Genomic DNA, 55,176 nt, shown 5'->3' with positions numbered 1-55,176 from the left:
CACGGCTTGGAATAGCCATCGTCTTCCAGCACCCGGCACTGCTCCCGGACATGACCATTCTCGAAAATCTACAAGTCTCACTCCCCGCATCTGTCTTTGCCGAAGACGCGACCGAAGCGATCGCAGAAAGGATGCTAAATGAGGTCGGTCTCCGCGTGCATCTTCGTGATCGCGTCGAGACGCTCACCGTCGCCCAGAAACACCTGCTGGAAATAGCCAAAGCATTTGCGACTCGGCCTCGGGTGCTCATTCTCGACGAACCGACCGCGCCTCTCGGCCAAGCATCCGTAGACCTATTATTTGCGCGAGTGCGGAGGGCTGTCGCGGAAGGGGTGGCCGTGGTGTACATCACCCACCGCCTGGCCGAGGTACGAGAGCTGGCTGAGCGGGTCACGGTTCTGCGCGATGGGCGCCTACGCGGGGAATCGGCCGTCTCGAACGTCACCGATAACGAGCTTCTGGCACTCATCGTTGGCCGTGAGCTCAACTCGACGTTTCCGCCAAAGCACGTTGTCGACCCGTCCAATGCGAATGTACTCGAGGTAGTTGATCTGACTGGAGATGGCTGCCACGGTGTCTCGCTCACGGCTAGCGCGGGTCAGATCATCGGCATTTCGGGCGTCGCTGGGAATGGCCAAAGCGAACTCTTGCGCGCCCTGGCTGGGCTTGCTCCCTTCTCTGGAGGCGTGAAGCTAAACGGCGTCGACCGACGGCCCCACCAACTGCTACGCGAAGCTGCCTTCATGCCAGCCGATCGTCACAGCGAAGGCCTCATGATGAACCTCACGGTGCGAGAGAACGCAGCGATTGCGGCTCTGAAAAAATTCCGCGGATGGTGGCTGCTGAGCCGTAAGAAAGAGTTCGGACGCGTAACTGAGTCGCTCAAAAACCTCGATGTGCGGGCGCCCTCCCTTGAGGCCGAGGTATCGTCGCTTTCTGGTGGCAACCAGCAGAAAGTTGTCATGGCACGTGCGTTGCTCTCCGAGCCCGCTATCCTCATCGCCGATGAACCGACCCAAGGTGTTGACGTGGGCGCTCGTGCAGAGATCTACCGCATCCTGCGAGAGGTTTCGGCTGCCGGGATCCCCGTCATTGTTAACTCGTCCGATGCGAAAGAGCTCGAGGGTCTCTGCGACGAGGTAGTCGTTATGTCGCGCGGCACGATCATTGAGAAATTGACCGGTGATGATGTCACCGAAGAAAGAATGATTGCGGCAGCTGTGCGCGCCACAGCGACGGCAAAAGGTGGCGACGACATCGCCACCACAAACATGAGGCAGAGCGGGGGGAGTGTTTGCCGCTTCGTTCAGGGCGATTATGCCCCGTCGGTGCTTCTGATCGCCGTGGTGATCCTGCTGGGCGCATACATTTTCGGACAGAACGACCGCTATTTGTCGGTTTTCAACATCAGCACTGTCCTGTTGGCGGTGACCGCGCTTGGCTTCATCGCGCTTGGCCAGACGGTGAGTCTGCTGCTCGGTGGCATCGACCTCTCCGTCGGGCCGCTCTCCGGTTTTCTTGTGGTGGTTGCCTCTTTCTTCGTCAACGACGAGAAACCCATAGTCGTCATCCTTGTTGGGTTACTGCTGATGGTCGTGGTGGGGGTAGCCGTTGGCCTTGTGAATGGGTCGCTCATCCGGTTCGCGAAATTCACGCCCATTGCGGCAACCCTTGCCATGTATATAGCGCTCCAGGGCCTGAGTTTCGTTTTGCGCGACGGTCCGGATGGCTATATTAACGCCGATTTCGTGGCCATCACTCAAACAACGCTGGGCCCCATCCCGGTCGCATTTATTGCGCTGGTTGTGATCGCGGTTCTCTCGGAGCTTTTACTCAAGCGCAGGCGGTGGGGTTGGCGACTTCGCGCGGCGGGTTCGGACGAAGAGTCTGCCCGGAGGATCGGTGTGAGGATCAATCGCACTGTGGTCCTCGGCTACGCATTAACCTCGTTCTTCACCGTGCTTGGCGCGTTCGTTTTGATGGGGCAAATCGGTGTTGGCGACCCCTCACAAGGCGTCGGCTATACATTGTCGAGCATCACGGCTGTGGTACTAGGGGGGACGAGCCTGCTTGGTGGGCGCGGAACTTTCATTGGCACCGTCCTCGGTGCCCTTTTGATCACTCAGTTGCTCAACGCAACGACATTCCTCGGACTTTCTACACTCTGGCAGTACATATTCCAGGGCTTGTTGATTTTGGTTGCCGCGGTCGCTTATTCGTTCATTCGCGCACGGCGCTCTCGCACAACTGCGTGATGGTAAGACAAGCACCTCGATGAGCCGTGAACGAATGCGCGCAGTAGCGCAACTATAAGGAAAGAAGCGGGAGTATGAACGATCGGATGAGGGGGCGCACTGTCGTTGTCACTGGCGCAGGCTCGGGAATCGGAGCTGGAATAGCGAAAGGGATGGCGCGTGAGGGCGCAAACATTGCGGTGGCTGACCTGGACTTCGCGGCTGCAGAGCGAGTAGCTGACGAAATTGTCGCCGATGGAGGAGCCTCGATTGCAACTCACGTCGATGTCGCCGAGCGTTCGACAGTCGTGGCGGGTATCACGGCCACGGTGAAACGCTTTGGACGCATTGACGCGTACTTCAATAACGCCGGTATGAATAAACCGATGCCATTTCTTGAGATCACCGAAGACAATTTCATGTTCATCGTCAAGATCAACGCACTTGGCGTATTGATAGGAATTCAGGAAGCTGCGAAGCAGTTTCTCGCGCAGGGTTCGACCGGAAAGATTGTCAATACGGCGTCGATTGCTGGCCGTACGGGGTTTCCTAAATTCGCGCCATATAGCGCTGCCAAGGCGGCAGTCATCTCGCTCACACAAGCGGGCGCGAGGGATTTGGCGCCCCACGGGATCACTGTGAATGCGTTTGCACCTGGTGTCGTGGCGACGCCATTGTGGACAAGGCTCGACGCCGACCTCGCGGCCATGGGCGCCGCTGATGCCGGGTTCGATTCGATGGCCGCGGACATCTTGCTCGGGCGAGCGGCGCAGCCCGCGGACATCGTGCCGACTGCGATCTATCTAGCATCGAGCGATTCCGATTACATCACGGGGCAGGTCATTCCCATTGAGGGCGGCATGATCCTGGTCTGACAATCGGTCGTCGGGAACCGCTACGCATCACCATCGAAAGGACGAGATCAACATGAGTACAGCAACCTGGGGTACTAATGCAGTGGATTGGGAAGAGCGGATCCCTATGGATCGGCTCCGCACAGAGCGCTTGGAGCGACTCCAGGCTGAGCTGAAGGCGTCCGACTGCGGAGCAATTCTGGCATTTGATTTTTCGAATATTCGCTACATGACATCGACGCATATCGGAACCTGGGCAATGGACAAGCTGATCCGGTTTGCCTTGTTGACGCGGAATGCAGACCCGATCCTGTGGGACTTTGGGTCAGCCGCGAAGCACCATTCGCTGTATGCGCCGTGGCTGTCTACGACGACCGCGGAGATGGACGCAGACCCACACGCACCGCATCACGGTGCCATCCGGCCTCGCCTCGAATCAGGTTCGCGGGCGGGTATTTCGACGCTGCGTGGAGCTTTCACTCCGGATGCAGGTATCGCCGATGAGGTTGCTCGAAAGATCAAGCGGGAGCTTGAGAAGTTTGGTGTCGCGAACGAGCCTCTCGGAGTCGACGTCATCGAACTTCCGATCCTGTTCGCTCTTCAGGCAGCCGGAGTCAATGTTGTCGACGGGCAGCAGGTGTTCCTCGAAGCTCGAAAGATCAAGACCCCGGATGAGATCTCCTTGCTAACGCAGGCGGCCTCGATGGTCGACGCCGCGTACGACAAGCTTTACGAGTTCCTGCGGCCCGGCGTGCGCGAAAACGAGACCGTTGGACTAGTCGCGAAAACTCTCTACGATCTTGGGTCAGAATATGTCGAAGGTGTCAATGCGATTTCGGGGGAGCGCTGTTCGCCTCATCCTCATGTCTATTCCGACCGCATCATCAGACCGGGTGATCCCGCGTTCTTCGACATCCTGCACAGCTTCAACGGTTACCGCACCTGCTATTACCGCACGTTTGCGGTAGGGTCGGCCAGCCCCGCGCAGAATGACGCTTATAAGCGTGCGCGGGAGTACATGGATCGAGCGATTGCCCTGGTCAAACCCGGAGTCACGACGGGCGACATCGCGAGTGTCTGGCCAAAGGCCGAGGAATTTGGGTTCCCGGACGAAGAAGCGGCTTTCGCACTGCAATACGGTCATGGAGTGGGACTCTCTATTTGGGAGAAGCCAATCTTTTCCCGCCTCGTGTCGATCGACCACCCAGAAGTGATCGAGGAGGGGATGTTCTTCGCACTCGAGACCTACTGGCCGTCTGCGGACGGCATCGGTGCAGCGCGCATTGAAGAAGAACTTGTCGTAACCGCTGATGGATGTGAAGTTGTCACGAAGTTCCCTGCCGAGGACCTGATGGTCGCCGGACGCCGCATGTACACAGTGAACGGACCTTTGCCGGACATCCGAAGCTCGCAGTCTCATCTGAATACGGCTGCGGGTCGTGGCGAGAATTGACTACTTCGGAGAGGCACAACTCATGAGGGCAGCGGTGTATTACGGTGACCACGATGTGCGCATCGAGTCACGCCCGGTCCCTGAGCGCGGAGAGGGGGAAGTTCTTCTGCGTGTGCTACGCACGGGAATCTGTGGAACGGATGCCACAGAGTGGCGATCCGGGCCTCACCTCTTCGCGTCGCGTGATGCACCGCACCCGGTGACAGGTCACTCGGGTCCCCTCATCTTCGGCCACGAGTTTATCGGCACAGTGGTTGAGGCCGGAGACGACAGCGCTTTTGCGGTAGGTGACAATGTCGCTTCGGGGGCAGGGGTTTCATGCGGCGAGTGCCCTCGCTGTCGTGAGGGTCGCACGAACCTCTGTTGGAACTATAAGACTCTCGGTCTTAATGTCGATGGCGGAATGGCGGAATTCGTTTCAGTACCCGAGAAGATACTCGCGGTCGTTCCGGAGGGGCTCGATCTTAGTGTCGCTGGGCTTGCCCAACCTCTTGCGGTCGCATTTCACGCCGCCCGTCGCGCCCGCGCCTCGGATGGGGATCGCGTCGTTCTCATAGGCGCGGGGTCGATTGGCACCTTCGTGCTGGCGGCTGTGCTTTCGTTGGCTCGCGTTGAAGTGACCGTTGTGGATTTTGCCGGGTCGCGGCTCGACCGTGCCCTGCGAGTCGGTGCTAATCGAGTTGTTCCCACGGGAGAGAACGTCGTCGAGGATGTCCTTGGGGCCGTGGGAGCGCGCGGCGCCGACATCGTCATTGAAGCCAGCGGCGCGCCGGGGCAACTGGCAAATGCAATCAGAATGGTGCGGGCGGGAGGGGCAATCCTGCAGGTAGGACTTGCCGCGCATCCGCCCGAGGTAGACATGCAGTCTCTCGTCATCCGCGAGGTCTCGATCCGAACGACTAACGCGCACGTCTTTGCCGAGGACCTCGCTCCGGCCCTCGAGCTCTTGGCAAATACTGGGCTCGGCACGGAGATGCTTGACTCCGTCCATCCGCTCGAGGATGTCGCGGAGCAACTAGAACGCTTGGCTGAGGGCAAAGTTGAGGGCAAAGTTTTGTTCGACCCGTCGCTATCGGCGACCGCTTTATAACTAGCAGCACTGACTGAGATTGGACATACAGATATGAAGGCGGCGGTTTTTCACGCAGCACACGATGTCAGGGTAGAAGATGTGCCCGCGCCCACGAGGCTTGGGCCACGAGAGGTGCTGGTGAGGCCGTATTGGTGCGGCATTTGCGGCACCGACCTGCACGAATATGCGATGGGACCCATCGTGACGCCTGCGACGCCCCACCCTCTTAACGGCGCCATGAACCCACAAATCCTTGGCCATGAATTCTCGGCCGAAGTGGTCGAGATCGGTGCCGAGGTGACGCGGGTAAAAGCCGGTGACCGAATCACCGCAATGCCGCTTCTCTTTGACAACGAGTGTTACTACTGTCGGAGGGGCCTCAACCACCTGTGTGTCAAGATGGCCTGCGTCGGACTCAGTTATGCGTGGGGTGGCATCGCGGAACTCGCCGTCCTGCCAGACAGCATGCTCACCGTACTGCCTGACGAAGTAAGCGACTTGCAAGGAGCCTTGGTCGAACCGGCTGCAGTTGCGGCGTACGGCGTGGACACCGGACATGTCCGGCCAGGGGACAATGTCCTCATCACCGGTGCTGGCCCGATCGGGGCCCTTGCAACGCTCTACGCCGCGTCACTGGGCGCACGTGTCTTTGTCTCCGAGGTAAACCCGGCCCGCCTGGCCTTGATCCGAAGTCTTGGCGTGGCCGAGGTGCTCGACCCGTCGAACACCGACGTGGCCGCATTTCTGAAGGATCTGAACGAGGGTATCGGGGTGGATGCGGCGATTGAATGCTCGGGCAACGAGCGCGCACTCCAGACTGCACTCGCTTCTGTGCGGTCCGCTGGTCGTGTGGTGCAGACCGGACTTCACACCAGGCCAGCTTCGATCGAGCCGATGGCACTGTCCGAGCACGACATCACTCTGGCTGGAACGTGGTGCTACCCCGTGACGGACTTCTCTCGTATCGTCGGCCTCATCGCCACCGGGCGGTACCCGGTTGAGAAAGTTGTAAGTGCGCAGATTGCCATGGACGACATTGTCGAGAAGGGTTTTGAAACGCTCCTTTCCTCGACCGGTGACCAGGTCAAAGTACTTGTGAACGCACGCGGCTGATCCCAAATGCCACTGCTTGAAAGACGACTGAAGAAAGAGGAACGATGAAAGCGCTGCAGTTCACCCGCCAGGGGCAACCTGAGATTGTCGAGTTGGACGTACCCGAGATTGCCGAGGACGAGGTACTTATTGCCGCACGCTCGGTCGGAGTGTGCCACTCAGATATCGATCTCCTCGAGGGGCGCTACATAATTCCGTTCAGCTACCCGATCATTCCTGGGCACGAGTGGGCGGGCGAGGTGGTTCGGGTGGGATCACGCGTCGTAAACCTGGTCCCAGGTGACCGCGTCGTGGGCGAGTGTGTAATCGGTGATGACCACTTCGGTTTTTCGATCAGTGGAGCAGCAGCGGACTTCTTCGTCGCTAAGCCGACATGGTTGCACAAGCTCCCCGACAACTTGTCGTACACCATGGGCGCGCTGGTCGAGCCATTTAGCGTTGCATATTACGCACTCGCGCGCGTCGGAAACGTCAACGCAAGCGATACTCTCGTTGTGCTTGGTGCCGGACCTGTGGGTCTGGCGGTGACGGCTGCCGCAGCTGCGATGGGCGCGGCTACCGTGGTCGTCGAACCAAGTGAATCTCGCCGCGAAATTTCTCGGCAACTTGGCGCCAAGTACGCGGTGCATCCGGATGAAATTGACGAGTTGCTCCAACGCATCACTCACGGGCGCGGAGCGGACGTCGTGGTGGAGGTTTCGGGGAGACCATCGGTGATGGCACGCGCACTGGAGCTCGTGGCTTTCAAGGGCAGAGTCGCCTACGTAGGAATCAACGTAGGTGACGATGCGTCGGCAAAGCTTGGCCTTATCCAGTCCAAGGAGCTTAAAATCACCGGCTCTATTGGCTCTCCGGGCGTGTGGCCCGACACTCTACGATTTCTTGCAAACAGCGGCATCGATATGACCCCGCTTGTGACCCAGCACTTCGATGTCGACCATGCGCTTGAGGCACTGGATGCTGCGCACAATGGTCGGTCGACCATTAAAGCCCACATCGAGTTGACAGCGACGCTTCGCCAGTAGTCGTCCACGGACGACGAAGCCTCCGCCCTCAGAAAGTGACGGAGGCTTCGTCTTCGCAACACCTTTGCGAGCGTAAAGGCGCTACGGGAGAATCCTGGCTGCCCGATAGCGTTCGAATTTTTCAAAAAAGCTGGCAGGGGTTGATCGGAAGCCCAGGAAGCCAGCTTCGCGACTCTTCGTCATGTCCGTGAGTACCTCTATCGTGCGACCGAGATCCGCGTCGCTGTGCCACCAAGAGGCGAGGCGCGCGACGTCCTTTTCGACCAGGGAGTACTTCTCGGCAATACTGGTCCAGACCGACTCCATGCCTTCCATCTGAACCTCCAGCGTCCGCGGTTGGTCGACGAAGCCTTCCCATTCCACGCCGAAGAATTCGGCTAGTTGAGGCCAAAGCCAGCGCCAGCGAAATACATCACCGTTTGCAGTGTTGAACGATTCGTTTCGCGCGTTCGCGTCCGTGGCAGCCCAGATCATCTGCTCAGACATCAGATCCGCATCCGTGACGTCAGTCAGGCCGTTCCATTGCATCTCTGATCCCGGGAAAATGAACGGCTTCCCGAGTTCCTTGCAGATGGTGGCATACACCGCCAGAGTAAGCGCCATGTTCATCGCATTTCCCACAGCAAACCCGACTATTGTGTGCGAGCGGTGTGAGCTCCAGCTGAAGCCGTTTCTTGCCGCGGAGGCGAACATTTCGTCCTCCTGGGCGTAGTAAAAGTTTGGGTAGTCAAGTCGTGGCTCAGATTCATGGAACGGGGTTTCCGCCATCACCGCCTTGCCATAGGCCTCGAACGGGCCGAGGTAATGCTTCAGACCCGTCATGAGCGCGACGTGCGAGATCGAGTGCGCTGGCTCCAGCGCCGCGAGGAGGTTGCGCACGGTGGCGCTGTTAACCCGAATGTTTTCCGCCTCGGTTTCCATTCGCATCCACGCGGTTATAGCAACGAAGTCCGGCCTCACGTCGGTGAGGGCTTTGGCGAGCTCGGGCGGATCGAGAAGGTCAGCCTGGATTGAGGTAACCCCTTCCGGTCGCACTGATCCACTGCGAGACAGTCCGAACGTTGTCCAGCCCTCCCTCGCCAGCATGCCGGATAGTGACTGCCCAACGATTCCTGTGGAACCGACAACGAGCGCGCGACGTCCGCGAGCTGGCATAGTGTTACTCCTTCGAGATGATAGATGGTGGAACGGATGCGCCACTAGGCGAGCGGAACCTGTGGCGGTCGCGAGGCGAGATAGACAGCAATGGCGGCAGGGCGTTTATCGGCCTCACTGTACGCTTCCTCCACGAATTCCAGTGTGATTCCATCAGGGTCCTTCAAGTACACCCAACGCCAGCCTGCCAGCACGCCTTCGTCGACGATGTTGATGTCGGAAAGGAATTTGACGCCTTTCCCCTCGAGTTCGCTTTTGGTGGCGGCGACGTCGTCGACACGGAACCCGACATGCATGGCGCCTAGCTGATTTTGCACCGGTGGGGTGTCGTTGAGCTCAGGCGGATTGCCATATTCGAGCAGCTCGAGGATGTCCTCACCCACTCGCAGGCAAACCTGACGAAGTGAGGCACCTGGCACCCCAACGCCGGCGGCGAGATCGGGGCCGGCGAACCAAGGACTGGGTTCTCGATCGAATGGAAACCCGAGGATGTCGTGGTAAAAATAGATCGATTGATCGAGATCTTTCACAGTGATACCCGTGTGATGGACGCCTTGGATCGCCACGGTTCATACTCCTTCGTATGTTCTTCTTCACGCAACAGAGAAGCGATTGTGTTCTCCGTTAAACTATAATGTGTTCTCTGCTGATTAACATAGTATGTAGCCGTGTACGGGAAAACTAGAGTGATTCGAGCCGCAAAGCGGCGCGGGGCGATGGGTGTGATTGGTGAAATCCCTTTTATATTGCTAAGAGTGTGCAGTGGGGCTACAACGAGATAGCTCATGTTATTTGGAGAAATCCCTCTTCGAACAGGCTGTGATACGAGTGACTGAAGTGCAGATGGATAACTTGGGATCCCATTTGAAGGGTGCCCGGTTAAGGGCGGGCTTGAGCCTGCGCGAGTTGGCCAGGCAGGCCGAACTTTCGCCATCCTTCATCTCGCAGATTGAGAACGGCAAGTCGCAGCCGTCGGTTGCGACGCTCTACATGTTCGCTCAGACACTCAACGTGTCGATTGACGAATTTTTTGACCAAGGAAGTCGCGAAATTGACCAGACTCCGATTGTCGAGGGATGGGGCCCCGATGGCGACAAGAACCCGACAAACGCCTGGCACCCTTCCGAATATGCGAACCGCGTGTCCGTCGTTCACCCGTCCCACCGACCTCACCTCGTCATGGCCGACGGTGTCGACTGGGAGCGACTTGCGGCGACTCCCGAACGAGCTGTCAACTTCATGAAGATTACCTACGAACCGGGAGCAACCTCGACGGCAGGCGGAGGTCTGGTGAGTCACAACGGTTTCGAGTATGGGTACGTGTTGCAAGGCACTCTGGAACTCACAATAGGGGCCGAGGTATTTATCCTGAACCAGGGAGAGTCTCTGGGTTTCGACTCGAGCATCTCCCATGTATTGAGGAACGTCGGCTCTGCTGAGTTCCAGGGACTGTGGTTCGTGCATGGCTGTAATACGACAACACCCGGGTTTCCCCACTAGGTATTTCTCGTCGCCAAGGTGGTGAGTGCGGCGCGTCGTTGTGCACGTGGGCGTCCGTCGGACTGCGGCTTCGGTCAGCCCTTCCAGACCGTCTTGAGGTTGCAGAACTCTCGGATGCCGTCCGCGGCCAGTTCGCGACCGTAGCCGGAGTGCTTGATGCCCCCGAACGGCAGTTCGGGGTAGGAGATCGTCATGCCGTTGAGGAAGACGGCCCCCGCGTCGAGGGCGCCTACGAAGTAGTCCTCGTCGCCGGCATCCGTCGTCCATACAGCAGAGCTGAGGCCGAAGGTGGTCTGGTTGGCGATCTCGACGGCCTCCTCCCGGCTCTCGACGCGGTAGAGCGACGCCACCGGCCCGAATGCCTCCTCGAGCACGAGTCGCATGTCGCCGTGCAGGTCGGCGATGACGGTCGGCTCGTAGAACCAGCCCGCGCGATCGGGCGCGTGTCCGCCGGTGAGCACGGTCGCGCCGCGGGCGACGGCGTCGTCCACGAGCTCTGCCAGCTCATCGCGTCCCGCCTCCGTGGCCAGCGGACCGACCTGGGTGGCGGCATCCATCGGGTCACCGACGACGAGCCCGGAGAGCTTTTCAGCGAACATCGCCGCGAAACGGTCGTAGACATCGGAGTGCACGATGAAGCGCTTGCCCGCGATGCAGGACTGGCCGTTGTTCTGCACGCGAGCGGTCACCGCGGTCTCGACGGCCTTGTCGAGGTCAGCGCTCGGCATCACGATGAACGGGTCCGATCCGCCGAGTTCGAGCACGGCCTTCTTGATCTGGCCCGCGGCGGTCGACGCGACCGCCCGTCCGGCGGGCTCCGAGCCGGTGAGGGTCACGGCCTTGACGCGCGGGTCGTGCAGCACAGCCTCGACCTCCTTCGAGCCGATCAGGAGGGTCGCGAATGAGCCGGCGGGAAAACCACCGCGCTCGAACAGCGTGTCGAGGTAGAGGGCGGACTGGGGCACGTTGGAGGCGTGCTTGAGAACACCGGAGTTGCCTGCCATGAGGGCCGGGGCTGCGAAGCGGATGACCTGCCAGAGCGGATAGTTCCACGGCATCACCGCGAGCACGACGCCGAGCGGCTCGTAGCGGGTCCAGGCGCGTGACGCGCCAACGCTCGCGGGATCGACGAGCGCGTGCTCGGCGAGGAACTCCTCGGCGTGCTTCGCGTAGAAGCGCATGCCCTTGACGCACTTGAGCGCCTCGGCCTTCGCCTGCGCGAGCGGCTTGCCCATCTCGATCGTCATGATGCGGGCGATCTCGTCCGCCTCGGACTCGAGCAGGTCGGCTGCGGCGTTCATCCAGACCGCGCGCTCGGCGAACGTCGTCGTCCGCATGGCTTTCGTGGCGGCGTCCGCGAGCGCAATGCGCCGCTCGATCTCCTGCGCGTCGTGCGGCTCGAAGGTCCGCTCGGTTTCGCCCGTTGTGGGGTTGATGGTCGCGATGGCCATGGTGTTACCTTTCGTCTTTCACGGCGTGGTGTCGAAAACTTCGGGATGCCGGGCGAGGCCCAACCTGGTTCGTCTGATGTGTCCAGCGAGGATGTGCTCCGCGCCCTCGGTGTCGCGCTCCCGGATCGCGACGGCGAGCATGTGGTGCTCGTCGTGTACCATGCGGGCGGCGTGCTCGTCGAGTAGCAGCGTGAATGCTCGCCGGTAGTGCTGTGTCGTGTTCCACAGGCGCCGCACCAGGTCGCCGAGCACCGTCGTCTGTGCGGATTCGTACGATCCGAGGTGGAACTCGCGGTCGAGCCGCAGGAACTCCTCGACCTCGTCGGTGTGCTCCATGCGGTGCGCGAGCTCGTCGAGATGGTCCATGTGCGCCTCGTCGATCCCGGGGAGGGCGTAGCGCAGCAGCAGGGGTTCCACCCGCTCCCTGGTCTGGTAGACCTCGTCGCACTCTGCGAGGCTGAGGCTCGACACCCAGGCGCCGGTGTTGGCGACCAGAGTGACCAGGCCATCCGCCTCTAGGGTGCGGAACGCCTCGCGCACGGGGACGCGACTCGCGCCATAGCGCTGCGCGACGTCGTCCTGCCGGATGCGCGTGCCGGGCGGATACTCTCCGCCCAGGATCGCGGTGCGCAGCAGCGTTGCGATGCGCGCGCTCGAGTTTCCGTGGGTGGCCACGACCGATACCGCGGGGTGCGTCATACGTACTCCTTCTCGCGGCACAACTCTCTCACTCCGCGGGCCGTGCCGGATGCCACAGCTTGACCGCGGCATCCTTCTCGTAGGCCTTGCCTTGCGGGTAGCTCACGAGCTCGAACTGCATTCCCCAGGGGCTGCGGAAGTACAGCCAGCGCTGCCCCTTCGCCGCCTGCGCGCTCGCGGTGGGCTCGCCCATGATCTCTACGTTGTGGCCGCGCAGGTGCTCGATCGCGGCATCCATGTCATCGACATAGAGCGCGACGTGGTGACCGCCGATGTCGCTGTTCTTCGGCTCGTCCGCCTGCCCGTCGGCAGCGTCGTACTTGAACAACTCGAAGTTCATGCCGTTGCCGAGGCGATAGAAGCGGATCTCGCTGATCACCGTTCGCGGGTGCACGCCCAGGTGGCTGAGCATCCAGTCGTCGTCTGACTGCTTGGCGCCGAGCGTGTAGACGGGGATTGCGCCGAGAACGTCGACGAAGAACCGCTCGGCCTCGTCTAGGTCGGGGACCGTCACGCCCAGATGATCGACGCCTCTGAGGCCGGGGATTCCCTGCATGGTGCCACCTCCTTGTGTAACCGTAATTGTATTCATTATTAGCCATCTGGCGCGAGGATTGCCAGTGAATACGCATCAAAGGGTTGAAATTGTATTCAATCCGTGGTTACTCTGGCCGTAGCTTAAGGAGAGCAACGATGCCCAAAGTGACAAAACTGACCACAGGAGTGGACTGGGTCGAGTTGTCGACCACCGCCGCAGACTGGAAGGCGGCGGATCCTCTCCTGCTCGCCTCGATGCTCGGTGAGCTGCATCTGATTCGAGCGTTCGAAGAGACGGTGCTCGAGCTGGCGGGCGAGAGCCTCGTGCACGGACCGGCACACTCCAGCATCGGCCAGGAGGGCGGAGCGGTCGGGTCGATCATCGGCCTCAGCTCCCAGGATGCCGTCAACGGCTCCCACCGCGGCCACCACCAGTTCCTCGCCAAGGCCATCACTCACGTGTCCGGCGGCGCCGTCGATCCCGCGAAGCTCGTCACCCCGGAGATCCAGGCGGTGCTTCAGCGCACGCTCGCCGAGATCCTCGGTCTCGCACAGGGCTACTGCCGCGGCCGCGGCGGCTCGATGCACCTGCAGTGGTTCGAGGCCGGCGCCCTCGGAACGAACGCGATCGTCGGCGGCGGCGCTCCGATGGCCACGGGCAATGCCTGGGCACAGAAGCACTCCGGCACGACAAACGTCACGATCAACTACTTCGGGGACGGGGCGAGCCAGATCGGCTCCGTCCTCGAATCCATGAACCTCGCCGCGACGTGGAAGCTGCCGGTCATGTTCTTCATCGAGAACAACATGTACGCCGTCTCCACCCGGTCTGACGAGATCACGGCGGACACTCGGTTCTCCGTGCGCGGCCAGGGCTTCGGCATCCCGTCCTGGCGTGTCGATGGCATGGACCCGCTCGCCGTCTACCTCGCGACCCAGAAGGCGGAGGAGCGGATGCGCGCAGGCGACGGCCCCGCCGTCGTCGAGGCCCAGGTCTACCGCTACTTCCACCAGAACGGGCCATACCCGGGCAGTGCCTTCGGCTACCGCGACAAGGCAGAGGAGACCGCGTGGCGCGCCCGCGATCCACTGGACCGCGTGGCCAGGGAGATGATCAAGCTCGGTCTCATCGACGAGGCGGGCGTCGCCTCCGCGCGCGAGCAGGCGCAGGCCGCCATGACCGCGGCCGTGGGTGAACTGCTCGAGGCCGACCCGGACGCCGCGGGCAAGCGTCGCATCCGCCCGAGCCTGTGGCCGGACCCCGGATTCGCCAACGTCGGCGTGCGCGGAGACGCGAGCGAGCTCGAGGCACTCACCGTCGCAGATCCGCTGGAGCACACGGGCGCCTGGCGCGACATCAAGTTCGTGGATGCCGTGGCCGGCGTCATGGATCGCCGCATGGACGAAGATGGGCGCATCGTCGTGCTCGGCGAGGACGTGCACCGCCTCAGCGGTGGCACCAACGGCGCCACCAAGGGACTCGCCAAGAAGTACGGCCCGGACCGGGTGCTCGGCACTCCGATCAGCGAGAACGCCTTCACGGGTCTCGCCGGCGGCCTCGCCCTCGACGGCCGCTTCCGCCCCGTGGTCGAGTTCATGTACCCGGACTTCATGTGGGTGGCCGCGGACCAGGTGTTCAACCAGGTCGGCAAGGCTCGCCACATGTTCGGAGGCGACAACGCCGTGCCGCTCGTGCTGCGCACCAAGGTCGCGATGGGCTCTGGCTACGGCTCGCAGCACCTCATGGATCCCGCCGGGATCTTCGCGACCTCGCCCGGCTGGCGCATCGTCGCCCCCTCATGCGCCGCGGACTACGTCGGCCTCATGAACGCCGCACTCGCGCTGCAGGATCCCGTGCTCGTCATCGAGCACGTCGACCTCTACGGCACCGCCGATCGCGTGCCTGAGGGGGACCTGGACTACATCCTCCCGCCGGGCCGTGCGGCCGTCCGGCGCGCGGGCTCCGAGGTCACCGTGATCAGCTACCTGTCGATGGTCGGTCACAGCCTCGAGGCGATCGAGCAGACCGGCATCGACGCGGAGCTCATCGACCTGCGCTGGCTCGACCGCGCATCCATCGACTGGGACACCATCGGCGAGTCGATCAAGAAGACGAACAACGTCATCATCGTCGAGCAGGGTGCCCGCGGCACCTCATACGGCACCTGGCTGTCGGATGAGATCCAGCGTCGTTACTTCGACTGGCTCGACCAGCCGGTCGAGCGGGTGACCGGTGGCGAGGCTTCGCCGTCCATCTCGAAGGTACTCGAGCGTGCTGCCATCGCGAAGACGGATGAGGTCGTCGAAGGCCTCGAGCGTGTTCGTCGCGGCTGGGGAGGCAACTGATGGCACTCGTCGTTCGGATGCCGGAAGTCCTCACCGGGGCAACCGAGGGTGCGCTGTCGGCCTGGCTCGTCTCCGTCGGGGACGCGGTCACGGTCGGACAGCCGATCGCCGAGGTCGAGACCGAGAAGGCCACCGTCGAGTATGAGGCCGAGGCCGCGGGTACGATTGCCGGCCTGCTCGTCGAGACGGACATCCAGGTCTCGGTGGGAACCCCGATCGCCGTTCTCGCTGCAGAGGGAGAGTCCGCAGAGCAGGCGCTCGCCGCGGCCGGTCCGGAGATCGGTGCGGCCGCTCCGGCGGCAGCGCCCGAGCCCGCCCCTGCCGCTGCGCCTACGCCAGTCGCCCAGGTTCCGGCTCCAGAAGCAGCTGCCGCCGCTCCGGCCACACCCGCTGCGCCGGTCGCACCCGCGGCCGCCCAGCACGGCGGACGCCTGTTCATGAGTCCGCTCGTGCGCAGGCTTGCGGCGGAGCGCGGACTGGACCTCTCCACCGTCACGGGCAGCGGCCCCGGCGGGCGCATCGTCAGGCGAGATATCGAGTCGCTGTCTGCACCGGCACCCGCTGCTCCTACGGCACCCGCTGCCGCGCCCGCAGCTGCTGCGGACGGCTCCTACACCGACGTGCCCCACACCGGGATGCGCCGTGCCATTGCCAGGCGGCTGGTCGAGAGCAAGTCGACGGTTCCGCACTTCTACCTCGTGGCGGACTGCCGCGTCGATGCCCTGCTGGAGTTCCGCCAGCGGATCAACGAGACCGCGCCGTCCAAGATCTCGGTCAACGACTTCGTGGTCAAGGCCGCTGCCGCCGCGTTCCGCGCGGTGCCGGAGGCCAACGCGATCTGGACCGAGGATGCGACCCGTCGCTTCGAGCGCGTCGACATCGCGGTTGCCGTGGCGATCGACGGCGGACTCATCACTCCCGTGGTACGGGGAGTGGAGCGGATGTCGCTGAGCAGCGTGAGCGCGAGCATCAAGGAGCTCGCAGAGCGCGGTCGCGCCGGCAAGCTCAAGCAGGACGAGATCGAGGGAGGCTCCTTCTCGGTCTCGAACCTCGGAATGTATGGAACGCAGGAGTTCTCCGCGATCATCAACCCGCCGCACGCGGGCATCCTCGCGGTCGGTGCGGCGCGAAAGGCGCCCGTCGTCGTCGACGATGAGATCGTCGTGGGCACCGTGATGACCGTGACACTCTCGGCCGATCACCGCGTGCTCGACGGTGCCCTTGCGGCCCAGTGGCTTGCGGCCTTCGTCGGTCTCATCGAGAATCCGGTGGCGATCCTGGTCTGACAGGCTCGCGAGGTATCAGTATTGGCCGCTTGGGCACACCGATAGCGACCGAAACTGGTGCCTCGTGATGGTGGTGAGCTTCAGTGCCGAGAGCCCGGCGAAACGACGGCCAGGGTGATGCCACCGGCGATCACCACGAGCAGCACCACTCCGATCACGATCCCGGCGGGGTGGCCGAGGTTGATCGTCCAGCCGATACCGAACCGCTTGGGGACCATGAGCGCGGGGTCGTGACGGTTGACGTAGAAGACGCCGCCCTTCCAGAAGTGGTCGTCGTCCGGGGCATCCGGTCGGGCGGCCGGCTTGGAATGCGCGACCGAATCGGGGGAGCCCGGCCTTGCTGTCGGGATGGGGGCCGCAACCGACACGGACATCGCGCGCTGGTACCGCACGACGTACACGACGATGACGAGTGCCATGAACGCGATGAGCGTGACGATGTTGGCGATCATGAGCCAGGACACCATCGGGAACGACCACGAGATGACGGCGAGCACGCTCATCTCGAACGCGAGGACCAGGGCGAGCTGACCGAGCAGGCCACCGGCAAGCCGCTGCTGCACCCGCGTTCGGTGGGCAGCGACCTCCGGGCTGTCGGAGGCGACGCGGCGGGCCGGCGACACGCGAGTGAGGAATGAGATGGCGAACAGGAACACCACGATTCCGACACCCATCATCACGGGGCCGAAGGCTGACCACACGGACTTGTCCGCAAAGCCGTTGGCAACGCCGTCTCCGCCCCAGTGGATCGGGAGCGGATCGGGCAGGCCGGGATAGACGGCAACGCCGATGCTCGCGGCGATGGCGAGCAGGATGAGCGCGGCAACATACCAGCCGAACGGCGTCGCGGCATTCGGGGAGCCGGCCGTGACATCCGCAGCCAGCCGCACGGACACGCCCTCATACCACTTCTCTTCGCGTTTGGCCCGCGCGATTCCCGACCGCGCCACGGCGTAGGACGCGAAGCCCAGAACGACGAAGAGCAGCACGGGCACGATCACGCCCGCCGCGGGAGACAGCAGGCTGGACGCGACGGCGGCGGCAATGCACACGACGAAGGCCACGAGAACCGCGGCGCGAAAGCGCCGCACCGCAAGACGGATGACCGGCTCGTCTACGCGGCTCGCGGGCACGCTGACTCCGAGCGGGAGCGTTGCGGGCGTGATTCGCGGCATCGCGTACAATACTGCCGCGACGAGTGTGGTGGTCAGCGCGGAGAAGAGCAGGGAGAACCAGGTCATGGGGCGGTGTCCGTTTCGTCGTGTGGAGTGGTCGTCGCGCCGCTGGATGGATGCGTGAGATATTCCTCGGCGAGGGCGTCGAGAACGGCGTTGACGCTCGAGGAGATGTCGGCACGAGAGAGCCCCTGTGCAACGGCCTCCGCGAGAAGCGTGGTGAGCCGAGGCGTCCAGGACTCGGTGAAGGATGCCGTGCCCGGCCCGGTGAGAGGCCCGCGCGCGACGATCGACCCCGACTTGTGGTTGGTGAGGATCAGCCCCTCCTGGCGCAGGAGTTCGTAGCCCTTGCCCACGGTGGCGACGTTGATGCCGTAGGCCCCCGCGAGTCGTCGTACGGACTCGAGCTGGTCGCCCGGCTGCAGGCGCCCCGCGGCGATCGCCTCGACCATCCGATCCCGCAGCTGCTGGTAGAGCGGGGTGTCGGAAAGCGGATCCAACAAGATCTCCATGCCGCCCCCATCCGCGAATCTGTATTACTAGTCATAGCACAGATGCAGACTTCCGCCGCCGCCGGCACGCGAGATGCCAGTTGTGGGGGTCATTCGCGCGAAATAGCAACCACAACTGGCATCTCGCGGAACGATGCGGGTCAGGTGCTGGCAGTGTCGAGGGCGCCGAGGATGTCCGCGGCCAGGTCGTCGACGTGTTCCAGGCCGATCGAGAGCCGCACTATGCCGCCACCGGGACGAGCCGCGGGCGCGACCGGCTTGTGGGTGAGGGACGCCGGATGCTGCGCGAGCGAGTCCACTCCGCCGAGCGAGACCGCGTTGGTCACGAGCTCGAGCGCCTCGATGAATCGCACCGCGGCGTCGTAGCCTCCGGCGAGCTCGAACGCGAGCATGGACCCGGGTCCCTCGAGCTGGGTGCCGAGCAGGTCATCCGGATCGCAGCCCGGCAGCGCGGGATACATGACCCGCTTCAGCGCTGGGTGACCGAGCACGCGAGTGACGAGCTCGCCCGCCGTGGCCTGCTGGGCGCGCACGCGCAGCGGCAGCGTGCGTAGCCCGCGGTGCAGCAGATAGGCGGCCATCGGATGCAGCAGGCCGCCGGTGAGCGCGCGAATGTGCCGGACGCGCGTCGCCCACTCCTCGGTCGTGGCGATCACTCCGCCCATCACGTCGCCGTGCCCGCCGATGTACTTCGTGGCGCTGTGCAGCACGATCGTCGCGCCGTGCTCGATCGGGCGCTGCAGGATCGGGGTCGCGAAGGTGTTGTCGACGAGCACCGGGATGTCCCCGGCCGCCGCGACGACAGCGGCGATGTCCACGAGTTCCAGGGTGGGGTTCGCGGGGGACTCCATGACGACGAGCCCCGTATCCGCACGGATCGCGGTGGCGATGCCAGCGACATCCGCCCAGGTCACGCTCGTGCCGACCAGGCCGCTCTCGAGCACGTGATCCGTGCCGCCGTAGAGCGGTCGCAGCGCGACGACGTGCGGTCGCCCCGCGGTCACACTCGCGAGCAGCACGGCAGACAGCGCGGCCATCCCGGTGGCGAAGGCGACGGCGGATGCCGCACCCTCCAGGCCGGCGAGACTCTCCTCGAAGCGCGCGACGCCCGGCTGCCAGAGGCGCTGGTACACGGCGGACTGGCCGGGCAGCAGTGGGCCACCGGTCGCGAGCTGCTCGTAGGAATCGCCGCCGAGCTCGACCCGGGGCAGCGGGTTCGTGGTGGAGAGGTCGATCGTCGGAACGTGGGAGCCGCTCTCGGTGAGCCCGCCCATTCCACCGTGAACGGCGCGGGTCTCGATGCGGGAATTCTGCAAGATCATGCATCGAGGCAAACAGAATCTTCACATGGCCGCAATATAGGCTGAAGGTGCTGCGATAGCGGGTCCAGCGGCACTAGATGCTGCGAATGCACTTCCCCGGAGAGCGCTCCGATCGCAGGGAGCGCGAGAGGAGAGACAGCCATGGATAACGTCGATCGCGCACTGCTGAGGGCGCTCTCGGCAAACGCGCGGATGTCCGGCACGGCGCTCGCGGCGGCATCGGGCGTCGCAGAGTCCACGGTCTCGCTGCGCCTCAAGCGACTCCATGCCGCGGGCTACCTCCGCGGTTACCATGCCGAGGTGGACATCGCGGCGCTCGGGATGACCGTGCAGGCGCTCATCTCCATCCGTCTCGTCTCGATCAACCGCGAGGAGGTCGACCGCTTTCGCCAGGAGGCGCCGACCTGGTCGGGCGTGCTCGCGCTGTTCCACATGGCGGGCGTCGACGACTTCCTGCTGCACGTGGCGGCGCGCGATTCGTCTGAACTACGCAACTTCGTTCTCGAGAACCTGGCCGGACATCCGGCGGTCGCTCACACCGAGACGAACCTCATCTTCGACCACGTCGCGGGCCGCGGGCTGGAGAAACTGCTCGCCTGAACTCCCCATCCCGAATGAAGGCATTTCGCGGTGGCGGGCACGACGCTGCAGCGAAGGCGGAGGGCATTGGCTCGAAATGCCTTCATTTGGGATGGGGCCGAATCAGACCCTGTCGCGCCAGTCCGCTTCGTCGACGACCGCGATCGGCAGGGTGATCGCCTCGGTGGGCGGACCCATCACCGCGGCCTCGTCGCGCCGATTGCGCAGCACGGTGTCGATGTAGGAGGTAACGGCCTCGGCGAGCGGAACATCCCTGTCTTCGTTCTGCGAGAGATACCAGCGGTGCTCGAGAAGCTGGTGGAACACCTCGGCCGGCTCGAGCTTGCCGCGAAGGTCCCGCGGGATCGCCCGGATGACCGGCTCGAACACTCGGGCCAGCCATTCGTGCGCCGCGACTTCCTCGTCGACATCGTCCTGATCGAAGGTTGCCGTGTACGAGTCGAGATCGTTCAGCAGGCGCCTCGCCTGGTTCTCCTGCGCGTCGAGTCCGGTCAGGCGAAGCAGCCTGCGCTGGTGGTGGCCGGCATCCACGACCTTGGGCTGGATGCGCACGGTCGTGCCGGCATCGTCCGTCTTGATCGCCAGCTCGTCGATATCGAAGCCGAGCTCGTTGAGCCGATTCACGCGCGCGTTGATCCGCCAGCGCTCCGAGGAGTCGAAGGACTCCGATCCGGTGAGCTCCGTCCACAGCGTGCGGTAGGCCGCCACGATCCCCTCGCTCACGGCGATCGGATCGGTCTCCTCGTCGAGGCGACCACCGGCCGCGAGATCGAGCAGCTCTCCCGCGATGTTGACCCGCGCGATCTCGAGGTCGTTCTCGCGCTGTCCGTTTGAGAGGCCGTTGTAGAGCTTGCCGGTCTCCGCGTCCACGAGGTACGCGGCAAAGGCGCCCGCGTCCCGGCGGAACAGCGTGTTCGAGAGAGAGACGTCACCCCAGAAGAAGCCGATGATGTGCAGCCGCACGAGCAGGGCGGCGAGGGCGTCGACGAGCCGAGTTGCAGTATCGGGCCGCAACGTCTGCGAGTACAGCGCGCGGTAGGGGAGCGAGAACTTGAGGTGCCGCGTGACGAGCACGGAGTTGAGCGGTTTCCCCTCGTCGTCGCTGCGGTTGCTGATCACGGCGACGGGCTCGACGCAGGGAACGTCGAGCCTCTGCAGGGAGCGCAGCATGTCGTACTCGCCGTGCGCCATCTGGTCAGAGGTCTCTTTGATGGCGATGATGTAGCCGCTCAGGTGCACGAAGCGCACGAGGTGGCGCGAGATGCCCTTGGGCAGGGCGGCGATGACGCTGTCGGGCCAGGCGTCGAGCGGAAGATTCCAGGGAAGGTCGAGCAGCGCGGGGTCGACCGTCGCCGAGGTGATGCTCAGTGAACCTGACATGTGAACCTGCCTAGTGTCTCAGCCGGTCGAGCCGGATGCTGCTGGTGCCGATCGTGCCGCCGTTAACGGCAGCGGGCCTGTCGGAATCGCGGCGTGGCAATTCCGGCAGGCCCGGCGGGAACGATGTCAGTCGAGGATCGGCTTGCTGAGGCGCAGACCCGTCTCGGCGTTGAACACGTGCACGTGGTCACCGTTCGGGAGGATGTGCACCTGGTCGCCGGCGTTCGGGTGAACGCGACCATCGACGCGCGCGACGATGTCGACGCGGTTGCCGTTGATCTCGGTGTGGCCGTAGAGGTAGCCGTCTGCACCGAGCTCTTCGACGATGTCCACGGTAACCGGGAGACCCTCGCCCGAGGTGGAGACCTGGACATCCTCGGGGCGGACACCGATGGTCACGGTCTTGTCTGCACCGGCGAGCGTTTCGCGGTCGACCTTCGCGACGGCGGTGCCGAACTTCAGGCCGCCGTCGGTGACCTCGACATCGAAGAGGTTCATGGCAGGAGAACCGATGAAGCCAGCGACGAACACGTTCACCGGCTGTGCGTAGAGCTCGCGAGGCGTACCGACCTGCTGCAGCACGCCATCCTTCAGCACGGCGATGCGGTCACCCATGGTGAGCGCTTCGGTCTGGTCGTGGGTGACATAGACGGTGGTGACACCGAGGCGGCGGGTGAGCGACGCGATCTGCGTACGCGTCTGCACACGGAGCTTGGCGTCGAGGTTCGACAGCGGCTCGTCCATGAGGAAGACCTGGGGGCTACGCACGATCGCACGACCCATGGCGACGCGCTGACGCTGGCCGCCGGAGAGCGCCTTCGGCTTGCGGGCCAGGTACGGCTCGAGGTCGAGCAGCTTTGCAGCCTCGAGAACGCGGCTTGCGCGCTCGTCCTTGTTGACGCCGGCGATCTTCAGGGCGAAGCCCATGTTCTCTGCAACGGTCATGTGCGGGTAGAGAGCGTAGTTCTGGAAGACCATCGCGATGTCGCGATCCTTCGGCGGAACGTCGGTGACGTTGCGGTCGCCGATGAGGATGTTGCCCTCGTTCACCTCTTCGAGGCCGGCGAGCATACGCAGCGACGTCGACTTGCCACAGCCCGATGGGCCGACCAGCACGAGGAACTCGCCGTCAGCGACCTGCAGGTCGAGCTTGTCGACAGCCGCCCGGGTCGAGCCCGGGTAGATCCGTGAAGCCTTGTCAAAGGTTACAGATGCCATAGTTCTAGAACTCCTTCACCGGCAGGTACGTGCCGGACGATCCGTAGTGAATGGATGAGGTGGTGCAGGCCCCATTATGGCATCCAGCACGGTGGGCCCGAAATCGAGGCCGTCCGCGGCCGCAATCGGTCTCGCCACGCACGCGACGGGGACAGTATGGTGGTTCAGCTACCGCTTGGGCATTTCCCAGACTGGCTGCTTATCATCCATAGGTGCTCGCGCGGTAGCCGTATGCGAGCAGAAAACTCAAGTGAGGGTGAATGACCGAGGGCGATACGGGCGACGATCGTCTGAGCAAGAGTGACAGGCGCGAGATCGCCCGCCGCAAGGCGCAGGCACTGCGGGCCGAGCAGAAGAAGAAGGAGCGTCGTCGGCGTTTTCTTCTTCAGGGCGGTATCGCCGTCGGCATCATTGCCGTGATCGCGGTGGTGGCGCTCATCATCACCAACACCTATCTGAAGCCTCCGACGCCGGGACCGCTCAACATGGCGAGTGACGGCATCACCATCGGTCAGGGGCTCAAGGCCATGTCGACGGGCGCACTGCAGCCGGGCGACGTACCGGTTTCGACGGCATCCGGCAATCCCGATGTCATCAAGATCCGCGTCTATCTCGACTACCAGTGCCCTCTCTGCAAGCGGTTCGAGACGGCCAACGAGAAGCAGCTCACCACCTGGCTGGAGACGGGGTCGGCTACCCTCGAGATCCACCCGCTCGCGATGTTCGACCGCAACTCCGTGGGAACGAAGTACTCCACGCGGTCGGCCAACGCTGCGGCCTGCGTGGCCAACTACTCGCCGAATCGCTTCTTCGCGTTCAACTCTCTCCTGTTCCAGAACCAGCCACCGGAGCAGAGCCCCGGGTTGACGGACGAGAAGATCATCGCGCTGACCAAGAAGGCGAAGGTCAGCAATTCCTCGTCGATCTCGGATTGCATCACGGATCAGTCGTTCAAGACCTGGGTGAACGCGGCGACGGCTCGGGCGGTGAGCGGGCCGATCCCCGGCTCCAAGGTCGACAAGGTCACCGACACCCCCACCGTTCTGGTGGATGGCGTGAAGTACCCGGGCGAGCTGGACAACGCCAACGACTTCGCCCTGTTCGTCAACACAGCGGCGGGCAACGCGTTCACGGAAGAGGCGACGGCGTCGCCCACTCCCGTGCCGTTGCCGACCGCGACGCCGGTGCCGTGACTTCTCAGCGCACCGACTTGCGCTCGTAGATCACCATGGACCAGGCGTAGCCGACGATCGCGATCGCGACGCACCATCCGACCGCCAGCAGCGGACTCCAGCCGAGCGGAGTGCCGAGGAGCAGCCCGCGCAGGGTCTCGATGATCGGGGTGAACGGCTGGTACTGGGCGAAGCCCTGCAGCCAGTCCGGCATTGAGCCTGTGGGCACGAAGCCGCTTCCGAGCATGGGCAGGATGACCAGCAGCAGCGGCAGGTTGCTCGCCGTCTCGACAGACTTCGACTGCATCCCCATGGCCACGCACAGCCAGCTGATCGCGTAGCCGACGAGCACGATCAGGCCCGCGGCCGCGAGCCACGCGATCGCGCCGGTGATCGGGCGAAAGCCGATGGCGAGGCCCACCCCGAACACGAGTGCCACGGCGATGATGGCCTGGATGGTGTTGCCGAGCACGTGCCCGGCGAGCACCGCCGCGCGCGAGATCGCCATGGTGCGGAACCGCGCGGTGATTCCCTCGGTCATGTCCATCGCGACGGTTGTGGCGATGCCGCCGCCGCTTCCCGCGATCGTGAGCACCAGGATGCCGGGCACGACATACGCGAGGTATGCCGCGCGCCCGCCGGCCGGGTCCACGCCCGGCAGCCCCGCGCCGAGGGTTCCGCCGAACACGAACACCGAGAGGAGCAGGAACACCACGGGCCCGAGGATCGTGAACATCGACAGGCCGGGGTACCGGATCATGTGCAGCAGGTTGCGGCGCAGCATCGTGATCGAGTCGGTGACGACGTGCGAGCGGAGCGCTCGTGGCTGGGAGTGAAGAGTAGCGCTGGTCATGATGCTGATTCCTTCGTTTCGGTGCGGCTCGACTGGCCAGTGCTGCCGGTGAGGGCGAAGAACACGTCGTCGAGATCCGGAGTGTGGATGCTGAGGTCGTCGACCGTGAGGTGCGCGTTGTCGAGGCGGTCCAGCACGCCGCGTAGCGTGCCGACCCCGCCGTTGCTCGGCACGGTGAGCGTGAGTGCCGCGTCGTCCCGGGCGGCGTTGTCGAGGAGTCTGGTTGCGGACTCGAGGGCCGCGGCATCCGCGAATCGGAGCCGGATGTGCTCACCGGGTACGAGCCGCTTGAGCTCGTCCGGTGTGCCCTCGGCGACGATGCGGCCGCCGTCGAGCACGGCGATGCGGTGGGCGAGTTCGTCTGCTTCCTCGAGCTGCTGGGTGGTGAGGAGCACGGTCGTGCCGTCGGCCACCAGGCCGCGCACGATGTCCCACATGGCGCGCCGGCTGCGCGGGTCGAGGCCGGTCGTGGGCTCGTCGAGAAAGATCACGCTCGGCGAGGTGACGAGGGTCATAGCGAGGTCGAGGCGGCGCTTCATGCCGCCGGAGTAGGTAGCGAGCGGCTTGCGCGCGGCCTCGACGAGGTCGAACTGTTCAATCAGTTCTGTGGCGCGCTGCCGGGAGCGCTTGGCACCCAGGTGGCGCAGCCTCGCCATCAGCAGCAGGTTCTCCTCGCCGGTGAGCAGCCCGTCCACGGCGGAGAACTGGCCGGTGAGTCCGATGGCGGCGCGCACGCCGTCCTGATCGCGCACGACGTCGCATCCGTTCACCAGTGCAGTGCCGCTGTCGGGGCGAAGGAGCGTGCTGAGGATGTGCACGGTCGTCGTCTTGCCCGCGCCGTTCGGTCCGAGCAGCGCGGTCACGGTGCCGGCGGCGACGCTGAGGTCGATGCCATCGAGCACGACCTTGGTGCCGTAGGACTTGCGCAGTGCGCGTACGTCAATTGCTGGGGTGGTCATGTCTATTCCGTTCGTTGGATGGTGATGTCGCCGTACTGGGTGCGCGCCCGCACCTCGACGGTCTGTTCGGTGGGGTCCGGGGCGCGGTCGCTGTCGAGTTGATTGCGCACGCGCCCCTCTTTGGATGAGAGATCGAGCCAGGCGGGCACGCCTGGGCGCACGCCGATGGTGATCTGCCCGTATCCGCTCTCGACCTGAACGGAGCCACTCGATACCTCGCCCACGCTGATGCTGCCGTACGCCGTCTTCGCGGTAACCGAATCGAGTGCCGTTGTGATTTCGAGGTCTCCATACGAGAGCTTCGCGTCGACCTCGCCGCCGCATTCGCCAATGGTGATCGTGCCGTGCGATGACTTGAGTACGGCGTCGCCCGCGATCGCACCCAACCGGATCTGACCGTGGTCGGCGGTGATCTCGACCCAGCCACCGATGTTTGCGACTGTCACGTTGCCGTTCATGGCCCGCACCCAGAGATCGCCGGTGCTGTCGAGATCGACCATCGAGCTTTTGACACGGGTGGCACCGAGGCGCCCGGCCGTGCGCACGAGACCGTAGGAGGTCTCGGCGGTGAGTCGCGATCCGGTCGGCAACTCGACCTTCACATCCACGGACTCGAACGGGCCGACAAAGCTGAGGCGGGGTCGCGGGCCAGTGATGGTCAGTCGTTGCCCGTCGAATTCGACGGTGGTCTCCTCCGCGCCTCTGACATCGACCGCCTTGGCCGGATGTGTCGGCGATACTGTCACGACCGTGTCGTCGCGGTCGCTGGCGATGACCTCGATTGCGCCGGCCGGCAGCTTGATGGCGAGGTCGATCGGGGCGGGTGTTGCGTAAGTGGGCATGGCGAAGCATCCCTTTCTGTGGACGTGTGAGTTCATCCCCGCGGGTGCGCGGGGATACGGATGTGGTGGGCTGGGTGCCCTGGTCGGTGCCGGGCTATCGCGCCCAGCCGGCGAAGTTGTCGCCCGTGCGCAGCGTGCGCTGGGCGGATCGGCGTTGTTTCGGTTGAAGCGCGGCCGCGATTGCGCGCACGAGCCAGGTGTTGACCGAGAGGCCGTCGGCGGCTGCCGCATCGTCGACCCGAGCCTTGAGCGCGTCGGGGAGGCGCAGCGTCGTGCGCGAGGAGCTGACGTCGTCGAGGTCGACGGATGCGGAGGGCTGCTCGTCGAGGTCGGCGGCCGTCTCCGTCACCACGAATTCGACCTCGCGGCCGCGCAGCCGCAGGTCAACCGATCCTGGAGCGAGCTCCCTAGTGATCTCGCCGACCGCGGCCGACAGCGCGTCGAGCAGCACCAACCGGGTCGCGGCGTCCAGCCCTGCGGCCAGTCGCTCGGCGACCGCGCGGGTGTCTTCCGCACCGTTTGCCGCGGCATCCACCAGCTGTCGCTGCAGGTCACTGACGTACTGTCCAAGTTCCATGCCACCATAGTGACACCATCATGGTGTCGTGTCAAGCGAATGTGGTGTCATGATGCATGCGACTCGGTGTCAGCTATCGGGCGCTGCTTCGAGATACGCAGCTGTCGCAAACAGGCAGCGCCTGCGGCAAACAGAAGAGCCGAATCTTTGGGTCTTGGGCGAGCAGGCAGGTTGCGATTGTTGGGCGTGTCTGAGATTGCCGTGAGCCGCAGGTTTCTACCTTGCGGGCTCAAAAAAGAGCCAAATCGTTGGCTCTTTTTTTGAGCCTCCAGTCGGATTCGAACCGACGACCCCCGCTGCAAGGGCGGGTGATGGTTTTCTAGGGGAGCCCCCAGTCGGATTCGAACCGACGACCCCCGCTGCAAGGGCGGGTGATGGTTTTCTAGGGGAGCCCCCAGTCGGATTCGAACCGACGACCCCCGCTTTACAAGAGCGGTGCTCTGGCCAACTGAGCTATGGAGGCGAACAACTCACCCATAGTACTGGGGCCGAGCCGAAGTTTTAGAGCGTGCTCAAGAACGCGCGAGGGTCCACAGGGTTCTTCGCGGCCGGTCCGCCCTCGGCGTCGATCACGCCGCCGATGTACAGCCATCCGAGCAGCTCTTCGTTCTCTGCGAGCCCGTGAACGAGCCGCACGGGTTCGGAGCGCACCTGCCCACCGGTGCGCCACATCACGCCCCAGCCGGCCTCGTCGAGCAAAAGGCTTAGATAGTGCGCAACACCGGATGCCGCGGCATCCTGCTCCCAGTCCGCCACCTTGATGCTGGGCTGGTGTCGCACCACGACCGCGAGCAGCAGCGGGGCCCGCAGCGGTTTGGCCGCCAGCCTGTTCGCATCCTCGAGCTGGAGCCCGCTCGCGGCGACGAGTGCATCGCCGAGTCGCTCGCGGGCTCCGCCGCGAAGTGCAATGAGGCGCCACGGGCGCAGCGCTCCGTGGTCGGCGGCCCCTGCTGCCGCTTCGATGAGTGGCAGCAGTTGCGCCTCGGTTGGCGCATCCTGCGTCACCTTCGGGCGGGACCGGCGACCGCGAACGGCGTCGAGGGCAGCCAACGGGACGTCAGTCTTCTTTGAAGTTCAGCGACAGGGAGTTCATGCAGAAACGCGCACCGGTCGGTGTCTGCGGTGCGTCGTCGAAGAGGTGGCCGAGGTGTCCGCCGCAGTTTGCGCAGCGCGCCTCCGTGCGGGTCATGCCGAGGCTCGTGTCGGTGAGAAGCTCAACCGCGTCGGGGTTGATCGACTCGTAGAAGCTCGGCCATCCGCATCCGGCGTCGAACTTCGTTCCGCTCTGGAAGAGTTCAGCTCCACAGCCCGCACAGGTGTAGACACCCTGTCGGTTCTCATCGAGCAGCGCTCCGGACCACGGGCGTTCCGTTGCCGCCTCACGCAACACTGCGTACCGCTCGGGGGAGAGCTCTTCCTTCCACTGGTCGTTGGTCTTCTGGGTGCCAGGCGTGCTGGTCATCGGTTCTTCCTCTCAGGAATAAGTCGTACAGCCCATTAAACTCGCGACCATGCCCGAATGTTCCACCGTGTGCCGATTGCGAGTCGAACTATTACCGCGCGCACAGGTTTTCGCCTCGGCAGCTGGAGTGCAGCGGGCGTGAGAGACACGGCGGAGTGGTACCGCGGATTCGCGGAGGGGGAGGCACTGGGGCGCTCAGCCGTCTACGTCGACTGGGCATCCGGCATCGCCGACGATGACCGGATGCGCGCACTCATCGATGAGCTGCCGGAGACCACCCGCCAGCCGAGCCTCGTTTTCGCGGTCGCACGGCTCCTCGGAGCACCGGAAGCGGGCTTCGCCGAATTCAGGCAGTGGATGTTCGCGAACTGGCCGAGAGTGCGGCCCGAGGTCGCGAGGCGGCTGAACCAGACCAACGAACCGGGGCGCTGCGCCTCGCTCGTACCCGCGCTCGCCGCCATCCCGGGCCCGCTGGCCCTTCTCGAGATCGGTGCGAGCGGCGGCCTCTGCCTCTACCCCGATCGCTACAGCTATCTCTATGACGACGTGCGCATCGACCCGGAAGCCGGCCCGAGCGAGGTGCTCCTGCGCTGCGCCACGAACGGACGCGTCCCCCTGCCACAGCAGCTGCCCGAGATCGTCTGGCGCGCTGGCATCGACCTGGCGCCGCTCGACGTGCACGACTCGGATGACCGGCGTTGGCTCGAAACCCTCGCCTGGCCGGAGGAACACGACCGGCGCGCACGCATCCGTGCCGCCATCGAGATCGCGAGGTGGGATCCACCGCTTCTGGTGCGGGGAGACGCGACGGATGCCCTGGCCGGCCTCGCCGCGCAGGCGCCGGAGCGCGCAACACTCGTCCTCATCACGAGCGGCGTGCTCGTCTACCTGCCGTTCGCGAAACGCGAGCGCTTCATTACTGCGATGCGCGAGCTGCGGGTGCGCGAGGAGGGCGTCCACTGGCTGTCACTCGAGGGCGCGAGTGTGCTGCCGCGCGTGCGCGAAGCCCTGCCGAACGGTGACGGGAGATTCGTGCTCGCGCTGGACGAGCATCCGCTGGCCTGGACGGGGCCGCACGGCCAGGGCCTCGACTGGTTCGCCTGACTGTGAGGCCGAGTCTGCAGCGGAGCGCGGCTGCGTAAGCGAATTGTCGACCGGCCACGGGCATACGGGTTTTCTGCAGAAACGCGGGCCTAGGATGTGCGTGAGTCGCCGGCAACTGAGGCGCGGCGCACCAGACGGAAGGAGCGGGGTGGCAGCACACGCCGAGTCGGCTGGCCCCACGCCCGGGCGCGATGCTCCGACCGTCACGGAGCGCCAGGCGCGCATTCTCGCCTTCGAACGCCACTGGTGGAGGCACGCCGGCGCGAAAGAAGAAGCCATTCGTGCCGAGTTCGGACTCTCGGCGGCCCGCTACTATCAAGTGCTGAACGCCCTGCTCGATTCCCCGGCCGCGCTCGAGAGCGATCCGATGCTGGTGAAGCGACTGAGGCGATTGCGGGACGCACGCACCTCCGCACGATCCGCTCGTGTCATCGGTGCCACCGCAGACACCCGCGACACCCCCTGAGACTGTTCACCCGACACCCGACGCGACCGTCACAACTGAGCGACCGAGAGAGCTATGGCCAACTATCCGAAAGACCGTTTCGATTCCGTGCCGGATGATCTGCTCCGCACCGGCGCGCACCGTGCGCCGGCGAAGAAGGGCCGCGGATGGATCGCCTTCGGTTGGGCGGCGCTCGCGACACTCGTGCTCGTGGCCGCAGGGCTGTACGGACTCGCTCTGGTTCGCGGGAGCATCCAGTTGCCGTTCCAGGCACAGAGTCCGAGCCCCTCGGTCTCGTCGACCCCGACCTCGACCCCGACGGCGGCTCCCAAGCTGGATCCGACCGTGCCGATCACCGTGCTCAACGGAACGACAACGCAGGGTCTCGCGACGAAGGTCGGTGACTTCCTCGTGACGAAGGGCTGGACCGGAGCGAGCCAGGAGCTCGGCACCAGGGCGAACGCCTCCTCGAGCACGGTCGAGAAGACGGTGGTGTACTACAAGGACGCCGCGGATGAGGCTGCCGCCCGCGCTCTCGTGCAGACACTCGGCGTCGGCACCGTTCGCCTGACCACTGACTTCAACGACCGCATCACCGTGGTCATCGGATCGGATTACAAGCCGCAGTCGTAATGACGTTGCACGGTATTTAAACCGGCGCCACCCCTCCCCAACACCGCTGAATCTCGTTAGTATCTGGTCTTGCGCCGAAGCACCACAGCGGGCGCACCCGCCCACGGGTAACACGGCAGGAGTAATGCATGGCGAACGGAACCGTCAAGTGGTTCAACGCTGAGAAGGGCTACGGCTTCATCACCGTCGAGGACGGGGGGCAAGACGTCTTCGTCCACTACTCCGCCATCGACATGACCGGGTACAAGGTGCTCGAAGAGGGCCAGAAGGTCGTCTTCGACATCGGCACGGGCAACAAGGGTCCGCAGGCGGAGGCCGTGCGGCTCGCTCAGTAGGGCCGCTTTCACGCGGTATTGAGGCACGCCACCGCGCGCGAGCAACTGGTGCGCGGTCGCCGTTAGTCTGTGCGCATGGGGAACACGCGCGCCGGAAGAGTCCGACCACTGAACCCGTCCGGGCTCGGGGGTCTCGGGGTGCTCGTGAGCGCTGTCACGGTGCTCACGCTCGTGCTCTCGGGCTGCGCGCCGGATTCGCCGAGGCCCACGCCGACGACCTCACCCGGCTACAGCTCGAACTACACGCCGCCGCCCGCAACCGCGCTCGCCCCGTTGCGCGGCACCTCCGTTGCCGTCGGTTCACTGAAGAACGCGTCGATCGCCGCGAAGATCGACAATCATCCGGATGCCCGTCCCCAGGTCGGCCTTGAGCACACCGACCTGCTGTTCGAGGAGCTGGTCGAAGGCGGACTGACCCGTTACGTCGGCGTGTGGCAGTCTGACATCCCTGAGCTGCTCGGCCCGGTGCGGTCGATTCGCCCGATGGATCCGAACATCATCTCGCCCTTCGGCGGCATCGTCTGTTACTCGGGCGGGCAGCAGCGCTTCGTCACCCTCATGCGCAATACGCCCGTCTACAACGCGATCCACGGGCAGCCGGACACGGCATCCACCTTCTACCGCACGAAAGACAAGGCCGCACCCCACAACGTGATCGTCAAGGCTCGCGAACTGCTCGCGCAGCACACCGACATCGCGGCTCCGGCCCAGCAGTTCGCGTACTCGCTCGACGTGCCCTCGGCGACGGCGACGAAGGATGGCGCCCCGACCGCGGCCGTCGCCTACACGTTCTCGAACCTCATCCGCGGCAGCTGGACCTACGACTCCTCGCGGTCAGTGTTCCTGCGCGGGCAGAACGGCAAGCCCGACGTCGACTCCACCGGCGCACAGCTCACTGCGACCAACGTGCTCGTGCTGCGCGTGACGGTGACGAACGACATCAACGTGCCCAGGACAGAAATGATCGGCTCGGGGGAGGCCTGGGTGTCGACCGGCGGAGGCACGTCTCACGCGACCTGGACGAAGGGCTCGGCGACCGACCCCATCCACCTCGTCGACGACCAGGGCGTCACGATTCGACTCGCGCCGGGCAACACCTGGATCGAGTTGGTGCCGACCGCGGGAGATGTGCAGATCGTCGCCCCCGCGGCTTCCTGAGCGAGCACCGAGCTTACTTGCACTCTCAGGGGGAGAGTGCCAGAATCTATTAGCACTCCTATGTAGCGAGTGCCAAAGCTGTTGCAATTTCCTGACGTCCGGGAGGGACGAGAAACACACATGGCAAAGATCATTGCTTTCAACGAAGAGGCCCGTCGCGGCCTCGAGCGCGGCCTGAACATTCTGGCCGATGCAGTCAAGGTGACGCTTGGGCCGCGCGGCCGCAACGTCGTGCTTGAGAAGAAGTGGGGCGCCCCCACGATCACGAACGACGGTGTGTCGATCGCCAAGGAGATCGAGCTCGACGACCCGTACGAGAAGATCGGTGCGGAGCTCGTCAAAGAGGTTGCCAAGAAGACGGATGACGTCGCAGGCGACGGTACGACCACCTCGGTCGTTCTCGCCCAGGCCCTCGTTCGCGAAGGCCTCCGCAACGTCGCAGCCGGTGCTGACCCGATCAGCCTGAAGCGCGGTATCGAGAAGGCCGTTGCGGCCGTCATCGAGGCACTCATCGCCGGCGCCAAGGAGATCGAGACCAAGGAAGAGATCGCGGCCACCGCCTCCATCTCTGCCGGAGACACCGAGATCGGCGCACTGATCGCCGAGGCGATCGACAAGGTCGGCAAGGAGGGCGTCGTCACCGTCGAGGAGTCGAACACCTTCGGCACCGAGCTCGAGCTCACCGAGGGAATGCGCTTCGACAAGGGCTTCCTGTCTGCGTACTTCGTGACCGACGCCGAGCGCCAGGAAGCGGTCTTCGAAGACCCGTACATCCTGATCGTCAACTCGAAGATCTCGAACATCAAGGACCTGCTGCCGATCGTCGACAAGGTCATCCAGTCCGGCAAGCAGCTGCTGATCATCGCTGAGGACGTGGATGGCGAGGCTCTCGCCACTCTCGTCGTCAACAAGATCCGTGGCATCTTCAAGTCCGTTGCCGTCAAGGCTCCCGGCTTCGGCGACCGTCGCAAGGCGCAACTGCAGGACATCGCCATCCTCACCGGTGGCCAGGTCATCTCCGAGGAGGTCGGTCTCAAGCTCGAGAACGCCACGCTCGACCTGCTGGGCCGTGCGCGCAAGGTTGTCGTCACCAAGGATGAGACCACGATCATCGAGGGCGTCGGTGAGGTCGACGCCATCGCCGGTCGCGTCAACCAGATCCGCGCCGAGATCGAGAACAGCGACTCCGACTACGACCGCGAGAAGCTGCAGGAGCGCCTGGCCAAGCTGGCCGGTGGCGTTGCAGTCATCAAGGCCGGAGCGGCGACCGAGGTCGAGCTCAAGGAGCGCAAGCACCGCATCGAGGACGCGGTGCGCAACGCGAAGGCAGCCGTCGAGGAGGGCATCGTCGCCGGTGGTGGTGTCGCGCTCATTCAGGCGGGTGCCATTGCATTCGACGGCAAGGCACTCAAGGGTCTCGTGGATGACGAGGCGACGGGTGCGAACATCGTGCGCGTGGCCATCGACGCTCCGCTCAAGCAGATCGCCCTCAACGCGGGCCTCGAGCCCGGCGTCGTGGTCGACAAGGTGCGCAACCTTCCTGCTGGCCAGGGCCTCAACGCGGCCACCGGCGAGTACGTCGACATGCTCGCCGCTGGCATCAACGACCCGGTGAAGGTGACTCGCTCAGCACTGCTGAACGCGGCATCCATCGCGGGCCTGTTCCTCACCACGGAAGCCGTTGTGGCCGACAAGCCCGAGAAGGCGTCGGCTCCGGCCGGTGGCGACCCGACGGGTGGCATGGACTTCTAAGTCCAAGCGCGACACAGCTCAGCGGGGCGTCTCTTCGGAGGCGCCCCGCTTCTGCTTTTGACCCCGTGAGGCTGGGGATCAGCGAGGTCAGCGGGTGAAGAGGCGGGCGTTGGCCGATTCGATCTCTGCATAGTGCTGGCCGGCCTGGCCGAGCGCGCGGCTGATCGCGTCGAGCGAGTCCTCAACCTTCTGCTGGGTGGCCTTCCACTCGGCGATGACTGCCTGGAACGCGTTGGCCGCCTGCCCCGACCACGAGTCCTGCAGGTTCACGAGCTGGCCGCACATGCCACCCACCTCGGCCTGGATGCGGCCCATCGAGCTGCGCACGGCGCTGGTCGCTCCGAGAACGGCTTCGCTGTCCACCTGGTAACGGGTCATGGTTGCTCCTTCGTCGATGATGCTCGGTGTGGGCACCCGCATCCGACCGGATGTCGTGGGCGCTGCCCAGAACACTAGGCACGCATCACGACCGCCGCGCGGCCTACTGTGCCCCCTGTGAACAGAAGGCGCGGGTTACGACTGGGGGAGGAGAGGAAGGCTGACCCGGAAGGTCGCGCCGCCGCCGGGAGTCTCGATGACGGTCACCTCGCCCTTGTGGGCCGCGACGATGCCGGAGACGATGGCGAGCCCCAGCCCGCTGCCGCCGGTCTCGCGAGTGCGCGAGGTGTCTGCTCGCCAGAAGCGCTGGAAGATCTTCTCGCGGATCTGCGGGGGGATGCCCGGCCCGTGATCGATGACGTCGATCATGGCGACCTGTCGCTGCGGATCCACCCGCACGCCGAGCTCAAGCGGGCTGCCCTCCGGAGTGAATCGCATCGCGTTGCCGATGAGATTGGTCACCACCTGGCGGATCTTGTTCTCCTCCGCGAGCACGATCGCGGGAACGCTCAGCACGACCAAGGCCTGCTCCTTCACCTGCTCGCGCGCCTGCTCCGCGGTCTGCACCGGCTGCTCCGCGGTGGTGCGAGAGCGGCGCGACCGCAGCCTCGCGAGCTGCGCTCCGGCGAACGCGATGGGGCCGGTGAGAGTGGATGCCCGCGCGGGCTCCGGCGGCGCGGGCTCCTCCTCATCGTCGTCCGACTCCATGACGCTCGTCACGACCGTGACGGTGCGATCGGGGGAGGAGGCCATGGTGTCGAGCGCCGCGTCGTGCACGATCGGGAGCAGGTCGACCGGCGCGAGCTGCAGCGGCTTGGCCTCGTCGAGCCTGGCCAGTTCGAGCAGGTCGCTGACGAGCTCGCCCATCCGCGTCGCCTCCTTCTCGATGCGCTCCATCGCCTGGGCGACGTCCTCCGGCTTCTGTAGTGCGCCCATCCGGTACAACTCCGCATATCCACGCACGGACACGAGCGGCGTGCGCAGCTCGTGGCTCGCGTCACCGACAAAGCGGCGCATCTGGTCGATGGTTCTTGCGCGGTCGGCGAAGGCGCGGTCGATGCGCCCGAGCATGGTGTTGAGCGAGCGGTTGAGCCGACCGACCTCGGTGTTGGGTGTTGCGCCCGGGAGCCGTTGGCTGAAGTCTCCGCCCGCGATCGCTGCGGCCGTGGCCTCGACCTCGCGCAGCGGGGCGAAGGTGGATGTCACGAGCAGCCGGGTGAGGGCGGCCCCGAGAATGACCACGGACAGTCCGAAACCCAGGAAGATCACCGTGAACTGGCTGATCGTGGCGTTGCTCGCATCGAGGCTCTCGCCCACGACGACGGTGACGTTGGTCGCTGACCCCTCGACGTTGCCGACGAAGGCGACGACCCTCCACTGGCGCGTATGGGTGGAGTCCCACACGGTCGCGGGCCTGCCCTGCGCCTCGAGCACGGAGCTCATAGACAGCTGCCTGAGCACGGGCTTCGGCTGCGTGCTGTTGATATTGGTGCAGACGGAGTTGCCGTCGGCGTCGAGCACGGCGAAGAAGAACTTGTTCGGCCCGGAGTTCTGTTCGCAGGTGGACGACCCGGTCGAGGTGATGGTCGTGACCTCGCGAGCCGCGCTGCTGATGTTGCTGTCGACCTGGGCGAGCAGGTAGCTGCGCAGGGCCGTCATCGTGCCGACGCCGGCGACGAGCAGCCCGAGCGTCACGAGCAGCACCGTGACACCGGTGATCTTGGTGCGCAGGGAGACCCCGCCCCACCAATTGCTCAGTCGCTCATGCACGAGGCTAAGGCTATGTCGTCAAGCTGGCGAGCCACTGACACGCGCGCGGCGCGGTCAGACCCGCGCTGCCTTGAGCATGTAGCCGAAGCCGCGCTTGGTCTGGATCACCGGCTCCTCGGAGTACTGGTCGAGCTTGCGGCGAAGGTAGGAGATGTACGACTCGACGATGCCGGCGTCGCCGTTGAAGTCGTACTCCCAGACGTGATCGAGGATCTGGGCCTTGGAGAGCACGCGGTTGGGGTTGAGCATGAGGTAGCGCAGCAGCTTGAACTCGGTGGGGCTGAGCTCGATCTGCTCCGAGCCGATCGTGACCTCGTGGGTGTCCTGGTCCATGGTGAGTTCGCCTGCGCGGATGATGGCGTCCTCCTCGTCCTGCATGGTGCGGCGCAGGATGGCCTTGATGCGCGCCACGATCTCGTCGAGGCTGAACGGCTTGGTCACGTAGTCATCGCCACCGACGGTCAGGCCGGTGATCTTGTCTTCCGTGTCATCCTTCGCCGTGAGGAACAGGATGGGTGCGGTGTAGCCGGATGCCCGCAGCCGCTTGGTCACGCCGAATCCGTTCATGTCGGGGAGCATCACATCGAGAATGATGAGATCGGGCTCCTCCTCGAGCACGGCAGAGATCGCCTGTGCGCCGTTCCCGACGGCACGCACCGCGAACCCCGCGAAGCGCAGGCTCGTGGTGAGAAGGTCACGGATGTTGGGCTCGTCATCGACAATGAGAATTCTGGGTCCATCGCTCATGGAGTCAGTATCTGCGTGTCAGCTGGATGTTCGCTGGGAGAAATTCTTGCCGTGTTCCTGCTTCGGGTGCACACTGATGTGGCAGGGTCGCATCGTGCCCGGTTGATCCCGCGAGCGGAGGTTCACGATGGAAATCGACGGCGATCACGAGTTCACCTCGCAGGGGGATCCGGTGTGCTGGCTCGAGCACGTGTGTGCGGAGTGCGGCGCGCTCATCGAGGGTGCTCTCCCCGCGACCTGCTGGCGCTGCGGCGCGCAGGTTGACCCCAGCTGACGGCGATCCGCGGGTTACGCGGCGGGGCCTATGCGCACGCAGCAGTGGCCGGCCTGGGGATCGAAGATGATGTCGTGCTCGCTGTCGTGCGCCCCATCCGCAACTCCCTGGAGGAGTCCGAGGTTGGCGTGGCAGATGACGTCGGTGTGGCTCGTGGCGAGTCGGTGGAACGGACAGTTGGTGAGAATCATGCCGCCGTCGCTGTCTTCGCACGGCTCGTAGCCGGTGTTCTCGAGTGCACGCTGAAGCGTGCCGGCCTCTTCGCCGATCCGGCGCCCGGTCTCGGTTGCGACCCGCGAGAGCACCTCTCGCACGGCCTCCCCGCTGCGGTCGGCCTCTTCGACCGCGGAGGCGAGCAGTTCACCCGCGAGCTCGTAGTGCCGCTGGGGGATGGAGACCTCGAGATCGACCTGTGCGAGCCTGTAGAGCTTGCTCGGGCGTCCGGATCCTGGGCCCGTCTTGCCGCTGAGCCGCTTGAACTCGACCTCGAGCACGCCCTCGTCGACGAGGCGGTCGAGATGGAAGGCCGCGGTCGCGCGCGGCATCTCCAGCGCGATGGCCGCCTGGTCGCGGCTCACGGCCTCGCTGCTGCGGCTGACGAAGTCGAACAACGAGCGACGAGCCGGGTCGCTGATCGCCGCGAGCGCGGAGAGCTGCCTGGTCGTTTCTTCGTTCATGCATTCATCGTAACTCTAAAATAGTAAATCTTGACAAAAGAATCTTTCGGCTTCTAAAGTCAGCTAAGACAACTTTTGGAAAGGAATGACGATGACTCCCCCCGCATCCAGCGTCGCATCGGACAACGCATCCGTCGCCCCACACAGCGGATCCATTTTCACGGCGGCTCCGGCCAGGCAGGCAATGATCCTGCTGCGCACGGTGTTCACCATTGCACCCATCGCGTTCGGCCTGGACAAGTTCTTCAACCTGCTCACCGACTGGCCGCACTATCTCGCGCCCGTCGTCACGGACATCCTGCCGTTGACCGGGCAGCAGTTCATGTACATCGTCGGCGTCGTCGAGATCATCGCCGGCCTGCTCGTGCTGTGGAAGCCGCGCTGGGGCGCGCTCGTTGTCGCGATCTGGCTCGCCGGGATCATCATTGACCTCCTCGTGCTCGGCAGCTTCTTCGACGTCGCCCTTCGTGACTTCGGACTCTTCGTCGCGGCCCTCGCCCTGTTCCGGCTGACCTTCAGCCCCGCAGCGACGGCTCACGCGAAATGAGCCTCACCGTGAGCGCCGAGCCGAAGCTCGTGGAGGCAGAACTCATCACGGAGTCTGCGCCGGATGCCCCGCTCCTGACGATCGTCGAGGAGACGCCAGGCGTTGACCTCGCGAAGGCCCAGGATGCGGTGGCCCAGCTGTTGACCGCGCTCGGCCGGGACGTCACCGACGTGCATCTCGCCGACACCCCTCGCCGCGTCGCCGCGAGTTTCGCGGAGATGCTGACGCCACGCGAGTTCGTGATGACGACCTTCCCCAACGACGAAGGCTACGAAGACCTCGTTCTCGTGCGGGACATCCCGTTCCACTCCCTCTGTGAGCATCACATGCTGCCATTTCGGGGAGTGGCCCACGTCGGGTACATCCCCGGCAAGCGCATCCTCGGCATCTCGAAGCTCGCGCGCGTCGTGGAGATGTTCGCGAGCGATCTGCAGGTGCAGGAGCGCCTCACGAAACAGGTCGCGGACTACCTGCAGGAGCACCTCGACGCGAGGGCCGTCGGCGTCGTGATCGAGGCCGAGCACATGTGCATGTCGCTTCGCGGCGTGCAGTCGGCCGGGGCTATCACCGTCACCTCGACCTTCCTCGGCGAGGTCGCAGACGATGCGGCACTGCGCGAGCGGTTCTTCACCGGCTCGCACTGACCGTCCGGATGCGGGTGGCTCGGCTGCGCGCATCCGGCCCGTGTGGGCTCGCTGTGAGCCTCGCAACACGGGTATCCCTCACCACCCAAACCGCGTACAACTGAAAGCAGTACACCAATCGCCGGGAGGCATGAATGTCCACAGAACAGAACTTCGTCATCGTGGGAGGCGGCCTCGCCGGAGCATCCGCCGCCGAGGAGCTGCGCAAGCAGGGCTTCGACGGGAGTGTGACGCTGCTCGCCTCCGAGAAGCACGAGCCGTACATTCGTCCGCCGCTGTCGAAGGGGTATCTGAACGGTTCCGACGGACTCGACGCCGTCTACGTGCACCCCTCGGAGTGGTACGCCGAGAATCACATCGACGTGAAGACCGGCACGAGCGCGACGAGCATCGACCGCGCAGCGCACGAGGTGACGCTCTCCACCGGCGAGAAGCTCCCGTACGACAAGCTGCTGCTTGCCACGGGCTCGTCCCCGCGGCAACTCCCGATCGAGGGCGCTGACCTCGCCGGTGTGCATTACCTGCGCACCCTCGACGACTCCGAGGCGCTGCAGGCCGAACTGAAGGCCGGCGGCAAGAAGCTCGTGCTGGTCGGCTCCGGCTGGATCGGCATGGAGGTCGGCGCGACCGCCCGCACCCTCGGCAACGAGGTGACGATCCTCGAGCGTGATCCGATTCCGCTCGCAAACGCGCTCGGCGACGAGCTAGGAACCCTGTTTGCCGATTACCACAAGGAAAAGGGCGTCGTGCTGCGCACATCCCTCATCGTCGACAAGATCGTCGGCGCTGACGGGCACGTGAACGGCGTCGCCCTGGACGGCGGCGAGATCGTGCCAGCCGATCTCGTGCTCGTCGGAATCGGTGCAGTGCCGAACGTGCAGCTCGCCAAGGACGCTGGCCTGGATGTCGACAACGGCATTCTCACGGATGCGTCGCTGAAGACGAGCGACCCAGACATCTACGCGGCCGGGGACGTGGCGAGCGCGTTGCACCCGCTCATCGGACAGCGCCTGCGCAGCGAGCACTGGGCCAACGCCCTCAACGAGGGACCGGCCGCAGCCCGCGCGATGCTCGGCCAGGAGGTCGCCTTCGACGACATCCCGTACTTCTACACCGACCAGTTCGATCTCGGCATGGAGTACTCCGGCTACGGGCCGCTCACGCGTGACGCGAAGGTCGTCTACCGCGGCAACAAGGACAGCCGCGAGTTCATCGCGTTCTGGGTGGCCGACGGCAAGGTCGTCGCCGGCATGAACGTGAACGTGTGGGATGTCAACGAGCAGGTGCAGCGCATCATCCGCGAGGGTGCGAAGATCGATGAAGCGCGGCTCGCAGACGAGTCCGTGCCGCTCGAGGAGCTCTGAGTTCTGCCCGCTCTCGCCACACCAGGAGGAATGCCGACGTGATTCGACGAATCGGTGCCAGGGAATTCGATTTCGACCGCGAGGTCGCCGTCATGGCCGTCATCAATCGCACGCCGGACTCCTTCTACGACAAGGGGTCGACCTTCGCCCTCGACAAGGCGGTGAGTGCCGCGCTCGCCGCCGTGCGTGAGGGCGCGGACTGGGTAGACATCGGCGGGGTCCCGTTTGGGCGGGGCCCGGCCGTCTCCCTCGACGAAGAGCTCGAACGGGTCGTGCCCGTCGTCGCGGCGATCTCTGCCGAGACGGATGTCGTGATCTCCGTCGACACCTTCAGTGCCGCGGTGGCGGAGGCCTCCATCGCGGCGGGGGCCGGGGTGATCAACGACACGAGTGGTCTGTGGGACCCGCGGATGGCGTCCGTCGTCGCCTCGACCGACGCCACCCTCGTGCTCACCCACAGCCTGCAGCCGCCGCGCGCGGAGCCCGTGGCCCCGGAGTACGACGACGTGGTGGATGACGTGGTCGCCTTCCTGCGTGCCAAGGTCGACGAGGCCCAGGCCGCGGGCATCCCGCACGAGCGGCTCATCGTGGACCCGGGGCACGACCTCAACAAGAACACATTCCACTCGCTCGAGATCACCCGCAGGCTGAGTGAGATCGTCGCGCTCGGATACCCCACGCTCGCCGCCGTGTCGAACAAGGACTTCATCGGCGAGACCCTCGATCGCGAGCAGGGCCAGCGCCTGGAGGGCTCGCTCGCGGCGGCGGTGTTCTGCATCATGGAGGGCGCGCGCATCGTGCGGATGCACAACGTGCGCGCTGCCGTCGACGCCGTGCACATGACCGAGGCGATGCTCGGGTGGCGGCAGCCGGCCTGGACCCTGCACAACCGGGATCTCGCGGAGCCGGAATGGTCGGACCAGGGTCGTGTCGCCGGTCACGTTCCTTCTCGGGTCGCCCGTGGCTGAGCCCGACGGCATCCGCTCGCTGACCGCCTCGACGGAGGCGCTCACCGACGAGCAGCTCGTCGGGTTCTACACGGTCGGCGATCGAAGCGTGCCGTGGCTGAGGGCTAACTTCGTCGCGAGTCTCGACGGCGCGGCGACCCACGAGGGACTGTCTGCCGGGCTCGGCTCCGTCGCGGACCAGCGGGTGTTCCACACCCTGAGGCGGCTCGCGGATGTCATCGTCGTCGGCGCAGGCACCGTGCGCGCCGAGGGATATGGCGGCTCGTTACTCGATGCCGACGCGATGCGGTGGCGCGAGGAGCACGGGCTGGCACCGCATCCGCAGTTCGCCATCGTCTCGGCCCGGCTGAAGCTCGATCCCGCCAGCAACGTCTTCACGGATGCCCCCCAGCGGCCTCTCGTGATCACCTGCGCTGCGGCACCGGCGGATCGTCGCGCGGCGCTCGCCGAGGTCGCGGAGCTGATCGACTGCGGCGAGGAGCGTGTCGACAGCTCACTCATGCGCGAGCGGCTGGCCGGACGCGGACTTCCGCAGATGCACAGCGAGGGCGGGCCGCACCTGCTCGGCTCGATGATCCAGGACGGTGCGATCGACGAGCTCTGCCTCACCCTCGCCTCGCAGCTCGAGGGCGGCACCGCGCGCCGCATCACGGACGGCCACCCGGCCGCCCTCACGGGCATGACGTTAGCCCACGCGCTGCTCGGCGATGACGGCACCCTGCTGCTGCGTTACATTCGCCCCTGATGCCCGCTGCCGACCCGGTCGCATTCATCCAACGATGCGCCGTCTTGTCATCGGTGCTGGCGCTATGACTGCCGCATCGTTGACGAGGCGGCGCATCGTCTGAGGTTCGCGCGCGAGGCCGACGCCGCGTGGAGTCGGTACCGGGGCGAACGCGCTCGGTGAGGGCTACGCGGCGTCGAGGGCGTCGGCGTCGAGGATCGTGTAGCTGTATCCCTGCTCGGCGAGGAAGCGCTGGCGGTTCTGGGCGAAGTCCTGGTCGACGGTGTCGCGGGCGACGAGGGTGTAGAAGTTGGCCGGCAGCCCCGACTCCTTGGGGCGCAGCAGGCGACCGAGTCGCTGGGCCTCCTCCTGGCGCGACCCGAACGATCCGGAGACCTGGATGGCCACGGTCGCCTCCGGCAGGTCCACCGAGAAGTTTGCGACCTTGGAGACCACGAGCAGCTTCGTCGTGCCGTCGCGGAACTCCTGGTAGAGCCGCTCGCGTTCATCCACCGGGGTCGATCCGGTGAGCTTGGGGGCGTTCAGGGTGTCGGCGAGTTCGTCGATCTGGTCGAGGTACTGCCCGATCACGAGGATGCGCTCGCCCTCGTGCCTGCGCACGAGCGCCCGCACGACGTCGAGCTTCGCCGGGGCGGTGGCTGCGAGACGGTACCGCTCGGCGTCTGCCGAGGCCGCGTATTCCAGCCGCTCCTGCTGGGGCAGGTCGATCCGCACCTCGAAGCACGACGCGGGGGAGATGAAGCCCTGCGCCTCGATCTCCTTCCACGGGGCGTCGAATCGCTTCGGTCCGATGAGGCTGAACACATCGCCCTCGCGGCCATCCTCGCGCACGAGCGTTGCGGTGAGGCCGAGGCGGCGGCGGGCCTGCAGCTCCGCCGTGAGTTTGAACACCGGGGCGGGCAGCAGGTGAACCTCGTCGTAGATCACGAGCCCCCAGTCCATGGCGTCGAGGAGTGCGAGGTGCGCATACTCGCCCTTCCGCTTCGCCGTGAGGATCTGGTAGGTCGCGATCGTGACCGGCTTGACCTCCTTGACCTGCCCGGAGTATTCGCCGATCTCGTCTTCGGTGAGGCTCGTGCGTGCCAGAAGCTCGGTGCGCCATTGCCGTGCCGAGACCGTGTTGGTCACAAGCACGAGTGTGTTGGTCTTGGCCGTAGCCATTGCGCCCGCGCCCACGAGGGTCTTGCCGGCGCCACAGGGCAGCACGACCACGCCGGATCCGCCGATGAAGAAGTTGTCGATCGCCTGGTGCTGGTACCCCCGCAGCTTCCAGTCGCCTTCGATGAGGTCGATCGGATGCGGTGTGCCGGGCGTGTAGCCGGCCAGGTCCTCCGCGGGCCAGCCGAGCTTCACGAGCTCCTGTTTCACCTGCCCGCGCGCCCACGGCTGGATGATGTACCGGTTGATCGCCGGCCCCTTGCCACGCTGGTCGTCTGGCAGGAACAGCAGCGGGGCGATCTTGCGCGCGCGAACGATCTCGGCCAGCACCGCGGTGTCGGTCGACCGCAGCACGAGAGTGCCGTCATCCTCGCGCTCGATGATGAGGCGGCCGTAGCGGCCAACGGTCTCGGTGATGTCCACCGACACCGACTGCGGAATGGGGAACCGAGAATACTTCTCCAGGGTCGCGAGCATGTCCTCGGCCGTGTGTCCGGCGGCGCGCGCGTTCCAGAGCCCGAGGCGGGTGATGCGGTAGCTGTGGATGTGCTCGGGCGCGCGCTCGAGTTCGGCGAAGACGGCGAGGTCGTGGCGGGCATCCTCGGCGGCCGGATGCGCGACCTCGAGCAGAACAGTGCGGTCGCTCTGCACGATCAGGGGCCCGCCTGCGGGCGCGTCGAGCACGGTTTCGGCGGCAGAGGTCATCCTTGAGAGTCTACCCGCGGAGTGCTTTGCCGAGGGGTGAGCGCCGGTCTCGCGCGACTCTCACGAAGCGCTCACCGATGAGGTCGATGCCTTCGAGATCCGGATGCAGGTTGTCGGCGAGGAGATGTGCATCGGCCTGGCCGAAGAGCGTCAGCCCGTCGAGCAGGAAGAGCGCATCGTCGTTCCTGCTCTGCACCACCGAGCCGATGAGGTCTCGGGTTGCCGAGAGGGTGAGTCGTCCGTCGCGGTCATCCTGGATGCGCGGGAGCGGCATCGCCTTGCCGTCCGGCCCGGCAACGGTCGGCCCCGGGGTGTTCTCGTGGATCGGGCAGGCGAAGGCCGTGATGAGAACGATGGGCGTGTGCGGCTGAACCTGCCTGATCAGATCGAGGAAGCCATGAACCGCCGGGGTGAAGGTGCGCACGCTCAAGCCATCGCAGTTGATGACGTTGATACCGAGTTTGAGTGTGATGATGCTTGCGGGGCACGCGGCGATGGCCCGCGCGACCGACGGGTCGAGCACGGCCTGCCCGGCGAGACTGAGGTTGGTGAGGTTGAGGTCGAGATCGCGTGCGGCTCGCTGCGGCCACGGGCCGAACGGGCCAGGGGCCGCAAGCGCGTGGCTGATCGAACTGCCGTGATGCACCCAGACGGGCCGCGGGTCGGCGTCGGCGACGCCCACCGGGGCGTCGGCGTGCGCGGAATGGATGACGACTTCCGCATCGTGGGGCAGCCAGACGGTGACAGGGCGTTCGATGCTGCCATCTCCGCCGGGGGCGAGGCGCACCACACTGCGGGCCGTGCCGCTCTCGATGACGCCGCCCGTGTCATCCGGCCAGCGCCGTGCGAAGGTGTCGTTCTGCACTCGCTCGACGAGTTCTCCCGACACTTCGACGCCTATTGCCGGTGTGTTGACGGCCACGCCCTTCTCGAGCACGCGAGTGCGGATCGACATGTCGAGCTCGATGACGGTCGCCGCCGTGGTCAATCGCAGACGCACGCCGGTGGCAAGACCCGAGACGAGCCGGATGTTCTCATCCGCGCGTTCGGCGAGCGCGCTCCGGGTCAAGCGGCGGGGCGAGAAGCCGCCGTCGACATCCACGAGCTCAAGTGCTCCCGCGGTGGCCGCTTTCAGCGTTTCGAGCTCGACGGGGTGGGCTGCGGTTCCGGGCCTGCCTTCGGTCACGCGTGGTCCTTTCGTGCTGTCTCGTCGGGCGTTCGACGCCCTCTGCTTCTCGATCAGGGTGCTGGCGTGATCGCGGCGATGCTCGACAGCGGCAGGGTGCGCTCGATGGCCGACTTTCGGTCGCGCGCGCGCAGTCGGCCGCCGCCGAGGCTCGTCGGTTCGAGTTGGTAGTCGATGGTGCTGCCGTTCGGCATCGTGATGGTCACCGTGAGCGCCGCCTTCGTTCGGATGGCCGTCTCCAGCTGCCGCACGAGCCAGGCCTGATCGTTCTCCTCATCGTCGGGCTCCGCCGCGAGCCGCAGGCGCTCGATCATGGTGTCGATCGGATCGGCGGCGACCGTTCGCTCTCGCACGGAGTGGCGCCGCCGCAGCGAGATGATCGCGCCGTCAGCGTCCTCCGCGGCCACCGGGTAGCGTGCCTCGCTCACCGCCCAGAACAGCACGTCGAAGTCCACCCGGCTGAGGATGCGCGTGCCGGAGACCCGTGCGAGACCGAATGAGGCGAGAGTCTGGTCCACGGCGATCGCGGCGAGCAGGTTTGCGTCGTCCGAACGCAGGTAGCTGCGGATCCCCGGTCCGTGGCCGGCCTCCGCCCCCACCCGCACGAGGCCGTAGCGCACGACGGTCTCGGTGATGAGGTAGTCGAGCGGCTGCGGGATGCCGGTGAGCGAGATGCTCTCGAGAAACTCCCGCAGGGAGGCGGCCGTCTCTCCCGCGGCCATAGCCCGGTTGAGGCTTGAGGCCGAGACGCGATAGCTGGACGCCAGCGCGCGGTTCTCGACGTCCGCGAGCGAGCGAAGCCGGGCATCCACTCGCGGGGTCAGCGGACCCGGGGCCACGACGGAGAGGTCGTGCTGCAGGTACACCTGCTCCACCTCGGGCGGTAGGAGGGCGGCCATGGCGGCCTCTGCGGTCTCCGTTGTGCCCGCGAGCAGGAGCGACCCGGGGCTGGAGGGTGCGTTGTTCGCGGTGATGCCGAGCAGTTCTGCGTGGCGGGTGTTCGCGGTGACGCGCTCGTCCATCCAGTCGCCGCCGGCCGGGTAGAGCCAGTCGATGTAGCCGCGCAAGCCGGAGCCCCACAGGGAGCGGGTGCGCTCGCTCAGCAGGTGACGGATGTCGCCGGGCAGCGCGTCGAGCCAGGCCGCGGTGAGCAGCGCCCAGCGCCTGCTCGACGGCTGCAGCAGCCAGGAGCTTCCCGCATCGGTCGCCATCCAGCTGTGGCCGTCGAGGGTCACGAGCATGGCGCGTTCGGCCACGGCGAGATGCGTCGCGACGGCGCCGAGTTCGACACTCATAGCGCTCGCGAGTCGCTTGGTGTCCGGCAGGGCAACGCCGCCGCGAGCGAGTTCTCGCGCCGGTTCGTGTTCGAGCTCGGTGAGAAGTTCGGTGATCGCGGTCGTGGTGGCGAAGGCGCGGTCGGCGGCGAGCCGGTCGACAAAGCGACGGTCGATATCCGGCACAGAGCCGAGGCTCGTGGGCTGTGGGGCGGATGCCAGCTCGGCCGCGCCCGGGAGTCCGAGCGACGGCCAGGCCTCGAGCCGCGCGCGCACGCTGTCGTACACCGTGATGTGGCCGGAGTGCACTTCGGCGAGGAGCAGGGTGTCGGCTTCGGCCGCCCGCTGCGTGACGAGGTCTGCGTCTGCTGTCGTCGCACGGAGCGCGTGGAGGCGGCCCACGACATCCGCGATGCTCGGCGCCGTTCCGTCGTCGCGTGGCGCTCCGGCAGCGGCGAGCACCGCCAGCGTCTGCCGCTCGAGTCTCGTGAGCATCTGCTGCACCGAACTCTCCCCGAGGAACGCCTCGGCAAGATCGAAGAAGTCCTTGATGCCAGTCGCGGAGATCTCGCGTGCGCGTGCCGCATCCGCGAGTTCCCGGTCGCCCATGGCGCGCAGTCGCCCTGCGAGTGCGAGCACGTCACTCATCTGGCCTGCCCTCATGTGGCCCGCCTTCGTGTGGCCGGTTGTCATGCGCCGTCATTCGCATTCTCCGCCCTGGCCACGACGTCTCCGCGTCTGGCGGCGTTATCGCTTCGAGTTCGCATTCGCGGCCTCACGACCGCGGCGCCGGATTCCGAGAACGAGCAGAACGACGATCAGGATGAAGCCGATCGGAAGTCCGATGAGCGGTGCGTAGGCGATGGCGGGCCAGATGCCCTGGGCGAAATCGGGCCCCGTCATTCCAACGAAGGTACCGATGATCATGGCGAAGAAGGCCGCGATCGAGAGTGCGACGATGGCGACGATCATATAAGCGATGATGCGTTCACTACGATGGATGGTTGCTGGGGTCTCTTGTGCCACAGTCTCAAGGATACGGGCATGCGATGGCCGTATCCTTATTGTTTAGACCCGTGCGCTGTACAAGCAACCGAGAGGAACGTGCCATGCCCACCGGCAAGGTCAAATTTTACGACGACGAGAAGGGCTTCGGCTTCATCAGTTCTGATGACGGCCAGGAGGTCTTCCTGCACGCCTCGGCGCTGCCATCCGGGGTCACCTCGGTGAAGGCCGGCACCAAGCTCGAGTTCGGCATCGCCGATGGCAAGCGCGGTGCGCAGGCGCTTTCGGTGCGACTTCTCGAGACGCCTCCGAGCCTCTCCAAACTGAACCGCAGGCCAGCGGATGACATGGCCGTGATCATCGAAGACCTCGTGAAGCTTCTCGACGGCGTCGGCTCGAACCTCAAGCGCGGACGCTATCCCGAGGGCAGCCACGGCAGAACTGTTGCCGCGATGCTGCGCAAGGTCGCAGATCAGCTGGATGCCTAGGGTGGCGAACGCAGAGACTGCGGCGGGCGCGACCGACGCCGACTTCGACCTCGGCCGCGCGGCGCTGCTCGAGATCACGAGCGCGGATGCCGTGGGCGCGAACGCCGGATCGGTGGACGAGGGCGACGGCGTCGTCTCCGTGCACTTCGAGACGACGCTCGCCGGGTATCCGGGCTGGCACTGGACCGTGAGCGTTGCGCACATCGACGGGGGCGCCCCCTCGGTGCTCGAGACCGAGCTGTTGCCCGGCGACGGCGCACTGCTCGCGCCGGACTGGGTGCCGTGGGTGGAGCGGCTCGCCGACTACCGCGCCGCGCAGGATGCCGCGGGCCTCGACGGCGGAGAGTCGGAGGAGGAGCCCGAGGTCGACGTCGATGACGACGATGACGACGAGCTCGACAACGACGTGCTTCACGGCGGAGACCTCGACGGCGTCGACATCGACGATGCGCTTGACGATGACGCCGAGGATGACGCCGAGGATGTTGCTGAGGCAGAGGATTCTGATGATGCCGACGACTCTGATGCTGACGCTTCTGACGCCGCTGCGGAAGCGGATGCCGCTTCAGCTCTCGCAGACAAGCCGCGACGGACTCACCGCAGGGCGAGCTCGCACTAGCTCCGGTCAGCCTCGGCGGTGACGCCTCACCGCGTAGAGGATGCCGACGGCACCGAGCGCGAGGCCCGCGACGCAGGTCCACAGGGCCCGCTGCGCTCCGCTCTCGCTGAGGGGGCGCGCGAACACGAGCACGGCGACGAGGGCGGCCAGCCACAGCACCGCACCGACCAGCACGGCCTTGCGGTCATCCGTCTTCGCGGGAGCCGGGTCGGGCCGGCGCTCGGAATCCTTCAGCCACAGGCGCATGCCTCAACGCTACTCGACCGGCGGACGTATTAGAGGTGCTCCACCACGTACTCGATCGAGGCGATGAGCTGGCGCACATCCGCGGGGTCGATCGCCACGAAGGTGCCGATGCGCAGCTGGTTGCGGCCGAGCTTGCGGTACGGCTCCGTGTCGACGATTCCGTTGGCGCGCAGCGACTTCGCCACCGCGGCGGCGTCGATCTTCTCGGCGAAGTCGATCGTCACGACCACCTGCGAGCGGTGGTCGTGGTTCGTCACGAACGGGGTCGCGTAGTCCACCGACTCTGCCCAGTCGTACAGGGCGGATGACGATTCCTTCGTGCGCGCATCGGCCCAGGCGAGTCCGCCGTTGCCGTTGATCCACTGCACCTGGTTGTCGAGCAGAAGAAGCGTCGCGATCGCGGGGGTGTTGAGCGTCTGGTTCAGACGCGAGTTTGCCACCGCGTTCTTGAGCGACAGGAACTCGGGGATGTAGCGGTCTGTCGCGGCGATACGCTCCACCCGCTCGAGGGCGGCGGGGGAGAAGAGCGCGAACCAGAGTCCGCCATCCGATGCCAGGTTCTTCTGCGGTGCGAAGTAGTACACGTCGGCCTGCGAGGAGTCGAAGTCGATCCCGCCAGCCGCACTTGTGGCGTCGATCACGGTGAGCGCTCCGTCGTCGCCCTGCACGCGAGTGACCGGCGCCATGACGCCCGTGGAGGTCTCGTTGTGGGGCCAGGCGTAGACGTCGATGCCTCCAGCCGGCTGCACCTCGCTGCGTGAGCCGACATCCGCCTTGATGACGGATGGTGCCTTAAGCCAGGGCGCACCGGCGGCCGCAGCGAACTTGCTGCTGAATTCGCCGAAGACGAGGTTCTGCGCGCGCTTCTCGATGAGACCGAAGGATGCGGCATCCCAGAACGCGGTCGATCCACCATTGCCGAGCACGACCTCGTAGCCATCGGGGATGCGGAACAGCTCACCGAGGCCGGACTGCACACTCGCGACCAGGTTCTTGACCGGCGCCTGGCGGTGCGAGGTGCCGAGGATGGACGCGCCCGCTCCCGCGAGGTGGGCCAGCTGCTCCGGGCGCACCTTGGACGGGCCGCAGCCGAATCGTCCGTCGGCGGGCAGCAGGTCAGTGGGAATTGTCAGCTCAGGCATGCTGCAATTCTAGGGGCGCGATACAGAGGGGTAGGTCGGGTCGAAATCTTTGAGCGGACGGCTCTCAAAATGAAACGTTATTACTAGACTGGAGATGGAACGTTTCACAGCCAGGAGAGCGCGGAAAGCAGGCATGAATGACCATGCAAGACGCGCATCGCGCCCGAGGACCTCTTGCCGGATTGGTCGTCGTCGACCTGAGCCGAGCGCTGGCCGGCCCGCACGCGGCGATGATGCTCGGCGATCAGGGTGCGCGCGTCATCAAGGTGGAGGCCACCGGCACCGGCGACGACACTCGCGGCTGGGGCCCGCCTTTCGTCGGGCCGAAGGACGACCCGCAGGCAACATACTTTCTCTCCTGCAATCGCAACAAGGAGTCCATCGCCCTCGATCTCAAGTCCGCCGATGGCCGCGAGACCCTCCAGGCACTGATCGAGCGTGCGGATGTCCTGGTGGAGAACTTCCGCACCGGCGTCATGGACAGGCTCGGTTTTCCGACCGCGCGGCTGTGCGAGCTCAATCCCCGGCTGGTCGTCCTGTCGATCACCGGATTCGGGCACGACGGGCCGGAAGGCGGTCGTGCGGGCTATGACCAGATCGCCCAGGGCGAGGCGGGCCTGATGTCGCTGACCGGCTCGGGGCCGGATGATCCGCAGCGGGTCGGAGTCCCCATCGGGGACCTGCTCTCTGGAATCTACGGCGCATACGGCGTGCTTGCCGCACTGCACCGCCGCGAGTCGACGGGCCGAGGCGAAGTCGTGCGCACCTCACTGCTGGCTGCCCTCGTCGGCGTGCACGCGTTCCAGGGAACGCGAGTCACGGTTGCGGGTGAGCTGCCGCAGGCGCAGGGCAACCACCACCCCTCGATCGCGCCATACGGGCTGTTCGCCTGCGCCGATGGATCGGTGCAGATCAGTGTGGGCAACGACGGTCTCTGGCGGCGCTTCTGCGAGCGTTTCGGGCTTGATGCCGCCGCGCCCGAGCTCGCGACCAATGCGCAGCGCGTCGAGAATCGCGCAGAGACGATCCGCGTGGTTGAGGATGCGTTCGCGGCCTACCCGGCGGAGGAGCTGCTGGTCCTGCTCGAGGCCGCGGGCATCCCGGCCGGACGAGTGCGCACCCTGGACGAGGTGTACGCCTGGGACCAGGTCGTGTCGCAGGGGCTCCTGATCGACGTGGAACATTCCGTCTTGGGGCCGATCACGCTTCCCGGTCCGCCGCTGCGCTTTTTCGGCGATGCTGGCGACGGCGAGACCGAGACGACCAGGCGCGATCATGGCGCACCGCCGACGCTCGACCAGCACGGGGCATCCGTGCGGAGCTGGCTGGCGAGCGTCAGCTGACCGCAGTGCTAGTTCAACAGCAGCCTCACCGGGCCGATCAGCCCCTGAGGTATGGATGAGTTCCGATCGAAAAGATCTGAGACGCAGCTTTCGGTCACGGCGTTGCGCAACGCGGTCCGGATCTCGATCTCGATCTCGATCCCATCCGCGAGGGAGTCGCCAAGATCGATGACGCTGCCGTCGACATAGGCGGTGCCGAATGCGCGATCGCCGATGCGCACGACCGCGGATCCGGCGAGCCTGCCAAGATCGATGACGGCAGGGCGATCCGCGAGCCGTTCATCCTGCAGCACAACCCTGGCGGTGTAACGTCCGATGCCGGAGACACCCTTGAGTGCATCGATCTCGCGCCAGTCTCCGGGGCCGACGCCCTCGAGGTGGATCGTGCGTGGGCCATCCGGCTCCTCGCTGAGCACCCGCAGGCACCACCCTTCGAGAGCCAGCTCGGTGGTGGGATTCTTGCACACAGCAACGAACGGCTCTGGCACGGCGAGCAGGTCGAATTCGAACACCCGCACTCCGAGCGCGGGGATCGACGCCGAGGCCATGGCTCGCTGACCACTCCTGCAGCGGCAGCAGATGTCGTGAGATGTAGAGGTCTGTGAGCAGCCGGTAGTAGTCGCGGCGCACCCGCGCGCCGACACCGGTATCGAGCTCGAAGTCGGGCGTCGGCTCCTCGTTCGGCACCCAGAAGCGGCACATCCCGTGCGCGAAGAGCAGGGGCAGGTAGGGCGTCACGTCGTAGCCGTGACGCTCGATGAAGCGTTCGAGCATGTCGGGTGTCCAGAACACCGAGTCTGCGTTGAGCCCCAGCGAATCCTCGAAGAGTTCGGTGCCGACCTTGCGGAGCAGCTCGAGGTTCTCCGCACCGATCTGATGCTCGTCGAGGTATTCGGTGGCGGCCTGCGCGGCACGGCCGTCCAGAAAACTCGTCACGCCCTGCTCGCAGTCACGCATCCAGACGGCGAAGAGCGTCCAGTCGCACTCGTGTGCTTCCCAGAAAATCTCGGACGCGACGTGTTGCGGTGTCAGATCGACAAGCGACTCCGCCTCCAGAACGGTCGAGGCGACAGATGGTGTGATGACCCCGCGAGGCGGTGCATAGGGATCGTCGAGCGGAACGATCATAGGCGGCTCGTTCTGCTGCACGACGCGAGCGGCGGTGACTCGCACCAGGGTCGACGGGCGCGCGCCATCGAGATCGTCGAAGGCGGCGGGAAGGCGCACCTGCCCAGAGCTGCCGCTGCGGAGCAGCACCGACCCGTACTGCAGTTCCCGGGTGCTGAAACTTGTGCCCGTCGTCGTGTTCGGTGTCTTCAGCGGCCAGGACGCGCCCAGCGTCATCGCCACCCGCACGCCGAGACGTTCCGCCTCGTGCAGGACCGCTCCCAGTGCCTCGCGCTGCTCCTCGTCGCCCCAGAGACCCGGCTGAAGGCGATCTCCACCTCGCGGAAACCCGCTTCGGCGATGGCGCGGAGTTGGCGACTCATCTCCTCGGTCGAAACCCGACCCTGCCACCACCAGCGCACGCCGGGGCGATCGTCGGCCTCCGGGTGCGCGAATCGCTCGGGATCGAGCGGCTCAGTGCGGATGCGCGGGGCTCGGGTCATCGGGTCGCGTCTGACTCGAAGCCGTCCATCCAGTGGGCAATGCGCGCGATGCTCCGTTGCGCCTCGACCGTGTGCGGGCGGTCGAGATGGCCGTGGCGACTTCCCGGCTCATAGCCGACGGCGATCGCCACACCGGCCTCCAGCGCCTGTCTCGCGAACTCCTCCCCGGAGTAGCGGTGCTCGTCGCGCTCGGAATTGAGGATGAACATCGGCGGCATGCCGGTGAGCTCGGCATGGCCCGCGTAGGCGTAGGGATCGGTGGGGTCCTGGCCTGAGCCCAGATAGTTGGCGGCGATGGCGGTCACCATGCTCTGTGGGAACCGGTCGGTCGACGACAGCGTCTCTGCTGCTGCGCGAGCGGCGGCAGATCCCTCGGGGAACACCGGGTGAACCTGTGGGTACACCAGCACGAGCGACGCAGGCAGCTGGCCCTGACCGTCGCGCAGCCGCACGCCGACACCGGCCGCGAGGTTGGCACCGGCGCTGGCGCCGCCGAGATGCATGGTTGCCGCGCCGATGCCGAGGGTGTCGACGGCCCAGTTCCACGCCTCGAGGAGGTCGAGGGATGGCACGGGAAAATGAACGCCGAAGAGTGCCTTGGTGTATTCGACCGACAGCATGGCAAAGCCGCGAGCGGCCAGCGCGAGGGACACCCAGTTGGCCTCCGGCATGTCGAGGTTGCCGCCGATGAAGCTTCCGCCGTGGGCCCAGACGAGGCACCCGTGTGGGGTCCCTTCCGGCAGGTAGAGGCGGGCGGGGATATCGCCATGGCTGACCGGCACGCGGAGGTCGCGCACGGATGCCCTGCCGAGCTCCGGATAACGCGCCACCAGCGACGCTGTGTCGACATCCGTTCTCGGATCTGGCGCGGTCGTGCCGCTCTCGAAGCTGCGGATGACATCGGCGAAGGGGGTTGTGCCGTCGGCGTTGCTCATCGTGTTCTCTTGTCTGTTCGAGGTCGGTCGCCGAGGTCGGCGCTCGCGAACGTGTAGCGGCCGGCCGCGGAGAGCACGATGTCATCCCGTTCGGACATCGGCTGGGCCGGTCGATCGGCGTCGATCACGGTCATGCCCTCGAACTCGGACGGGAGAACGAGTGTCGCGACGCAGTCTGCCGGGATCTCGACCGAGAGTCGCGGAACACTCGGATCGAAGTCGACCGAGACCGTCCCTGTGGGGGTGACCGTCGTGCCCTGCACGAAGGGAAGGCCCGCCGAAACGGGCTTGATGGAGATCTCGCCGCGCCTGCCGTCGGTGAACGTCACTCCGAGCAGGCTCTCGTGAAGCCAGAGCAGGGGCACGCAACCCCAGCCGTGCGATCCGGTCGCATCGACCGGCTGGGCCGGGTTGGGCTCTCCGGGGGCGAGCGCGAGATCGGCTCGGGAGATCCAGTACTCGGGCAGCGGACCGCCGTCTGGTCCCTGCAACGCCAGAGGAACGGGATTGCGCGGATGCCCGGGCAGGTACGGCGCACACCGCTCGAGCAGGTGCGCGAGGGCGCGGTCGTGGTGGCCGTGCGCGCTCAGTGCGCTCAGGACGCGGTAGGCGGTCGTGGGATTGTTCCATCTCGCGATATCGCTCGGTGGTGAGGCATCCGGTGCGGGAAATACGTAGTCGATGAGGTCCTCGGCCTCTCGGCCGTCGAGCGACCCATCGAGCAGCGGAGCGACCTGGCCTGCCTGTCCGTATCCGTGATGCTCGCCCGTTGCCGGGTCGTAGACATCGGCGACGATGGCACCCACGGACTCGTTATGGCGAACAACGTGGAATCGACGGAATGCCTCGCCCATGCGCTCGGCGGTGGCCGCCCAGAGCTCCGCGTTCTGCGCATCCCGGAGCGCCTCGGCCATGATCGAACTCCACCGCAGTCTCTCGATGATCCACGGGGTGATGAGGCCGCTCGATGCTCCCTCGGTCGGTTGGATGGAATTGCGGATATCACCCAGCACAGAACTCGTTCGCCAGATACCGTCGTCCCCGACATCCTCGAGAAGTCGTGTCCACAATCGCTGAGTCGTCGGCCAGTGGCGTGCCAGGAATTCGAGGTCTCCGTGCCAGACGAA

57 protein-coding genes, 1 tRNA gene and 1 pseudogene (2 of these 59 only partly in view) are annotated in these 55,176 nt (G+C 65.5%); 27 read left to right on the top strand and 32 right to left on the bottom strand.

What is annotated here, in order from left to right:
• From ABUA28_RS14080 to ABUA28_RS01975, 7 genes and pseudogenes are all read left to right on the top strand, one after another.
• A pseudogene (locus ABUA28_RS14080) lies at positions 1-257 on the top strand (ATP-binding cassette domain-containing protein); its annotated part reaches 157 nt to the left of the window's first position; the annotation flags it as partial.
• Positions 243-2,255, top strand: coding sequence for an ABC transporter permease subunit (locus ABUA28_RS02000; RefSeq protein ID WP_407075410.1), 2,013 nt, complete (start codon positions 243-245; stop codon positions 2,253-2,255). The pseudogene ABUA28_RS14080 and the gene ABUA28_RS02000, both read left to right, overlap by 15 nt.
• A gap of 74 nt (positions 2,256-2,329) precedes the next feature.
• Positions 2,330-3,109: an SDR family oxidoreductase gene (locus ABUA28_RS01995; RefSeq protein WP_349902260.1), complete on the top strand. Its 780-nt coding sequence runs from the start codon at positions 2,330-2,332 to the stop codon at positions 3,107-3,109.
• A gap of 52 nt (positions 3,110-3,161) precedes the next feature.
• Entirely contained in the window at positions 3,162-4,541 is a 1,380-nt protein-coding gene (locus ABUA28_RS01990; RefSeq protein WP_349902259.1) for a M24 family metallopeptidase, read from the top strand.
• A 22-nt stretch (positions 4,542-4,563) separates the two neighbouring features.
• Entirely contained in the window at positions 4,564-5,631 is a 1,068-nt protein-coding gene (locus ABUA28_RS01985; protein ID WP_349902687.1) for a zinc-dependent alcohol dehydrogenase, read from the top strand.
• A gap of 33 nt (positions 5,632-5,664) precedes the next feature.
• Entirely contained in the window at positions 5,665-6,726 is a 1,062-nt protein-coding gene (locus ABUA28_RS01980; protein WP_349902258.1) for a 2,3-butanediol dehydrogenase, read from the top strand.
• Positions 6,727-6,770: 44 nt separating this feature from the next.
• On the top strand, positions 6,771-7,751 hold the full coding sequence (locus ABUA28_RS01975; RefSeq protein ID WP_349902257.1) for a zinc-dependent alcohol dehydrogenase: 981 nt from the start codon (positions 6,771-6,773) through the stop codon (positions 7,749-7,751).
• Between the two features lie 81 nt (positions 7,752-7,832).
• Here the strand turns inward: ABUA28_RS01975 and ABUA28_RS01970 are convergent, their stop codons facing one another.
• Entirely contained in the window at positions 7,833-8,906 is a 1,074-nt protein-coding gene (locus ABUA28_RS01970) for an SDR family oxidoreductase (RefSeq protein WP_349902256.1), read from the bottom strand.
• A 44-nt stretch (positions 8,907-8,950) separates the two neighbouring features.
• Positions 8,951-9,472 carry a VOC family protein gene (locus ABUA28_RS01965; protein WP_349902255.1) on the bottom strand — a complete coding sequence of 174 codons (522 nt, stop codon included), beginning with the start codon at positions 9,470-9,472 and terminating at the stop codon, positions 8,951-8,953.
• Positions 9,473-9,734: 262 nt separating this feature from the next.
• Between ABUA28_RS01965 and ABUA28_RS01960 the strand changes: the two genes are divergently transcribed.
• A complete protein-coding gene (locus ABUA28_RS01960; RefSeq protein WP_349902253.1) occupies positions 9,735-10,406 on the top strand; it encodes a helix-turn-helix domain-containing protein in 672 nt (223 codons plus the stop codon).
• A 74-nt stretch (positions 10,407-10,480) separates the two neighbouring features.
• On the opposite strand, the gene ABUA28_RS01955 is transcribed toward ABUA28_RS01960, so the two are convergent.
• The 3 genes from ABUA28_RS01955 to ABUA28_RS01945 are packed head-to-tail and all read right to left on the bottom strand — an operon-like array spanning position 10,481 to position 13,112.
• Positions 10,481-11,857, bottom strand: a complete 1,377-nt coding sequence (locus ABUA28_RS01955) for an NADP-dependent succinic semialdehyde dehydrogenase (RefSeq protein ID WP_349902252.1) — start codon at positions 11,855-11,857, stop codon at positions 10,481-10,483.
• A gap of 18 nt (positions 11,858-11,875) precedes the next feature.
• Entirely contained in the window at positions 11,876-12,556 is a 681-nt protein-coding gene (locus ABUA28_RS01950; protein WP_349902250.1) for a GntR family transcriptional regulator, read from the bottom strand.
• Between the two features lie 28 nt (positions 12,557-12,584).
• Positions 12,585-13,112, bottom strand: coding sequence for a VOC family protein (locus ABUA28_RS01945; protein WP_349902248.1), 528 nt, complete (start codon positions 13,110-13,112; stop codon positions 12,585-12,587).
• 137 nt (positions 13,113-13,249) lie between these two features.
• On the opposite strand from ABUA28_RS01945, the gene ABUA28_RS01940 reads away from it, so the two are divergent.
• The gene (locus ABUA28_RS01940; RefSeq protein WP_349902246.1) at positions 13,250-15,439 is read left to right on the top strand and encodes an alpha-ketoacid dehydrogenase subunit alpha/beta; all 2,190 of its coding nucleotides are present in this window, start codon (positions 13,250-13,252) and stop codon (positions 15,437-15,439) included.
• Positions 15,439-16,725, top strand: a complete 1,287-nt coding sequence (locus ABUA28_RS01935; protein WP_349902244.1) for a pyruvate dehydrogenase complex dihydrolipoamide acetyltransferase — start codon at positions 15,439-15,441, stop codon at positions 16,723-16,725. Before ABUA28_RS01940 ends, ABUA28_RS01935 begins: the two co-directional genes overlap by 1 nt.
• Positions 16,726-16,805: 80 nt before the next feature.
• Here the strand turns inward: ABUA28_RS01935 and ABUA28_RS01930 are convergent, their stop codons facing one another.
• The 3 genes from ABUA28_RS01930 to ABUA28_RS01920 form a co-directional block, all read right to left on the bottom strand.
• On the bottom strand, positions 16,806-17,966 hold the full coding sequence (locus ABUA28_RS01930) for a DUF1648 domain-containing protein (protein ID WP_349902242.1): 1,161 nt from the start codon (positions 17,964-17,966) through the stop codon (positions 16,806-16,808).
• On the bottom strand, positions 17,963-18,412 hold the full coding sequence (locus tag ABUA28_RS01925; protein ID WP_349902240.1) for a GntR family transcriptional regulator: 450 nt from the start codon (positions 18,410-18,412) through the stop codon (positions 17,963-17,965). The genes ABUA28_RS01930 and ABUA28_RS01925 overlap by 4 nt, the downstream gene beginning before the upstream one ends.
• A gap of 140 nt (positions 18,413-18,552) precedes the next feature.
• The gene (locus ABUA28_RS01920) at positions 18,553-19,734 is read right to left on the bottom strand and encodes a trans-sulfuration enzyme family protein (protein WP_349902238.1); all 1,182 of its coding nucleotides are present in this window, start codon (positions 19,732-19,734) and stop codon (positions 18,553-18,555) included.
• 141 nt (positions 19,735-19,875) lie between these two features.
• Here ABUA28_RS01920 and ABUA28_RS01915 point away from each other — a divergent pair, with 141 nt between their 5' ends.
• Positions 19,876-20,334, top strand: a complete 459-nt coding sequence (locus ABUA28_RS01915; protein ID WP_349902236.1) for an Lrp/AsnC family transcriptional regulator — start codon at positions 19,876-19,878, stop codon at positions 20,332-20,334.
• A 102-nt stretch (positions 20,335-20,436) separates the two neighbouring features.
• Here the strand turns inward: ABUA28_RS01915 and ABUA28_RS01910 are convergent, their stop codons facing one another.
• Positions 20,437-21,714, bottom strand: a complete 1,278-nt coding sequence (locus ABUA28_RS01910; protein WP_349902234.1) for a DUF4032 domain-containing protein — start codon at positions 21,712-21,714, stop codon at positions 20,437-20,439.
• A gap of 126 nt (positions 21,715-21,840) precedes the next feature.
• Positions 21,841-22,932, bottom strand: coding sequence for an ABC transporter ATP-binding protein (locus ABUA28_RS01905; RefSeq protein ID WP_349902233.1), 1,092 nt, complete (start codon positions 22,930-22,932; stop codon positions 21,841-21,843).
• Positions 22,933-23,192: 260 nt separating this feature from the next.
• Here ABUA28_RS01905 and ABUA28_RS01900 point away from each other — a divergent pair, with 260 nt between their 5' ends.
• Positions 23,193-24,125, top strand: a complete 933-nt coding sequence (locus ABUA28_RS01900) for a thioredoxin domain-containing protein (protein ID WP_349902231.1) — start codon at positions 23,193-23,195, stop codon at positions 24,123-24,125.
• 4 nt (positions 24,126-24,129) lie between these two features.
• On the opposite strand, the gene ABUA28_RS01895 is transcribed toward ABUA28_RS01900, so the two are convergent.
• The 7 genes from ABUA28_RS01895 to msrB form a co-directional block, all read right to left on the bottom strand.
• Positions 24,130-24,957: an ABC transporter permease gene (locus ABUA28_RS01895; RefSeq protein WP_349902229.1), complete on the bottom strand. Its 828-nt coding sequence runs from the start codon at positions 24,955-24,957 to the stop codon at positions 24,130-24,132.
• The gene (locus ABUA28_RS01890) at positions 24,954-25,916 is read right to left on the bottom strand and encodes an ATP-binding cassette domain-containing protein (protein WP_349902227.1); all 963 of its coding nucleotides are present in this window, start codon (positions 25,914-25,916) and stop codon (positions 24,954-24,956) included. The genes ABUA28_RS01895 and ABUA28_RS01890 overlap by 4 nt, the downstream gene beginning before the upstream one ends.
• Positions 25,917-25,918: 2 nt before the next feature.
• Positions 25,919-26,758 carry a DUF4097 family beta strand repeat-containing protein gene (locus tag ABUA28_RS01885; RefSeq protein ID WP_349902225.1) on the bottom strand — a complete coding sequence of 280 codons (840 nt, stop codon included), beginning with the start codon at positions 26,756-26,758 and terminating at the stop codon, positions 25,919-25,921.
• A 94-nt stretch (positions 26,759-26,852) separates the two neighbouring features.
• Complete coding sequence (locus ABUA28_RS01880) at positions 26,853-27,335, bottom strand: histidine kinase (RefSeq protein ID WP_349902223.1); 483 nt, start codon at positions 27,333-27,335, stop codon at positions 26,853-26,855.
• Positions 27,336-27,724: 389 nt separating this feature from the next.
• Positions 27,725-27,798 (bottom strand) — tRNA-Thr (locus tag ABUA28_RS01875).
• 38 nt (positions 27,799-27,836) lie between these two features.
• Entirely contained in the window at positions 27,837-28,385 is a 549-nt protein-coding gene (locus ABUA28_RS01870; RefSeq protein WP_349902221.1) for a nitroreductase family protein, read from the bottom strand.
• Between the two features lie 7 nt (positions 28,386-28,392).
• Positions 28,393-28,797 carry a peptide-methionine (R)-S-oxide reductase MsrB gene (gene msrB, locus ABUA28_RS01865; RefSeq protein WP_349902219.1) on the bottom strand — a complete coding sequence of 135 codons (405 nt, stop codon included), beginning with the start codon at positions 28,795-28,797 and terminating at the stop codon, positions 28,393-28,395.
• Between the two features lie 138 nt (positions 28,798-28,935).
• Here msrB and ABUA28_RS01860 point away from each other — a divergent pair, with 138 nt between their 5' ends.
• The 6 genes from ABUA28_RS01860 (at position 28,936) to groL (ending at position 34,224) form a co-directional block, all read left to right on the top strand.
• Positions 28,936-29,901, top strand: a complete 966-nt coding sequence (locus ABUA28_RS01860) for a DUF2332 domain-containing protein (protein ID WP_349902217.1) — start codon at positions 28,936-28,938, stop codon at positions 29,899-29,901.
• 148 nt (positions 29,902-30,049) lie between these two features.
• The gene (locus ABUA28_RS01855; protein ID WP_349902215.1) at positions 30,050-30,367 is read left to right on the top strand and encodes a DUF3263 domain-containing protein; all 318 of its coding nucleotides are present in this window, start codon (positions 30,050-30,052) and stop codon (positions 30,365-30,367) included.
• A 54-nt stretch (positions 30,368-30,421) separates the two neighbouring features.
• The gene (locus ABUA28_RS01850) at positions 30,422-30,979 is read left to right on the top strand and encodes a LytR C-terminal domain-containing protein (protein ID WP_349902213.1); all 558 of its coding nucleotides are present in this window, start codon (positions 30,422-30,424) and stop codon (positions 30,977-30,979) included.
• A gap of 128 nt (positions 30,980-31,107) precedes the next feature.
• Entirely contained in the window at positions 31,108-31,314 is a 207-nt protein-coding gene (locus ABUA28_RS01845) for a cold-shock protein (protein WP_349902212.1), read from the top strand.
• Between the two features lie 75 nt (positions 31,315-31,389).
• The gene (locus ABUA28_RS01840) at positions 31,390-32,472 is read left to right on the top strand and encodes a DUF3048 domain-containing protein (RefSeq protein WP_349902210.1); all 1,083 of its coding nucleotides are present in this window, start codon (positions 31,390-31,392) and stop codon (positions 32,470-32,472) included.
• Between the two features lie 120 nt (positions 32,473-32,592).
• On the top strand, positions 32,593-34,224 hold the full coding sequence (gene groL, locus ABUA28_RS01835; RefSeq protein WP_349902208.1) for a chaperonin GroEL: 1,632 nt from the start codon (positions 32,593-32,595) through the stop codon (positions 34,222-34,224).
• Positions 34,225-34,311: 87 nt separating this feature from the next.
• On the opposite strand, the gene ABUA28_RS01830 is transcribed toward groL, so the two are convergent.
• The 3 genes from ABUA28_RS01830 to ABUA28_RS01820 all read right to left on the bottom strand — a co-directional run bounded on the left by ABUA28_RS01830 (position 34,312) and on the right by ABUA28_RS01820 (position 37,119).
• Positions 34,312-34,602: a WXG100 family type VII secretion target gene (locus tag ABUA28_RS01830; RefSeq protein WP_349902206.1), complete on the bottom strand. Its 291-nt coding sequence runs from the start codon at positions 34,600-34,602 to the stop codon at positions 34,312-34,314.
• 135 nt (positions 34,603-34,737) lie between these two features.
• The gene (locus ABUA28_RS01825; RefSeq protein WP_349902204.1) at positions 34,738-36,372 is read right to left on the bottom strand and encodes a sensor histidine kinase; all 1,635 of its coding nucleotides are present in this window, start codon (positions 36,370-36,372) and stop codon (positions 34,738-34,740) included.
• A 54-nt stretch (positions 36,373-36,426) separates the two neighbouring features.
• Positions 36,427-37,119 (bottom strand): response regulator transcription factor, encoded by a 693-nt coding sequence (locus ABUA28_RS01820; protein WP_325519553.1) that lies wholly within the window; start codon positions 37,117-37,119, stop codon positions 36,427-36,429.
• A 127-nt stretch (positions 37,120-37,246) separates the two neighbouring features.
• On the opposite strand from ABUA28_RS01820, the gene ABUA28_RS01815 reads away from it, so the two are divergent.
• Entirely contained in the window at positions 37,247-37,393 is a 147-nt protein-coding gene (locus ABUA28_RS01815) for a hypothetical protein (RefSeq protein WP_349902202.1), read from the top strand.
• 14 nt (positions 37,394-37,407) lie between these two features.
• On the opposite strand, the gene ABUA28_RS01810 is transcribed toward ABUA28_RS01815, so the two are convergent.
• Entirely contained in the window at positions 37,408-38,070 is a 663-nt protein-coding gene (locus tag ABUA28_RS01810) for a helix-turn-helix transcriptional regulator (RefSeq protein WP_349902200.1), read from the bottom strand.
• Positions 38,071-38,161: 91 nt separating this feature from the next.
• On the opposite strand from ABUA28_RS01810, the gene ABUA28_RS01805 reads away from it, so the two are divergent.
• The 5 genes from ABUA28_RS01805 (at position 38,162) to ABUA28_RS01785 (ending at position 42,338) form a co-directional block, all read left to right on the top strand.
• Positions 38,162-38,617 (top strand): DoxX family membrane protein, encoded by a 456-nt coding sequence (locus tag ABUA28_RS01805; RefSeq protein WP_349902198.1) that lies wholly within the window; start codon positions 38,162-38,164, stop codon positions 38,615-38,617.
• Positions 38,614-39,261, top strand: a complete 648-nt coding sequence (gene folE / locus ABUA28_RS01800) for a GTP cyclohydrolase I FolE (RefSeq protein WP_349902196.1) — start codon at positions 38,614-38,616, stop codon at positions 39,259-39,261. Before ABUA28_RS01805 ends, folE begins: the two co-directional genes overlap by 4 nt.
• A 134-nt stretch (positions 39,262-39,395) precedes the next feature.
• Entirely contained in the window at positions 39,396-40,625 is a 1,230-nt protein-coding gene (locus tag ABUA28_RS01795) for an NAD(P)/FAD-dependent oxidoreductase (RefSeq protein WP_349902194.1), read from the top strand.
• Between the two features lie 92 nt (positions 40,626-40,717).
• A complete protein-coding gene (folP, locus tag ABUA28_RS01790) occupies positions 40,718-41,593 on the top strand; it encodes a dihydropteroate synthase (protein WP_349902686.1) in 876 nt (291 codons plus the stop codon).
• Positions 41,586-42,338 (top strand): pyrimidine reductase family protein, encoded by a 753-nt coding sequence (locus ABUA28_RS01785; RefSeq protein ID WP_349902192.1) that lies wholly within the window; start codon positions 41,586-41,588, stop codon positions 42,336-42,338. Before folP ends, ABUA28_RS01785 begins: the two co-directional genes overlap by 8 nt.
• 165 nt (positions 42,339-42,503) lie before the next feature.
• Here ABUA28_RS01785 and ABUA28_RS01780 read toward each other — a convergent pair whose 3' ends face one another.
• Genes ABUA28_RS01780 through ABUA28_RS01765 form a run of 4 tightly spaced genes read right to left on the bottom strand, consistent with a single transcriptional unit; the run spans position 42,504 to position 47,687 of the window.
• Positions 42,504-44,201, bottom strand: coding sequence for a DNA repair helicase XPB (locus tag ABUA28_RS01780; RefSeq protein WP_349902190.1), 1,698 nt, complete (start codon positions 44,199-44,201; stop codon positions 42,504-42,506).
• Positions 44,202-44,211: 10 nt separating this feature from the next.
• Positions 44,212-45,387, bottom strand: a complete 1,176-nt coding sequence (locus ABUA28_RS01775) for an SGNH/GDSL hydrolase family protein (RefSeq protein WP_349902188.1) — start codon at positions 45,385-45,387, stop codon at positions 44,212-44,214.
• Positions 45,388-45,440: 53 nt separating this feature from the next.
• A complete protein-coding gene (locus ABUA28_RS01770; protein WP_349902186.1) occupies positions 45,441-47,354 on the bottom strand; it encodes a helicase-associated domain-containing protein in 1,914 nt (637 codons plus the stop codon).
• Positions 47,355-47,408: 54 nt separating this feature from the next.
• Positions 47,409-47,687, bottom strand: a complete 279-nt coding sequence (locus tag ABUA28_RS01765; protein WP_349902184.1) for a multidrug ABC transporter ATPase — start codon at positions 47,685-47,687, stop codon at positions 47,409-47,411.
• Between the two features lie 83 nt (positions 47,688-47,770).
• Between ABUA28_RS01765 and ABUA28_RS01760 the strand changes: the two genes are divergently transcribed.
• Both ABUA28_RS01760 and ABUA28_RS01755 read left to right on the top strand, forming a co-directional pair.
• Complete coding sequence (locus tag ABUA28_RS01760; protein ID WP_349902182.1) at positions 47,771-48,154, top strand: cold-shock protein; 384 nt, start codon at positions 47,771-47,773, stop codon at positions 48,152-48,154.
• A gap of 1 nt (position 48,155) precedes the next feature.
• Entirely contained in the window at positions 48,156-48,773 is a 618-nt protein-coding gene (locus ABUA28_RS01755) for a DUF3027 domain-containing protein (protein ID WP_349902181.1), read from the top strand.
• A gap of 6 nt (positions 48,774-48,779) precedes the next feature.
• On the opposite strand, the gene ABUA28_RS01750 is transcribed toward ABUA28_RS01755, so the two are convergent.
• Together ABUA28_RS01750 and serC are read right to left on the bottom strand one after the other, a co-directional pair.
• A complete protein-coding gene (locus ABUA28_RS01750; protein WP_349902179.1) occupies positions 48,780-49,019 on the bottom strand; it encodes a DUF2530 domain-containing protein in 240 nt (79 codons plus the stop codon).
• Positions 49,020-49,048: 29 nt separating this feature from the next.
• On the bottom strand, positions 49,049-50,161 hold the full coding sequence (serC, locus tag ABUA28_RS01745; protein ID WP_349902177.1) for a phosphoserine transaminase: 1,113 nt from the start codon (positions 50,159-50,161) through the stop codon (positions 49,049-49,051).
• Positions 50,162-50,304: 143 nt separating this feature from the next.
• On the opposite strand from serC, the gene ABUA28_RS01740 reads away from it, so the two are divergent.
• Positions 50,305-51,504 (top strand): CaiB/BaiF CoA transferase family protein, encoded by a 1,200-nt coding sequence (locus ABUA28_RS01740; RefSeq protein ID WP_349902685.1) that lies wholly within the window; start codon positions 50,305-50,307, stop codon positions 51,502-51,504.
• A gap of 8 nt (positions 51,505-51,512) precedes the next feature.
• On the opposite strand, the gene ABUA28_RS01735 is transcribed toward ABUA28_RS01740, so the two are convergent.
• The 5 genes in view from ABUA28_RS01735 to ABUA28_RS01715 are tightly spaced (each overlapping or abutting the next) and all read right to left on the bottom strand, a layout consistent with a single transcriptional unit that may run on beyond the window.
• Entirely contained in the window at positions 51,513-51,797 is a 285-nt protein-coding gene (locus ABUA28_RS01735) for a hypothetical protein (RefSeq protein WP_349902175.1), read from the bottom strand.
• Positions 51,784-52,854: a glycosyl hydrolase family 2 protein gene (locus ABUA28_RS01730; RefSeq protein WP_349902173.1), complete on the bottom strand. Its 1,071-nt coding sequence runs from the start codon at positions 52,852-52,854 to the stop codon at positions 51,784-51,786. The genes ABUA28_RS01735 and ABUA28_RS01730 overlap by 14 nt, the downstream gene beginning before the upstream one ends.
• Positions 52,845-53,114 carry a hypothetical protein gene (locus ABUA28_RS01725; RefSeq protein ID WP_349902171.1) on the bottom strand — a complete coding sequence of 90 codons (270 nt, stop codon included), beginning with the start codon at positions 53,112-53,114 and terminating at the stop codon, positions 52,845-52,847. Before ABUA28_RS01725 ends, ABUA28_RS01730 begins: the two co-directional genes overlap by 10 nt.
• On the bottom strand, positions 53,111-54,049 hold the full coding sequence (locus tag ABUA28_RS01720) for an alpha/beta hydrolase (protein WP_349902170.1): 939 nt from the start codon (positions 54,047-54,049) through the stop codon (positions 53,111-53,113). Before ABUA28_RS01720 ends, ABUA28_RS01725 begins: the two co-directional genes overlap by 4 nt.
• On the bottom strand, positions 54,046-55,176 hold the 3' end of the coding sequence (locus ABUA28_RS01715; RefSeq protein ID WP_349902168.1) for an alpha-L-rhamnosidase-related protein. The gene runs 1,437 nt beyond the window's last position; only the last 1,131 of its 2,568 coding nucleotides appear in the window; the start codon falls outside the window, past its right edge; its stop codon occupies positions 54,046-54,048. Before ABUA28_RS01715 ends, ABUA28_RS01720 begins: the two co-directional genes overlap by 4 nt.

Origin of the sequence: Parafrigoribacterium humi (assembly GCF_040227205.1) — a bacterium.
Lineage (GTDB): Bacteria > Actinomycetota > Actinomycetes > Actinomycetales > Microbacteriaceae > Parafrigoribacterium_A > Parafrigoribacterium_A humi.
Note: the sequence above shows the minus strand (reverse complement) of the source record. Positions and strands in the feature narration are given on the sequence as shown.

What these genes read in the sequence shown, in the direction of transcription:
- ABUA28_RS01995 (WP_349902260.1), top strand. Translation starts at nt 2,330, where the DNA reads ATGAACGATCGGATGAGGGGGCGCACTGTCGTTGTCACTGGCGCAGGC.
- ABUA28_RS01990 (WP_349902259.1), top strand. Translation starts at nt 3,162, where the DNA reads ATGAGTACAGCAACCTGGGGTACTAATGCAGTGGATTGGGAAGAGCGG.
- ABUA28_RS01985 (WP_349902687.1), top strand. Translation starts at nt 4,564, where the DNA reads ATGAGGGCAGCGGTGTATTACGGTGACCACGATGTGCGCATCGAGTCA.
- ABUA28_RS01980 (WP_349902258.1), top strand. Translation starts at nt 5,665, where the DNA reads ATGAAGGCGGCGGTTTTTCACGCAGCACACGATGTCAGGGTAGAAGAT.
- ABUA28_RS01975 (WP_349902257.1), top strand. Translation starts at nt 6,771, where the DNA reads ATGAAAGCGCTGCAGTTCACCCGCCAGGGGCAACCTGAGATTGTCGAG.
- ABUA28_RS01970 (WP_349902256.1), bottom strand. Translation starts at nt 8,906, where the DNA reads ATGCCAGCTCGCGGACGTCGCGCGCTCGTTGTCGGTTCCACAGGAATC.
- ABUA28_RS01955 (WP_349902252.1), bottom strand. Translation starts at nt 11,857, where the DNA reads ATGGCCATCGCGACCATCAACCCCACAACGGGCGAAACCGAGCGGACC.
- ABUA28_RS01950 (WP_349902250.1), bottom strand. Translation starts at nt 12,556, where the DNA reads ATGACGCACCCCGCGGTATCGGTCGTGGCCACCCACGGAAACTCGAGC.
- ABUA28_RS01945 (WP_349902248.1), bottom strand. Translation starts at nt 13,112, where the DNA reads ATGCAGGGAATCCCCGGCCTCAGAGGCGTCGATCATCTGGGCGTGACG.
- ABUA28_RS01940 (WP_349902246.1), top strand. Translation starts at nt 13,250, where the DNA reads ATGCCCAAAGTGACAAAACTGACCACAGGAGTGGACTGGGTCGAGTTG.
- ABUA28_RS01935 (WP_349902244.1), top strand. Translation starts at nt 15,439, where the DNA reads ATGGCACTCGTCGTTCGGATGCCGGAAGTCCTCACCGGGGCAACCGAG.
- ABUA28_RS01930 (WP_349902242.1), bottom strand. Translation starts at nt 17,966, where the DNA reads ATGACCTGGTTCTCCCTGCTCTTCTCCGCGCTGACCACCACACTCGTC.
- ABUA28_RS01925 (WP_349902240.1), bottom strand. Translation starts at nt 18,412, where the DNA reads ATGGAGATCTTGTTGGATCCGCTTTCCGACACCCCGCTCTACCAGCAG.
- ABUA28_RS01920 (WP_349902238.1), bottom strand. Translation starts at nt 19,734, where the DNA reads ATGATCTTGCAGAATTCCCGCATCGAGACCCGCGCCGTTCACGGTGGA.
- ABUA28_RS01915 (WP_349902236.1), top strand. Translation starts at nt 19,876, where the DNA reads ATGGATAACGTCGATCGCGCACTGCTGAGGGCGCTCTCGGCAAACGCG.
- ABUA28_RS01910 (WP_349902234.1), bottom strand. Translation starts at nt 21,714, where the DNA reads ATGTCAGGTTCACTGAGCATCACCTCGGCGACGGTCGACCCCGCGCTG.
- ABUA28_RS01905 (WP_349902233.1), bottom strand. Translation starts at nt 22,932, where the DNA reads ATGGCATCTGTAACCTTTGACAAGGCTTCACGGATCTACCCGGGCTCG.
- ABUA28_RS01900 (WP_349902231.1), top strand. Translation starts at nt 23,193, where the DNA reads ATGACCGAGGGCGATACGGGCGACGATCGTCTGAGCAAGAGTGACAGG.
- ABUA28_RS01895 (WP_349902229.1), bottom strand. Translation starts at nt 24,957, where the DNA reads ATGACCAGCGCTACTCTTCACTCCCAGCCACGAGCGCTCCGCTCGCAC.
- ABUA28_RS01890 (WP_349902227.1), bottom strand. Translation starts at nt 25,916, where the DNA reads ATGACCACCCCAGCAATTGACGTACGCGCACTGCGCAAGTCCTACGGC.
- ABUA28_RS01885 (WP_349902225.1), bottom strand. Translation starts at nt 26,758, where the DNA reads ATGCCCACTTACGCAACACCCGCCCCGATCGACCTCGCCATCAAGCTG.
- ABUA28_RS01880 (WP_349902223.1), bottom strand. Translation starts at nt 27,335, where the DNA reads ATGGAACTTGGACAGTACGTCAGTGACCTGCAGCGACAGCTGGTGGAT.
- msrB (WP_349902219.1), bottom strand. Translation starts at nt 28,797, where the DNA reads ATGACCAGCACGCCTGGCACCCAGAAGACCAACGACCAGTGGAAGGAA.
- ABUA28_RS01850 (WP_349902213.1), top strand. Translation starts at nt 30,422, where the DNA reads ATGGCCAACTATCCGAAAGACCGTTTCGATTCCGTGCCGGATGATCTG.
- ABUA28_RS01845 (WP_349902212.1), top strand. Translation starts at nt 31,108, where the DNA reads ATGGCGAACGGAACCGTCAAGTGGTTCAACGCTGAGAAGGGCTACGGC.
- ABUA28_RS01840 (WP_349902210.1), top strand. Translation starts at nt 31,390, where the DNA reads ATGGGGAACACGCGCGCCGGAAGAGTCCGACCACTGAACCCGTCCGGG.
- groL (WP_349902208.1), top strand. Translation starts at nt 32,593, where the DNA reads ATGGCAAAGATCATTGCTTTCAACGAAGAGGCCCGTCGCGGCCTCGAG.
- ABUA28_RS01830 (WP_349902206.1), bottom strand. Translation starts at nt 34,602, where the DNA reads ATGACCCGTTACCAGGTGGACAGCGAAGCCGTTCTCGGAGCGACCAGC.
- ABUA28_RS01820 (WP_325519553.1), bottom strand. Translation starts at nt 37,119, where the DNA reads ATGAGCGATGGACCCAGAATTCTCATTGTCGATGACGAGCCCAACATC.
- ABUA28_RS01815 (WP_349902202.1), top strand. Translation starts at nt 37,247, where the DNA reads ATGGAAATCGACGGCGATCACGAGTTCACCTCGCAGGGGGATCCGGTG.
- ABUA28_RS01810 (WP_349902200.1), bottom strand. Translation starts at nt 38,070, where the DNA reads ATGAACGAAGAAACGACCAGGCAGCTCTCCGCGCTCGCGGCGATCAGC.
- ABUA28_RS01805 (WP_349902198.1), top strand. Translation starts at nt 38,162, where the DNA reads ATGACTCCCCCCGCATCCAGCGTCGCATCGGACAACGCATCCGTCGCC.
- folE (WP_349902196.1), top strand. Translation starts at nt 38,614, where the DNA reads ATGAGCCTCACCGTGAGCGCCGAGCCGAAGCTCGTGGAGGCAGAACTC.
- ABUA28_RS01795 (WP_349902194.1), top strand. Translation starts at nt 39,396, where the DNA reads ATGTCCACAGAACAGAACTTCGTCATCGTGGGAGGCGGCCTCGCCGGA.
- folP (WP_349902686.1), top strand. Translation starts at nt 40,718, where the DNA reads ATGGCCGTCATCAATCGCACGCCGGACTCCTTCTACGACAAGGGGTCG.
- ABUA28_RS01780 (WP_349902190.1), bottom strand. Translation starts at nt 44,201, where the DNA reads ATGACCTCTGCCGCCGAAACCGTGCTCGACGCGCCCGCAGGCGGGCCC.
- ABUA28_RS01770 (WP_349902186.1), bottom strand. Translation starts at nt 47,354, where the DNA reads ATGACAACCGGCCACACGAAGGCGGGCCACATGAGGGCAGGCCAGATG.
- ABUA28_RS01760 (WP_349902182.1), top strand. Translation starts at nt 47,771, where the DNA reads ATGCCCACCGGCAAGGTCAAATTTTACGACGACGAGAAGGGCTTCGGC.
- ABUA28_RS01750 (WP_349902179.1), bottom strand. Translation starts at nt 49,019, where the DNA reads ATGCGCCTGTGGCTGAAGGATTCCGAGCGCCGGCCCGACCCGGCTCCC.
- serC (WP_349902177.1), bottom strand. Translation starts at nt 50,161, where the DNA reads ATGCCTGAGCTGACAATTCCCACTGACCTGCTGCCCGCCGACGGACGA.
- ABUA28_RS01740 (WP_349902685.1), top strand. Translation starts at nt 50,305, where the DNA reads ATGCAAGACGCGCATCGCGCCCGAGGACCTCTTGCCGGATTGGTCGTC.
- ABUA28_RS01725 (WP_349902171.1), bottom strand. Translation starts at nt 53,114, where the DNA reads ATGACCCGAGCCCCGCGCATCCGCACTGAGCCGCTCGATCCCGAGCGA.
- ABUA28_RS01720 (WP_349902170.1), bottom strand. Translation starts at nt 54,049, where the DNA reads ATGAGCAACGCCGACGGCACAACCCCCTTCGCCGATGTCATCCGCAGC.